This window comes from Rhizobium sp. BK456 (assembly GCF_014194045.1).
Classification (GTDB): Bacteria; Pseudomonadota; Alphaproteobacteria; order Rhizobiales; family Rhizobiaceae; genus Rhizobium; species Rhizobium redzepovicii.
On record NZ_JACIAO010000005.1, the window covers coordinates 401446 to 459116 of the forward strand.

Here is a 57671-nt window from a genome sequence, read left to right on the forward strand (position 1 = left end):
CTCGATTGCCGCTGGATGAACTGATTGCTCCATTGCTACCACCTAAGAGAAAAAGAGTGAAATGCGCCGTCGTCGAGAGCGTCTTCGATTTCTTTTGCCAGTGCCGCGACCAACTCTTCGTACATCCTACGGCGCTCACCACGCGTCGGATCTATCGAGGCCTCCCACCTCGCGAACTCGGGTTTTGCTTCCGAAAAGTCCATGTGCCCGAAACTGCCGCGTAGCAGCGGCCACGTCTTCGTCCACGTTTCACTCCCAAGGCCACGACACAGACACGTTTGCTTCTCTGATGTAGGGAGACGTTGGCGGGGTTGTGGAGTATGTTACTGTATTATACGGGTTCACGATGACTGTCCCCAGGGGGATGGGAGCGCCGACGAGGCACCGACAACCGGGAGTTCGTTGGAATGTGACCTGATTTCCTGCTCAATGCCCTCACGGATAGGGAATTAGCAACCCGCCGATCATGATCACGTTATTGGTCGCAAAGTGGGGACGACGGTTCCTTATGCCGTCGGCGCCAGAGCGGCCGTAACGGCGCTGAACCCTACAGTTTCCCTTTCTCAACCGCACCGTTCGCATCCATTGCCGCACGGGACGGCGGCGATTCACTTTGAATCGCTGGGCCGCCAATGCGCAGTTGGAAATCCGCGGCCGCCGCTCCGGCCAACGCTGGGCTATAAGCGGTCGTGTCAATCAGCCCTTGGCCTTCACGAGCACCGGTTGGCTGCGGTAGTCGGCCGGAAACAGCGACTTCAAGTTCTCGATTTTCGGGAGGTCATTGTAGACGATATAGGGATAGGTCGGATTGAGCGTCAGGAAATCCTGATGATAGGCTTCGGCCGGATAAAAGCCGGTGGCTTCGGATACTTTGGTGACGATCGGCTGGGCGAAGACATGGGCCTTATCGAGCTGACCGATATAGCGCTCGGCGACCTTGCGCTGCTCGGGACCGGCGACGAACAGCGCAGAGCGGTACTGCGTTCCCTGATCCGGCCCCTGGAAATTCAGCTGCGTCGGGTTGTGCGCCACCGAGAAGAAGATCTGCAGCAGCTTGCCGTAGCTGACCTTGCTCGGATCGAACGTTACCTCGACGGATTCGGCGTGACCTGTCGAGCCGGTGCTGACGGTTTCATACTGTGCCGTTCCGGCCTTGCCGCCGGCATAACCGGAGACGGCGCTCTTGACGCCTTTGACGTGCTGGAAAACGCCCTGGACACCCCAGAAACAGCCACCGGCGAAAATGGCGGTCTCGGTGCCCGGTCCGGCTGCCTCGTCGACATCGGGCGGCGGGATGACGACAGCGTCTTCGGCCGCGCTTGCAACACCCGCAGCGATTGAGAAAATCGTGGCGGCCAGGAGCGCGGCAAGGCTCCGGCGGCGATAAGACAGGGACATGGTGCTACTCCCTGCGATGGTCCAAATCCTTGCCTATTCCTTGAGAGGCCGCAAATCACAAGGCGATCACTCACGCCGATGTGACAGCCAGACGAAAGCGCCTGTGTGAAGTTGAAACAGCCTACAACCTGAGTTGACAATCCCGTGAGGAGTGAGGAGAGTGCCGCCGGTTAGAGCCTGCATTTCCGGGGGGAACCTTATGTCCGTGCGCTCGTTCTTCGCTTTCGCGACAATCGCATTTTCCATGATCGCCGTCAGTTTTCCCGCAGCCGCTGCGGACACCAAGCGCGACATCCAGACGATCAAGGACGCCGATTTCTTCGGCTTCGATCTTCGCACCGAGCAGAACGTCTCGCTCGATCAGTGCAAGACCTCCTGCATCGGCGATAAGAGCTGCAAGGCCTTCACCTACAATCCCAAGGTGAAATGGTGTTTCCTGAAATCCGATTTCAAGACGATGAACGCCTTCCCCGGCGCCATCGCCGGCAAGATCGTCGAAACCGCCGCCCAGAAGGAGCCGGACCTCGGCGCCGCGCCGCGCCTGACCTTCCTGACCAACGACCTGATCCAGCAGGCCCACGACTTCAAGGACAATCTCGAGCTGACCGACGACCAGCAGGGCCAAGGCGCTGACAGCCTGACCGCCAATGCCCGTCTCGACCTCACCGCCAACAATCTGGCCGACGCGCTCAAGTCCTTCCATGGCGCGCTGTCGATCACTCCTGACGACGCCGATCTTTGGCTCGAAACCGCCCGCGCCGCAGCTTCGCTCGGCACCGCCGAGAGCGGTACGAGCGGCCAGGCCGTGCTCGACGCGCTGAACGGCTACGAGCTGACGCGCACCAAACCCAAGCGCGCCGAAGCGCTCGCCGTCCTCGCCGACGCCCTGGACCGAAACGCCAATTACCGCCCGGCGCTCGACGCCTACAAGGCGAGCCTGGCGCTGGTTGCCTCCGACGATGTGCAGGCGGCCTATCTGCAGCTGAAATCGACGCAAGGATTCCGCATCACCGAACACACGGTCGATGCCGACAGCGCCACGCCGCGGGCCTGCGTCACCTTCTCCGAGGCACTCGTCAAGACCACCGACTACACGCCCTTCGTGACGCTGAACGGCGCCGCCCCCAAGGCGCTCGAAACCAAGGACAAGCAGATTTGCGTCGAGGGGCTGACCCATGGCGAGACCTACAAGATCGCCTTCCGCACCGGCTTGCCGTCATCCGTCGATGAGGCGCTCGAAGCACCGGTCAGCATCGACGTCTATATCAAGGACCGCAGCCAGATGGTGCGCTTCACCGGCGACAGCTTCGTGCTGCCCTCGACGGCACGCCGCGGCATTCCGATCGTCTCGGTCAACCTGGCCTCGGCCAACCTCAAGCTCTACCGCATCGGCGATCGCGCCATCGCGCCGCTGCTGACCAATTCGCAGTTCCTGAGCCAGCTCGACGGCTACAGCGCCCAGAACATCCAGGATCAGAACGGCGAACTCGTCTGGCAGGGTTCGATCGACATCGCCAACGAGCTCAACAAGGATATCGTCACCAGCTTCCCGGTCGACGAGGCGCTGCCCGAGCGCAAGCCCGGTATCTACGTCATGACGGCAACCGGCCCGAACGGACCGACGCAGGAGTGGGATTCACAGGCGACGCAGTGGTTCCTTGTTTCCGATATCGGCATCACCACCTATGCCGGTACCGACGGGCTCAATGTCTTTACCCGTTCGCTCGCATCGGCAAAGCCGATATCGGGCGTCGAGCTGCAGCTGCTCGCCAAGAACAACGAAGTGCTCGGCACCGCGACCACAGACGAAAACGGCCGCGCCACCTTCACCGCCGGCCTGATCCGCGGCACGGCGGCGCTGACGCCCGCCGTCATAACCGCCAAGAACGGCACCTCGGACTACGTCTTCCTCGACATGACGCGGGCCGGCTTCGACCTCTCCGACCGCGGCGTCACCGGCCGCGCCGCACCCGGCGCGATCGACGTCCTGACCTTCACCGAACGCGGCATCTACCGCGCCGGCGAGACGGTGCATGCGCAGGCGCTGGCCCGCGACACCGACGGCAACGCCATCGAGAACCTGCCGCTCACCTTCATCTTCAGCCGACCCGACGGGGTCGAAGACCGGCGGATCGTCAGCCAGACCAGCAATCTCGGTGGTTACAGCATCGATTTCCCGACCCAGGAAAATGCCATGCGCGGCACCTGGACGATGAACATCTATACCGATCCCAAGGGCAGCGCGATCGCCAGCAAGAGTTTCCTGGTCGACGATTTCGTGCCGGATCGCACCGACATGGAAATCAAGACCGAGGCTCAGGAAATCGGCCCGGATACGCCGGCGACGATCAATATTTCCGGCAAATATCTCTATGGCGCCCCGGCCGCCGGCCTGACGCTTGAAGGCAATGTCGTCGTCAAGCCGACCCGCGAGAGCGCCGCCTACAAGGGCTTCCTCTTCGGGCTTGCCGACGAGGAGGCGAGCGAGGATTCGCGCCTGCCGATCGACGGCCTGCCGGAACTCGACGAGAACGGCGAAGCCTCGACCGATCTGACCGTCGGCGACCTGCCGGCAACGACGCAGCTGCTCAACGCCACCGTCTATATCAGCATGCAGGAGGCTGGCGGCCGCGCCATCGAGCGTTCGCTGACCCTTCCGGTGAAGAATGAGCGCGCTTCGATCGGCATCAAGCCGGAATTTTCCAGCGATCTGCCCGAGAATTCGATCGCCAACTTCACGGTGATCGGCGTCAATGCCGACGGACAGAAGCAGGAGGCCAAAGGCCTGCGCTGGAAATTCTACAGCCTCAACCGCGAGTACCAATGGTATCGCGAGGGGACGGCATGGAAATACGAGCCGGTCTATACCGCCGAGCAGATCGCCAATGGCGGCGTCGACGCGACGACGGACGGCGGCAAGATCTCCGTGCCGGTGAAATGGGGCCGCTATCGCCTCGAAGTGGAAAGCCCGGATGCCGACGGCCCGACCTCCAGCGTCGAATTCGACGCCGGCTGGTTCGTGGCCTCGACCTCGACCGAAACACCGGACGGGCTGGAAATCGCCCTCGACAAGGACAGCTACAAGATCGGCGACACCGCCAAGCTGAAAGTCACCTCGCGCTATCGCGGTGAGCTGATGGTCATGGCCGGAACCGAAAAACTGGTCGCGGTGCAAAATGCGACGATGGGCGAGACCGGCGGCGAGGTCGACATCCCCGTCACCGCGGATTGGGGGGCCGGCGCCTATGTGACCGCGACGCTCTTCCGCCCCGGCGACGCCCAGGACAGCCACATGCCGATGCGTTCGATCGGCATCAAATGGCTGAAGGTCGATCCCGAGCAGCGGGCGCTGCAGGTCAAGCTCGACACGCCGGAAAAAATGCTGCCGCGCGGACCGCTCAACATCGGCCTGCAGGTGGCGGGCGCCGGCGCCAATGAAGATGCCTATGTCACGGTTGCCGCCGTCGATGTCGGCATTCTCAACCTGACGCGCTATGAACCGCCGAACCCGGAGGATTGGTATTTCGGCCAGCGTCAACTCGGCCTGGAAATCCGCGACCTCTATGGCCGGCTGATCGACGGCTCGCTGGGTGCGACCGGCAAGCTTAGAACCGGCGGCGACGGCGGCGCCATTGCGCTGCAGGCGAGCCCGCCGACGCAGAAACTCGTCGCCTTCTTCTCCGGACCGGTGAAGCTCGACGCCGAAGGCAAGGCCAATGTCTCCTTCGACATTCCGCAATTCAACGGCACGGCGCGAGTGATGGCTGTGGCATGGTCGAAGACCGGTGTCGGCCACGGCGTCAAGGACGTTATCATCCGCGATCCCATCGTCGTCACCGCGAGCCTGCCGAAATTCCTCGCCCCCGGCGACAAGGCCAATCTGCGCCTCGACATCGCCAACACCGATGCACCGGCCGGCGACTACAAGCTGCAGCTGACCGGCAATGACGCGGTCGGCATCGACCAGGCCTCCGCCGCCCAGACGATTCGTCTCGAAGCCGGGGCGAAATCCGAGCTGACGCTGCCGCTCATCGGCAAACAGCCGGGCGCCGGCAGCGTCTCGATCAACCTCTCCGACGCCTCCGGCCTCTCGCTCGACCAGACCGTCGACGTGCCCGTGCGCCCGTCATCCCTGCCGATCACCGAACGCAGGGTACTGGCGCTGAAACCCGGCGCCAAGCTCACCGTCGACAAGAACCTGCTTGCCGACAGCGTGCTGCCCGGCGCCTCGATCAGCGTCAACGTCACCCGTTCGGCCGCCTTCGACATTCCCGCCCTGCTGATGACGCTCGATCGCTATCCCCTCGGCTGCGCCGAGCAGACCACCAGCCGGGCGCTGCCGCTGCTCTATCTCGCCGAAGTGGCCAAGCAGGCCGGCATTGAAAATGACGACGATGTGCACAAGCGCGTGCAGGACGCGGTCTACCGCGTCCTCTCCTACCAGGCTTCGGCCGGCAGCTTCGGCCTCTGGGGACCGGATTCGGGCGACGTCTGGCTCGATTCCTACGTCACCGATTTCCTGACGCGGGCCCGCGAAATGAAATATGACGTGCCGGAGAAAGCCTTCGTGCAGGCGCTCGAAAACCTGCAGAACACCCTCTCCTACACCACCGACATCAAAGGCCAGGGCGACCAGATCGCCTATGCCATCTATGTGCTTGCCCGCAACAAGAAGGCGGCGATCAGCGATCTGCGTTACTACGCCGATACGATGATCAATGATTTCCCGACGCCGCTTGCCAAGGCGCATATCGCCGCCGCACTGGCGCTCTACGGCGACGCCCAGCGTTCGAAGAACATCTTCGTCGACGCGCTGCAGATGTCGCAGCAATCGATGGTGTCGCGTGTGAACCTGTCGCGCACCGACTACGGCACCATCCTGCGCGATGGCGCGGCGATCCTGGCGCTCGCTGCGGAAAGCCGGCCGGTGCCGCCCGTCATCCCGGATCTTGCCAAGGCCGTCGCCAAGGAATGGGGTCGCAGCAAATACAAGAGCACCCAGGAAGAGACCTGGATGCTGCTTGCCGCACGCGCCATTCAGGGCGGCGATGACGGGTTGAAGGTCGACGTCAACGGCGCCGCCCATACCGGCGCCTATATGGCCCGCATGAGCGGCGATGCACTCGCCGACCATCCGCTGACGCTGACCAACCAGACGAGCGACGCGGTCTCGGCTGTCGTCACCACCGTAGCCGCCCCGACCGTGCCTCTGCCGGCCGGCGGCGACGGCTTCATTATCGAGCGCAGCTATTACACGCTCGACGGCGAAGAGGCGAATGTCAGCGAGGCCAGGCAGAACGAACGCTACGTCGTCGTCATCCATGTGCGCGAGACCAACGACTGGCCGTCGCGCATCGTCGTCACCGACCTTCTGCCGGCCGGTTTCGAGATCGACAATCCGAACCTGGTCGATAGCGCCCAGATGACGAATTTCGATTGGATCGGCGAGATAGCGGCCGCCCATACCGAATTCCGTTACGACCGCTTCGTCGCTGCCTTCAACCGCGCCCAGGGCGACGAGCGCGAATTCAACGTCGCCTATGTCGTGCGCGCCGTCACCCCGGGCACCTACGACCATCCGGCCGCCAGCGTCGAGGACATGTACCGGCCGGAGCTTTCGGCCCGTACCGCGACCGGCAAGATGGAGGTCGTGGCAGCACAACAATGAGGCTGTGGCGCAAGATCGCGATCGGGTCCGCCGCCGGCATCTTCTTGCCGGCGCGGCCCTCTTCGCGCTCGACGCCGCCGACACGGCCTTTCCGCCGCCGCTCGATAAGGCGAACCTGGTCTCCGCCGAGGTGCTGGATGCCGACGGCCAATTGCTGCGCGCCTTCGCGACCTCGGAAGGCCGCTGGCGGCTGAAGACTGGAGTCGCCGACGTCGATCCGCAATTCCTGCGCATGCTGATCGCCTATGAAGACCAGCGTTTTTACGATCACGGCGGCGTCGACGCCTGGGCGCTTGGGCGCGCGAGCCTGCAATTCATCCGCAACGGCCGCATCGTTTCCGGCGCTTCGACACTGTCGATGCAGGTGGCGCGGCTCATTGAGCCGCGGGCGGGACGTTCGCTTTCGGCAAAACTGCTGCAGCTCGCACGCGCCGTGCAGATCGAGCGGCGGCTGTCGAAGGAGCAGATCCTCGACCTCTATCTCACCCATGCGCCCTATGGCGGCAATCTCGAAGGCGTGCGCGCCGCAAGCCTTGCCTATTTCGGCAAGGAGCCGCGGCGCCTGACCGTCGCCGAGGCCGCCCTGCTCGTCGCCTTGCCGCAATTGCCCGAACGGCGCCGGCCGGACCGCAATCTCCAGGCGGCGCATGAGGCGCGCAAGCGCGTGCTTGAGCGCGTCGCCGTGGCTGAGGCCGTCGGCGACGGCGAAGCGGCGCGGGCCGAGGTTGTCGCCATCCCGTCGCGGCGCATGCAATTGCCGGCACTGGCCGCCCATGTCGGCGAAGCGGCTCTGCGCAAGGAGCCTTCGGTCCTCAAGCATCAGACGACCTTGAAGAAGCAGGTGCAGCAGGGGCTGGAGGCGGTCGCCCGGGCAGCGGCGATGAAACTCGGGCCGAAGCTTTCGCTCGCCATGGTGATGGCGGATGCCCAGACCGGCGCGATCGTCGGCGAGGTCGGCTCCGCCGATTATTTCGACGCCAGCCGCTCCGGTTGGATCGACATGACGCGCGTCAACCGCTCGCCCGGCTCGACGCTGAAGCCCTTCATCTACGGGCTCGCCTTCGAGCAGGGTCTCGTCTCTCAGGAGACGATCATCGAGGACCGGCCGGCCGATTTCTTCGGTTACCGGCCGCGCAATTTCGACATGAGCTATCAAGGCGACGTCACCGTCCGCGAGGCCTTGCAGCTCTCCTTGAATGTGCCGGCCGTCAAACTGCTCGACGCCGTCGGACCGTCGCGGCTGCTGGTGCGCTTCCGCCGCGCCGAGGTGCGGCCGGCTTTGCCGCCGAACGAGACGCCGGGGCTGGCGATCGGTCTTGGTGGCGTTGGGCTCACGCTGAAGGATCTGGTGCAGCTCTATACGGCGCTCGCCAATCGCGGCCAGCCGGCAAGGCTCGGCGACGGCATCACCGGAACGCCTGATAAGCTCGACGGCGAACCGCTTTTGGAGCCGGTGGCGGTCTGGAATATCGCCGATATTCTTTCCGGCGTCATTCCCCCCACCGGCGCGCCGCAGCGCGGCATCGCCTACAAGACCGGCACCAGCTACGGCTATCGCGACGCCTGGTCGGTCGGCTATGACGGACGTTATGTCCTCGGCGTCTGGGTCGGACGGCCCGACAACAGCGCCGTGCCTGGTTTGACCGGCTATGGCACCGCCGCACCCATCCTGTTCGAAGGTTTCGCCAAGTCCGGCATCGCGACAACGCCGCTGCCCCGACCGCCCGCCGGCGCCGTGCGCATCGCCCAGTCCGAGCTGCCAATCAGCCAGCGGCGGTTTGCGCTGAATGCCAGCGGCCTGCTTGTCGCCTCCGGCCGCGAAGCCGCGCCTCAGATCGTCTATCCGCCCGAGGGTGCTCATATCGATCTCGGCGCAGGCGCAGGCGACCTGTCGCCGCTGATGCTGAAGCTGCAGGGCGGCCGCGCCCCCTTCCGTTGGCTTGCCAACGGCATGCCGCTGCCCGATCTCTCGCGCCGGCGCACGCAGCAGTGGCTTCCGGATGGCGGCGGCTACTCGAAACTGACCGTTATCGACTCGGCCGGACGCGCCGCAAGCGTGGGCGTTTTCATCGACTAGCATCGGCCCGAAAATCGGAATCGCTTTTCGGAAAGCACGATGCGTAGATTCAAAAATGTTACAGCGTCCTTTGCGCGTCTCAAAAGACGCGCGGCGCTGTAAGGGAACCAAACCCCCGGTACAACCGTTGGAAAAGGTCTCCCTCCAACGTCAGACGGCCTCATGACACTTCCGACCGCGACCTACCGGATACAATTCCGCAACGGCATGACCTTCGATCGTGCCTGCGGCCTCATTCCCTACCTCAAGACCCTCGGCATCAGCCACCTCTATGCCTCACCGATCTTCACCGCCGTTAACGGCTCGACCCACGGCTATGACGTCACCGATGCCAACGACATCGATCCGGCGCTCGGCGGCCGGGCGGGGTTCGAACGGCTGACGGAAAGCCTTGCCGCGGCGGGCATGGGCCTCATCCTCGATATTGTTCCGAACCACATGGCCGCCTCGCCGGAAAACGGCTGGTGGCGCGACGTGCTGGCATTCGGCCGGCAGAGCGCCTATGCCGGCCACTTCGACATCGACTGGAGCGAGCCGCTGACCCTGCCGCAGCTCGGCCAGGATTTCGAGGCGGCACTTGCCGCCGGCGAGCTGCGGATCGTGCTCGACGAAACGCGCGGCAATTTCGCCTTCGCCTATTTCGAAACGCTGCTGCCGCTCAACCCCAGCAGTTACGGCGCGATCGCAAACCGACTCGACGATCCGGTGGCAACGAGAATGGCGGAGGCTGCGGCCATAACCTCCGGCGAGGACATTGTTCGCACCATGCGCGACATCCTCTTCGAAGGCGGCGACCGGGCGGTGCTCAGGCAGAAGCTCGAGGACATCTCCGCCGATCGCGACTTCGTCAAAGGCCTGCATGAGGCACAGTACTGGCGGCTCACCCATTGGAAGGAAGCGGCGCGGCATTTGAGTTATCGCCGTTTTTTCGAGGTCACCGGGCTTGTGGGAACCCGGGTCGAAAATCCCTCCGTGTTCGAGGACATGCACCGGCTGACGATCGAGCTGGTGCACCATGGCAAGGTGCAGGGCCTGCGCATCGACCATGTCGACGGGCTCGCCGAACCCAAGGCCTATCTCGACCGGCTCAGGGACGCGGTTGGGCCGGACACCTATATCGTCGTGGAAAAGATCCTCGGGGGCGGCGAAGCGCTGCCGGAGAGCTGGCCGGTCTCGGGCACCACGGGATATGAATTCATCGCGGCACTCAGCGAACTCTTCGTTGACGGCAGCGGCCTGCGCAGATTGGATGATGCCTATCGCAGCCTCGCCGGCGAGACCGGCGATCTCGAGGAAGGCCGGCGGCTTGCCAAGCGGCTGATGGTCGAGCGCAACTTCGCCGGCGAGACCAGCAGGCTGGCAGCGATCGCGGTGGGGATCTTTCCCGAGATAAACAGAGACGAGATCGCCACGGCGCTGACCGAGCTGCTGATCGCCTTCCCGGTCTACCGCACCTATGGCGACGGCGGTCCGCTCGCCTGGCAGGATTCAGCCGTCCTTGCCGCAACTGCATCGCAAGCCATGGCCCGGCTCGATGATCGGCGGGCCCTTGATCATGTGCTGCGGCTTCTCGAAGGCAAGGTCGACGGTGATGCGGCCCATGAGTTCCGCATCCGCTTTCAGCAATTGAGCGGGCCGGTGATGGCGAAAGCGACTGAGGATACGCTGTTCTATCGCTATAACCGGTTGCTTGCCGCAAACGAAGTCGGCGGTGAACCCGGCAAGGCGCCGGATGGCCCGGAGGGTTTTCATCGCCGCATGGCCGACCGGGCACGGCTGCAGCCGCACGGGCTGTCGGCAAGCGCCACTCATGACACCAAACGCGGCGAGGATGCGCGCGCCAGGCTTTATGCGCTGAGCGAGGGCGCGGATGTTTTCGCGCAGGCGGTGGCGCGCTGGCGTGAGATGAACCGGCCATGGCTGACGGAGCTGCCGGATGGAGCAGCACCGGAGCCGAATGTCGAATGGATGCTCTATCAGGCGTTGGCCGGCATCTGGCCGGAGGATTTCGGCCGAGCTCAGACGGCCGAGCTTGCCGAGCGCTTTACCGATTACGCGGTCAAGGCGGTGCGCGAGGCGAAACTCCACACCGGCTGGATCGAACAGGATGCCGCTTACGAAGACGCGGTGAAGGCCTATGCGGCGGCGCTGATTTCATCCGAGAACGACGCCTTCCTCGAGGATTTCGAAAGGGTGCTGCAGCCCTTCATCGCCGCCGGTTACCTTAACAGCCTGTCGCAAACGCTCCTCAAGCTGACGGCGCCCGGCATTCCCGACATCTACCAGGGCTCCGAGGGTTTCGATTTCAGCCTCGTCGATCCCGACAACCGCCGGCCGGCCGATCATGAACGGCTCACCGCCTGGCTCACTGAAGCTGGGCCGATCGCCAAGCTTCAGGCGGCCGCGTTGAAGCAGCGCATCGTCGCGATCGGCCTGCAGCTGCGCCAGCGGCACCCGGCACTCTTTGCCAGGGGTGACTATCTGCCGCTGAAAGTGACGGGCAGCCGGCGCGAGCACCTGCTGGCGTTTGCCCGGGTGCACAAGGACAATTTCGCGATCGTCGCCGCACCCCGGCTGATGTTCGGCTGGCTCGACCCCGGCGTGCTCTTTGCCGGCCCGGAATTCTGGGAGGATACGGCGATCGCCGTCCCCTCCCCTCTCCATGGGCTGAAGGCGGATCTGGTGACCGGCAAGACGATCGAACCCGGCGGCAGCATTGCGGTCGCCGCCCTGCTCGGCAGCCAGCCGGTCGGATTGATCAGCCCGATCTGAGGATCGGGCGATAGAGCGCCGGCTTCAAAAAATGGGCCTTGTCAAAATTAGCGCTTGACCTTCCAGTTGCTGGAAGGTGGATAAGCATCTCCAACTGCCCCAGGGCATAGGAGATAGTCATGAATATCAAACACGACCACGATCACCATCACGGTCACATCCTTGATGACAATCACAGCTGTTGCAGCCATGGCCCGGAAAAGACTGCCGGCGTCATGACCCGCGATCCGGTCTGCGGCATGACCGTTGATCCGGAGGTCGGCAAGTCATCGCTCGATCACGCCGGCCGTCTCTATCATTTCTGCTCCGAGGGCTGCCGGACGAAATTTGCGGCCGCGCCGCAGGATTACCTGACGGCAAAGGATCCCGTCTGCGGCATGACCGTCGATCGCTCGACGGCGAAACATTTTCTGAAAGTCGAGGGCGAGAAATTCTACTTCTGCTCGGCCGCTTGCCGGACAAAATTCGAAGCCGATCCCTCCGCCTATCGCGACGGCAACCGCTCGGCGGCAAAGCCGGCGCCGAAGGACACGCTCTATACCTGCCCGATGCACCCGGAGGTCGTCAGCGACCGGCCTGGCGACTGCCCGAAATGCGGCATGGCGCTGGAGCCGATGGGCATTCCGCCAGCCGGCGAAGGCCCAAACCCGGAACTTGTCGACTTCACCAGACGGCTTTGGGTCAGCGCCATCCTGGCTCTGCCGCTGCTCGCCCTCGGCATGGGACCGATGCTCGGCCTGCCGCTCCGCGAAGCGATCGGCGAACCGCAGGCGAGTTACATCGAGCTGTTGCTGGCAACGCCTGTGGTGCTGTGGGCGGCCCTGCCCTTCTTCCGGCGTGCATGGGCGTCCGTCGTCAACCGCAGCCCGAATATGTGGACGCTGATCGGTCTCGGCGTCGGCACCGCCTATGTCTACAGCCTCGTCGCCACGCTCGCGCCAGGGATCTTCCCGATGAGCTTTCGCGGCCATGGCGCCGCCGTGCCGATCTATTTCGAAGCGGCCGCCGTCATCGTCGCTCTCGTATTCGTCGGCCAGGTGCTGGAATTGAAGGCACGCGAGCGCACCGGTTCGGCGATCCGCGCGCTGCTCGATCTCGCGCCGAAGACGGCACGCCGCATTGGTGCCGATGGCAGCGAGAGTGACGTGCCGGTGGACGAGATTGAGACCGGCGACCGGCTGCGCGTGCGCCCGGGCGAGCGTGTGCCGGTGGATGGCTCCGTCCTCGAGGGCCAGTCGACCGTCGACGAATCGATGATTACAGGCGAGCCTCTGCCCGTGGAGAAGTCGAAAGGCGACGGACTGACCGGCGGCACGATCAACAAGAACGGCGCGCTCGTCATGTCGGCCGAGAAGGTCGGCGCCGACACGGTGCTGTCGCGCATCGTCGACATGGTCGCCAAGGCGCAGCGCTCGCGGGCGCCGATCCAGGGGGCGGTCGACCGGGTGTCGGCCTTCTTCGTGCCGGCGGTCGTCGCCGCGGCCATCCTTGCCTTCATCGTCTGGGCAGCGGTCGGACCTGAGCCGAGCCTTGCCAATGCGCTGCTGGCCGCCGTCGCCGTTCTGATCATCGCCTGCCCCTGCGCACTCGGTCTTGCCACACCGATGTCGATCATGATCGCGACGGGGCGCGGCGCTGGAGAAGGCGTGCTGATCAAGGACGCCGAAGCACTGGAGCGTTTCTCCAAGGTCGATACGCTGATCGTTGACAAAACAGGCACGCTGACCGAGGGAAAGCCGAAGCTTACCGACATCGTCGCCTTCGGTGGAACCGACGAAAACCGGCTGCTGTCGCTGGCCGCCAGCCTGGAGCGCGGCTCCGAACATCCGCTGGCCGAAGCGATCGTTTCCGGCGCCGAGGAGCGCGGCGTCGCCTTCGTCGAGGTCACCGGCTTCGAGGCAAAGACCGGCAAGGGCGTTCAGGGTCTTGCCGGTGACACGATGGTGGCGCTCGGCAATGCGGCGATGCTCGCCGATCTCGGCATCGATGCTTCGGCGCTTGCCGAGAAGACCGAAGCCCTGCGCGGCGATGGCAAGACGGTGATGTTCGTGGTGGTCGACAGCGCGCTTGCCGGTCTCGTCGCCGTTGCCGACCGGATCAAGCCGACCACTCAAGCCGCTATCAAGGCGCTGCACGACAGCGGTCTGAGGATCATCATGGCAACGGGCGACAATGAGCGCACGGCGCGGGCGGTGGCAAAAAGCCTGGGGATCGACGAGGTCCGCGCCGACATGCTGCCGGAGGGCAAGAGCGCGCTGATCGACGAACTGCGCTCCAAGGGCGCCGTCATCGCCATGGCCGGAGACGGCGTCAACGACGCGCCGGCGCTCGCTGCTGCCGATGTCGGCATCGCCATGGGCACCGGCGCCGACGTGGCGATGGAAAGCGCCGGCATTACCCTGGTGAAGGGCGATCTCACCGGCATCGTCAGGGCGCGGCGGCTGGCCGAGGCGACGATGCGCAACATCCGCCAGAATCTCGGCTTCGCCTTCGGCTACAACGCGCTCGGCGTGCCGGTCGCAGCCGGTGTGCTCTATCCGATCTTCGGGCTGCTGCTATCGCCGATGATCGCGGCAGCGGCGATGAGCCTCTCATCGGTCTCGGTGATTTCAAATGCGCTGAGACTGCGCTTTGCAAAATTATAGGAGATGGCGATGAATATCGGCGAAGCATCCGAGCAGTCCGGCCTGCCTTCAAAGACCATCCGCTATTACGAGGATATCGGCCTGATCCGCCCCGAAAGGGGCGGAAACGGCTACCGCGACTATGCCGCGACCGACATTCACAAGCTGCGCTTCCTGCAGCGCTCGCGCGGTCTCGGCTTTTCCGTCGAGGAATGCCGGCAGTTGCTGGCGCTCTATGAGGACAAAAGCCGGGCAAGCGCCGACGTCAAGGATATCGCCGAGACCAAGCTTGCCGAGATCGACCGCAAAATCCGCGAACTCTCGCAACTGCGCCGCACGCTGGAGCATCTTGTGCATGCGTGCCACGGCAATGACAGGCCGGACTGTCCGATCCTCGAAGGACTTTCGGACGGCGGCTGACCATGTTGGGAAACGCAGATGGCGCTGTTCAGGAAAGCTGCGGCATGTTCTGATTGGCTGCCAGCGCCGATGGAGCTCCCTCTCCCTCGCCGTCATCCAGCCGATGTTTGATCGCAAGCGCGTAGATCACGTCGAGAATATTGCGGTCTCTCAGATGGGGATCGATCAAGGCGAGAAGCGAGGCCCGGACGATCTTCTTGCTGGTGGCGTTTGGACAACGCGCTTTGACGAAATCATAGAGCGCCTGATCCGTCAGCCCTTCCATGGCGCCGTCTACGAGAGCTTCGTAGACCCGCTTCTTATCTTTCATTCTTTATTTTCCCCTCAAATCAGCGGCGTCATGATCTGTCATATAATTGTCATAAACAATCGCGGATTTGAGGTGCGGCAACGGCATCTTCGGCCCGCATGATTTTTTTAGCCGCGCCGGGAATAAAATCGGCCGCGCTTGCGTATACTCAATCATGGAACGCAAAGAACGCCCCTTCGACGTCATCGGACAGCTTGCAGCGCTCAGGCGCTATGCTCGCTCGCTGGTGCGCAATTCGGACGAGGCGGAGGATCTGGTGCATGATGCGCTGGTGCGTGCGCTCGAGAAGAAAAAGAGCTTCCGCAGCGGCGGCAATCTGCGCACCTGGCTGCTCTCTATCCTGCACAACGCTCATATCGACCGCCTGCGCCAGAACCGATCGCTGACCCGCCGCCATGACGAGGCGGCTGTCGAGGCCGAGCAGTCGCTGCCGGCCGGCCAGGAACATGCCGTGCGCCTGCAGCAGGTGCGTGACGCCTTTTTCGGCCTGCCGGAGGAACAGCGCGAGGCGCTGCATCTTGTTGCAATCGAAGACCTTTCCTACCAGGAAGCCGCCAATGCGCTCGGCATTCCGATAGGGACGCTGATGTCGCGCATCTCCCGCGCCCGCGCGCAATTGCGCGAATTCGAGGAGAACACGCCGCGCAAGTCGCATCTGAGACTGATCGGAGGAGACGGCAATGAAAGCAATTGATCCGATCCTCGATGCCGATCTCGACGCCTATGTGGATGGCGAACTCGATGTCGCCCGCCGCATCCAGGTGGAATCCTATCTCTCAGACCATCCGGCGATTGCCGCCAAGGTCATGGCCGACCTCAGCGTCAAGGGCGAGCTGCGCTTGGCGCTCGCCGGCGAAAGCGCCTTTGGCCGCCCGGAGACCCGCGATGCGGCCCGCCGGCTGGAACGTGGCCTTTCCTATGGCCGCATCTTCCATTCCATGCAGCGCATTGCCGCTGTCGGCATTCTGGTGACCGCCGGCTGGGTGGCACATAATTCCTTCGGCGCTTTCTCGGCAACCGAGGTATCGGCATCGGTGCCGGCACCCGCCTATGTCGAGGATGCCGTCCGTGCCTATCAGACCGCGGCCCTGCGGCAATCGATGCCCCCGCAGACGCCGACCACCTACAGCGCTGACGATATTCGCGCCGCTACCGCCATCGTGATGCCGGAACTGCCTGCGGATTGGAAGGTTGCCGACGTGCAGATCTTCCCATCCGAATTCGGCCCCAGTGTCGAGATGGCGATCGAGCAGTCGGATGGAAAACGGCTGTCGCTTTTCGCCGTTCGCCCGGGGGCATTCGAGGTCAAGCCGGTCAGCCATCTCGCACTTGAGAAAGCAGAAGCCGCCTATTGGCAGATCGGCGAGGTCGCCTATGCGCTGATCGCCGACGAAAGCGGCCTCAATCTCGATCAGGCGGCCGAGCGGCTCGCCCGTTCGCTCTATTAGTTCAAACCGAGGAGATCAGCATGAACCCGATCAATTCCCGCTACGGCGCCGTGGCCGGCACCCAGGCCGCCTTCGACGAAGGCCTGCGCCAGCATATGCTGCGCGTCTATAATTACATGGCTCTCGGTCTCGTCATCACTGGCCTCGTCGCCTTCGTCGTTGGCTCGACGCCAGCTCTCTACGTGCCGATCTTCGGCTCGCCGCTCAAGTGGGTGGTGATGCTGGCGCCGCTCGCCTTCGTCTTCTTCTTCTCGTTTCGCATCCAGACGATGTCGGCCAGCACCGCGCAGATCACCTTCTGGGCCTTCTGCGCCGTGATGGGTCTGTCGCTCGCCTCCGTCTTCCTGGTCTTCACCGGGATGAGCATTGCGCGGACTTTCTTCATCACCGCCACGATGTTCGGCGCGACGAGCCTATACGGCTATGTGACGAAGCGTGACCTGTCGCGCATGGGCTCGTTCCTGATGATGGGTCTCATCGGCGTTGTCATCGCCAGCATCGTCAACATCTTTCTGGGTTCGTCCGCGCTGCAGTTCGCCGTCTCGGTGATCGGCATCGTCGTCTTCGTCGGCCTTACCGCCTACGACACACAGAACATCAAGGAACAGTATTCGGAAAACTACGATCAGGAATCGAACCAGAAGCTCGCCGTTTTCGGTGCGCTCTCGCTCTACCTGAACTTCGTCAACATCTTCCAGCTTCTGCTCAACTTCACGGGCGAGCGGGAATAGGGACTGCGCTTCTGGGGGCAATGGAAGCGCAAGAGCGCCTGGTCTGCACTCTGTGACAGGATGGCGGATCGGGTGCTCACTTTAAATACATGGATAACATAGAGCCAGTGTGGCCGGGTCGTCGACCCGGCCGCTTTCGTTTCAGATGATGCCCCAGGCGCGGTAGCGGCCGCGGCCGGTGATTTCACGAATGCCGATCTCGTTGACGAGGTTCAGCGCGCCCCGCGGCGTAATGCGCAGATGCCGGGCAATCATTGCCGCCGAGACCATCGGCCGCGACAGGATGAAATCGGCAAGATCGGGCAGGCTGCTATTCGAGCGGCGGCCGCGGAAGCGCAGCTCCATCTGGGTGCGGGCGAGCGACAACCGGTCGAGTTCCTTCAGCCCGGCCGCAGCCCCCAGATGCATCGCCTCCAGGAAGGCCTGCAGCCGCGTCGCCCGATCGCGCGCCCGGCGACGTTCATGGCGCACCAGCTTCAGCCCGCCGTAAAAAGAAAAGAGATGCGAGGCGACCTTGCCGCGGGCGCGCAGATGGCCTGCGACCAGAAGACCGCCGAGCCAATGCTGACGCCGCAATGGCTCGATCCGTTCCCAGGCTTCGAAAAGGATGATGGCGCCGAGAACCGGCGGCAAGCTGTCAGCCAATGGCAATAGGCTGCGCCACTCGGCAAGCCGCTGTTCCTCGTCCCATTCGTCGTCACCCAGCAAGCCGAGAGGATCGTCATTGCGCCGTGACGGGGCAGCGGCGACCGTCTCGCTTGCCGGCGCCTTGCCTGTATGGATGTCGAGCAGCTTCTGCGAGCGGGCAAGCAGCGCATCGATCTCGGCCATCTCGGCAGCCAGCGGCCCGTCCTCATCCCCGCCCTCTTCGTCGGTCTCGACCGGGACTGCGGGGCTCTTTACTTCAGGCACCGTCCCCTCCCCTTCCCCGAGCGTCGCCGTCAGCGTCGCAAGCCCCGAGGCTCCGAGCGCCCAGGCAGGCTCCCCGGTCCAGATGCGCCGGCGGGCCCGCAGCACGGAATGGGCGATCGTCAGCTCGTGGCTGGGCGCCCGGCTGTCCATATGCGCATCGTGCAAAACCAGATCTTCGACATGCACGAGTTCGCCGGCCACCCACAGCGCGCCGGCGGCATCGAAGAAATGACTGCGTTCGGCAAACCCCTCGCCGACCGGTGAACGCAGCACCCGTTCGTCCAGCCGCGCCAGCGCATCCTCTGCTGCGGCAAAGGACGGAAGCAGGGTTTGAAGCATCGCACTGTCGATTTCGTAGCGCATTGTTAAGCTTTACGGTTTTTTACAAATGGAAGCAAAGCAAACGTTTCCTTCCGCCATCTATGACATGGTTAACGGCGCATTTCAAACAGAATGGTCAGGGAAGGAAGCGGTCGAGACGGCTGAGCGACGCGCCGCATATCTTCTAGCTGTCGCAACTGGCGCGAACCTATTTCATCGCCGTTCATCCGGTTTTCCTCGCTGCCGGACCATTTGCCCGCATCAGCGCCATCAGCATCGGCCCAAGCGAGAACTCGCCGCGCTCGGCCCGCCGTGTCAGATCACGCAGATAGCCGCCGGCCGAGTTGATATGGCCGCCCCTTTCCAGGATGCAGGCGATCACCGTCGCGGCGTTTTCCGGCCCCATGACATCGCAGGCCAGTTGATAGGCGCTCGGGCTGACGCCCAGCATGGAACGGACGATGACGGCCGCCGCCATCAGATCCCGCCAGCTGCCGATCCCGCCGCCCGGCCCATAAGCGACGATCTCCGGGCAGGCCTGCAGCACCATCGCAAGTGGGAAGGATTTTGGCGGCTCCCGCCACGGCCGCGGTTCTTCCTCCGGCTTTGCCCCCTGCTTCGGTTCGAAGCTTGGTTCAAGTTCAGATAAGGGGTGTGGGTTTGAATTATGTATGTGCCGACCGTTTTGGCTGTCATTGGCGTCTGATTTTTCTGTTTTCGCCTTCAGTTCCAGCGTCTTGACGATCAATTCGCGGAAGGCTTCGAGATCGGTCAGCAGGCTTTCCATCTCGGCGGCCGACGGGCGGCGCGGCAGGCTTGCCGAAAGCAGCGTGAAATGCCTCTGCATCTCGATCCATTCGCCGGCGATTTCCTCTTCCAGGGCGATCTCGATGAGTTTGCTGATATCGCGTCGGCAGAGCGTCAGCCGCTCCCGCAGACGCTTCCATTCGAGCTTGTCGGCGAGCACCTGAGCCGCCTGTGCCTCGATCTCGCCGGCACGCGCCAGCAGCGGCGCCAGGCTGAAGCCGAAGGCCTCGCCAAGCCCGCCCTCGCCGTTACGGCGAGCGAACCGCTTCCCGTTCGGGCTGTCACGCCGGATGATCAGCCCGGCTTCCACCAGCATCGCCAGGTTCCGCCGCAGCGTCGTTCCGGCCATGCCATGCGTGCGCAGCGATAGCTGCTCGTTCGAGGGAAAGACCACGAAGCCGTTGGCCTCGGCAATCTCGTTCTTTGGATAGAAGGTCAACAGCGCGTTGAGAACGGCGAGCGCACGATCGGATACGCCGACCATGTCCTTTGCTTCGCAGAGCGCGCGAAAAATCTTCCACTTATCGACCGATGCGTCCGGTTCGACCTTGCTGGCGCTTTCCTGGCTTGCCAGCATGCCAAGCGTCATCGATCGGCGCCCAAAGGGCGTCGATACGTATTGAGGCTCCATGTCTCTCACCTTTTTTCAAGGCAAAAGAAATCTACCACCCAAAAGGATGCCGAAGATGCTTGACAGTGATTCGAGGAAGTGCGATTCTCAGATTGTCCAGATATGAGAAAGGCTTCCGCGACGGCAACGTTCGGAGGCTTTTTTCTTTTGCGGCCTATTCTCCTGCTTGCAACCTGCCGGCCCGATAGGCTTCGTAAAGCTCATCGAGACGGCGTGAAATGTAAGCGCCGAAATCCGGCGCATCGCCGGTCTTCAACGCGATCGTGAAGGAATTGCCGGCGCTCTTGATTCGGCCGGCAATCTTGCCGCCGCTCTTCGGCTTCCAGTCATATTCCGTGGCTTCGGGCTTCGCCTCTTTCCTGGCGAGCTCGGCCACCAGAAGTTCAAAGCGGCGGTCGCTTTCCTCGCCCATGAACTTTTCCGAGCCGATGAGCTTGGCAAGCCGCGCCGCCGTCATCCCGTTCCAGTCCTGAGCAAGCGCCATCCATCTGCGGCGCCCGATGGCGGGCGCGGCACCCACCGACCTGACGATCTCGGCCGGGATGGCCCTGGCGACGGAGAGCAGCTTCGACAGCTCCGTCTTGTCGGTCGACAGCGCCTTCATGATGACCGGACGCTCAAAGCCCTTAAGTTCGAGATTGAGGGCAAAGACCGCGCGCTCAATATAGGAAAGGTTGCGGCGCGCCGAATTTTCGATGCCCTGGGCGATGACGACATCGGTATCGTCAAGGCTGCGGACGATCGCCTGCACCTTGCGGCCGAGCAGCTTGACGGCCTGCAGGCGGCGATGGCCGTAGGCGATCTGGTAGCGGCTCTCATCATCGGGATGGCGACGAACGAGAACCGGCACTTCCTGGCCGTTTTCGGCGATCGACTGCACCAGCTCGTCGTCGATATCGAGCGGCTGGTCGGCGAGGCGGTCGCGGACGAAGGAGGAATCGATCAGATCGGGATCGAGTTCGACGATGCGTTCGCCGGAAAGCAGGGCTTCGTGCATCGCCCTGCTCTCTTCCTCCATGCGCCCGAGGGTCAACGCCATCGTCCGGACAGGCCCAGCCGAACCGCGCGAAGACGGTTCTTCGTAGTTGGCCGCGGCCAACTCCTGCGCCGTGTCGTCGAAAAGACCTTTCAGGCGATCGCGTCTGCTCATGTCCGGCCCCAGGCTTTGTGAATGCCGGCGAGAACCTCGCCGTTGGCGGCGTTGACCGATTCCAGCGCCCGGTCGTAAGTCGAGCGGCGCACCTGCCCCTTCTCGATTTCGAACAGCGTCTGCTTGGTCAGACCGGCATCGGCGATCGCCGTCGACTTGAGAATGGTCGCCGTCAAGACGTCGTCGCCGAACAGGCTGCGCAGCAGCGCAACGATCTGCGACTGCGGCGCATCGAAGGGTTCGTGACGGGTGACGACATATTTGATGAAGTCGTGCTGCAGATCGCCGCCGGCCTTGCGGACGACGGAAAGCAGATCCGAGGTCATCAGCAGGAATTGCGACATCGAGGCGACGTCGACCATCTGCGGATGGATGGTGATGAGCAGCGATGTCGCCGCGCAGACGGCGCCAAGGGTCAGGTAACCGAGCTGCGGCGGGCAGTCGATCACCACCACGTCGTACTCGGCCTCGACCTCGGCAATGGCGACACCGACGCGGCGGAAGAACAGCTCGGCCGGTTTCTGCCGATCATTGAGCGCCCGCGGCGTTTCATGCTCGAACTCCATCAGTTCGAGATTGCCCGGCACCAGATCGAGCCCGTCGAAATAGGTCTTGCGGACGATGTCTTTCAGCGGTTTGCGGCCGGCATCGTAGCGGATGGCGCCATAAAGCGTATCGCCATCGGAAAGATCGAATTCGGGCTGGACGCCCAGCATGGACGAAAGCGAGGCCTGCGGATCGAGATCGATGGCGAGCACCCGATAACCCGCCAGCGCCAAATACTGCGCCAGATAAAGCGTCGTCGTCGTCTTGGCCGAGCCGCCTTTGAAATTGGTGACGGCAACCGTCTGCAGCTTCTCGCCGGGGCGCCGCCAGGGAAGATAGGATAGCGCGTCCTTCGGCTTCAGCTTCGCCATATAGTGGCGCAACTCATTGATCTGGCCGAGCGTATAGGAGCGCCGGCCATTCTGAGAAAGCTCCGGCTGGGGCCCCTTGCCATCGAGGGAAAGCTGGCGAAGATAGCCGTCGGACACGCCGATCATCTGGGCGGCCTCGCCTGAAGAAAATGTCCGCAGCGTCTTTTGCGAGAGCGGCGGGAACAGCTTGTCGCGGAGAAGCTTCAATTGCCGCGAAAGCTGGTTCGCATGCCGCTCGATCCGCACATCTGTCGTCGATACGCTAATGTTGTCCAAAACACCCAATCCTTTTCGATGCGCTTTTCTGTCAACATAGCGTCAAAAAGCGTATCGAAAGTGACACGATTCGGGATTTCCGGCAACAACGGGGGCCAGGAGCCCATTCCGGCCCGGTTGGCCGCGGCCAACTCTTCGCCATCGCCCTTGCGGCGGAGCGGCTTTTTCGGCAAGAACGCCGAGACTCATGGGAGTATCGGCTTGAAACACATCCATATCATCGGCATCGGCACGGGCAATCCCGAGCACGTCACCATACAGGCGATCAACGCGATGAACGCCGCGGACGTGATATTCGTGCCGCTGAAGGGCGCGGCCAAGGAAGAGCTTGCCGAGGTCCGGCGAGACATCTGCGAACGATATGTCACCCGGCCGGGGATCCGGATTTCAGAATTCGCGGTGCCGCAAAGGCAGACCGCCGACAGAAGCTACCCCCAAAGCGTCGATACCTGGCATGCCGAGATCGCCCTCATCTATAAAGAACTGATCGCCGACCTCCCCGATGACGGCCGCGGCGCCTTTCTCGTCTGGGGCGATCCGAGCCTCTACGACAGCACCATCCGCATCATCGAACGCGTCCGGCAGGATGCCGGTGTGGATTTCGACTACAGTGTCATTCCCGGAATCACCAGCATCCAGGCATTGGCCGCCAGTCACAGGATCCCGGTCAACTTGGTGGGAAAGCCGATTGAGATCACCACGGGGCGCAGACTGGCGCTGGGCGGGCTCCAGGCGCCCACGACGATTGTCATGCTCGACGGTGAACAGGCCTTTGCGAAGATCGACGATCCCGATGCCGAGATCTTCTGGGGCGCCTATCTCGGCACCGAGGACGAGATCGTCAGATCCGGGCGGCTCGGCGATATCGCGGCCGACATCGTGGCGCTGAGGGCCGAAGCCAGGCAGCGACATGGCTGGATCATGGACATCTATCTCCTGCGCAAGGGGCGGGATTTCGAGGAATAACCGGGGTCGCCCATTTCCATCATGTTTTGCCGCGCCGGCTGCGATCATGTAAGAAGTGCCCAGAGGATTGGGAATGAGCACTAAGGCCATAACGGCGGTCGACAGGAGAGCCGAGACGGAGCTCCAAGTCCGCACTGCGGCGAAGATGCGCGCGCGCGGCGCCTGCCCCGCCCTGGCCGCACCGATGTCGACCGGAGACGGCCTGCTGGTGCGGCTTCGGCCGGCCGGAGGTGCGCTGACGCTGCCGCAGTTTAGAGCACTTGCGCGCGCAGCCGCGGCACACGGAAACGGCATTCTCGAGATCACGGCACGCGGCAATCTGCAGATCCGCGGGCTGCGGGCCGAGACCGTCGGACAACTCGCCGCCGATATCGAAGCCGCGGGCATTACCGTGCCGGACGGCCCGACGATCGAAATCTCGCCGTTACACGGCCTCGACCCGGAAGAACTGAGCGATCCCGCCGCAATGGAACTGTCCCTGCGCAGCACGCTTCAGGCGCTGCTCGCCTCGCCGCGGCTTGCGCCGAAACTGTCGATCGTCATCGACGGCGGCGGTGCCTTCGGCCTATCGGCACTTTCCGCCGATATCCGCGTCGTCGCGCAACCGGACACAGGTTGGCTTGTCGCCATCAACGGCGATGGTGCGACGGCAACGACGGTCGCGGTCGGTCCCACCGAGGCGGCAATCTCAGCCGTCGGCGAAGTCCTCAGCCTGTTGGCGGCTCTCGGGCAGGGCAGCCGGGCACGGGATATCGATCCGGCGCTTCTGCAAGCACATTTTCCCGCTCTAAGCGCCACTCGCTCCCTCCCATCTCGCGCAGCCAAGATGCCGCTTACCGGCCTGCACAGACTGGCGGACGGCAAAACCGTGCTCGGCGTCCGGCCGGAATTCGGGCAGATGCGCTCGTCAGATGTGACCGCCCTGCTTGATCTCGCCACGACCGACGGTGCAACCGCCGTCCGGCTGGCGCCCGAGCGCGGTTTCTTTCTTATCGGCCTGGCGGAAGATAGAGTGCCGGCTATGCAGATCGCTGCCGCCAGGCATGGCTTCGGCGCGCAGCCCGGCGACAACAGCGAACATATCGCCGCCTGTGCCGGCGCCGGCGCCTGCGGCTCCGCCTTCTACGGGACGCGAACGCTGGCGCGCCGCATCCTTGCCGCAGCACCTGCCCTCTTCGACGGTTCGCTGACGCTGCATCTCTCCGGCTGCGCCAAGGGCTGCGCGCATGCCCGGCCGGCGCTGACGCTGACGGGCACGGCTGAAGGTTACGAGCTGATCCTCAACGGGCTTGCCGCGGATCGGCCGGATGAACGGATCGCTGGCGGTCGGATCGATTTCGCTATAGAGAGGCTCGCCCGGTCCATCGAAGACAACAGAGGCGCTGGCGAATCGGCCGCCGCCTGCCTTACACGGCTTGGCGCAATCGGCGTTTCGAAGGCGCTGCGACAGGAATAAGAATGCCAGACTACGATTATATCCGCAGCGGCGACGCGATCTACGAGCGTTCCTTTGCGATCATCCGCGCCGAGGCCGATCTTTCGCGCTTCACCCAAGATGAGGCCGACATCGCCGTGCGCATGATCCATGCCTGCGGGCTGGTCGAGGCGGCCGAGCATTTCCTGTTTTCCGCCGATTTCGTCGGCGCCGCGCGCGAAGCCCTGAAGGGCGGGGCGCCGATCTTCTGCGACGCGGAAATGGTCTCTCAGGGCGTGACCCGGGCGCGGCTGCCGGCGCTGAACGAGGTGATCTGCACGCTGCGCGACCCCGCCACACCGGAACTGGCGCTTAAGACCGGCAACACGCGATCGGCCGCCGCCATGCATCTCTGGCTCGACCGGCTCGGCGGCAGCGTCGTTGCGATCGGCAATGCGCCGACCGCGCTCTTCCATCTGCTCGAACTGCTGCGCGACGGCGCCGCTAAACCCGCAGCCATCCTCGGCATGCCGGTGGGCTTTGTCGGCGCGGCGGAATCGAAGGATGCGCTGGCGGAGAATTCCTACGGTGTGCCCTTTGCCATCGTCCGCGGCCGGCTCGGCGGCAGCGCCATGACGGCTGCGGCGCTGAACGCGCTGGCGAGGCCGGGCCTATGACGACAAGCGGCCGTCTTATCGGCGTCGGCACCGGTCCCGGCGACCCGGAGCTTCTGACCCTCAAAGCCGTGCGCGCCATCGAAGGCGCCGACGTCATTGCCTATTTCGCCAAGCAGGGGAGGGGCGGCAACGGCAAGGCGATTGTCGAGCCGCTCTTGAAATCCGGCGTGACGCTGCTGCCGCTCTATTATCCCGTCACCACAGAGATCGACAAGAACGACGAACGCTACCAGAGCCTGATCACCCAGTTCTATGATCGCTCTGCCGAAAGCGTCGCTGGCCATCTCGATGCCGGGCTGACCGTCGCCGTACTCAGCGAAGGCGATCCGCTGTTCTACGGTTCCTATATGCACCTGCATGTCAGGCTCTCCCAGCGCTATCCGACCGAAGTGATCCCCGGCATCAGCGCTATGTCGGGCTGCTGGTCCTTGGCCGGCATGCCGATCGTCCAGGGCGATGATGTGCTTTCCGTACTGCCCGGTACGATGGCCGAGACCGAGCTGACGCGCCGCCTGGCCGATACCCAGGCCGCCGTCATCATGAAGGTCGGCCGCAACTTGCCGAAAATCCGCCGGGCCTTGGAAGCCGCCGGTCGGCTGGCGGAAGCCGTCTATGTCGAACGCGGCACCATGGCGAATGCGGCGCTGGAAAAGCTTGCCGACAGATCTGACGGCGAGGCGCCGTATTTTTCGCTGGTGCTGGTGCCGGGATGGGAGAGCAGCCGATGAGCGGAGCGCTTTTCGTAATCGGCACCGGTCCCGGCAATCCCGAACAAATGACGCCGGAAGCGCTGGCGGCAGTCAAGGCCGCGAGCGATTTCTTCGGATACGGACCCTATCTCGACAGGCTGCAGCTCCGCGACGATCAGCTGCGGCATGCCTCGGACAATCGCGAAGAACTCGACAGGGCAGGGGCAGCCCTTTCGATGGCCGCCGATGGCGCCAAGGTCTGCGTCGTCTCCGGCGGCGACCCCGGTGTTTTCGCCATGGCTGCCGCCGTCTGCGAGGCGATCGAGAACGGGCCGGCAGCCTGGCGCGCCGTCGATCTCACCATCCTGCCCGGCATCACCGCTATGCTGGCGGTGGCGGCAAGAGCCGGGGCGCCGCTTGGCCACGATTTCTGCGCCATCTCGCTTTCTGACAATCTAAAGCCTTGGAATACAATAGAAAACCGCCTCGAACTGGCTGCCAGGGCGGGTTTCGTCATTGCTCTTTATAACCCGATCAGCCGGGCGCGGCCTTGGCAACTCGGTGAAGCCTTCAAGCTGTTGCGCGACCATCTACCGGCAACGACGCCGGTCATTTTCGGCCGGGCGGCCGGACGGCCGGACGAACGCATCGCAGTGCAGCCGCTGTCGCAGGCGGATGCCTCGATAGCCGATATGGCGACCTGCGTCATCATCGGCTCGGCCGAGACCCGGATCGTCACGCGGCCCGGCCGGCCGGACCTCGTCTATACCCCGCGCTTCATGGCAGGGGGGAAGAGGTGATCGATCGCCGCCAGCGTCGCCTCGACAGTTTCGACCGTTTTGACTGCGGGCGCCGGCGCGCGCGCGACCATCATCACCTCGATGCCGAGCAGACGGGCTGCCTCGATCTTCGCATAGGTGGCGGCGCCACCGCTGTTCTTGGCAATGATGGCGTCGATCCGGTGGCGCTTCAGCAAGGCATATTCGCCTTCCAGCGTGAAGGGGCCACGATCAATCACATAGTCGACATTGGCAAGCGCCGGCGGCGGCTCGACAGGATCGACGCTGCGGATGAGATAGAAATGCTGCGGCGCCGCCTCCGCATGATGGGCGCCCTGCCGGCCCGTCGCCAGCAAGATCCGGCGAGGGGCGGGACCGAGCGCCTCGATGGCAGCCGGAATGCTCCGCACCTCCTGCCAACGGTCGCCCGGCAGGCGCTGCCATTCGGGACGGCGCAGCGCGATCGCGGCGATACCGGTCGTCTCGGCGGCAAAGGCGGCATTGGCGGAAATGCGCTCGGCGAAGGGATGGGTGGCGTCGATCAGCAGATCATATCCGCCGGCCGTCAGAAAATCGGCCAACGCCGCAGCGCCACCAAAACCGCCGATGCGAACCGGAACCGGCTGCGCGGCCGGTTTTTCAGTGCGACCAGCCAGCGACAGAAGAACATCGCCATTTCCCCGCATCGCGAGCGCTTTGGCGAGCAGCCGCGCCTCGCCGGTGCCGCCGAGGATCAGAATGCGAGGTCTTCCCATGTCTGATATCTCTCCTGCTGCGGGCCCGCGCTGGCTGACTATTATCGGCATCGGCGAAGATGGTCCAGAAGGGCTCGGTGAAGAGGCGAAGAGGCTGATTGCCACTGCACCTGCCGTCTTCGGCGGCGCGCGCCATCATGCGCTTGCGGCGTCGCTGATATCAGGCGAAAGACTTTCCTGGCAGAGCCCGTTCGAGCGCTCGGTCGATGCCATCCTCCAGAGGCGCGGCACGCCCGTCGTCGTGCTCGCCTCCGGCGACCCTTTCCTCTACGGCGTCGGCGCAACGCTTTCCCGCCACGTGGCGTCGGAAGAGATGCGTACCATCCCGGCGCCCTCTGCCTTCAGCCTTGCCGCCTCGCGGCTCGGCTGGCCGCTGCAGGACATCGCGACAATTTCGCTGCATGGCAGGCCGATCGACCTGATCCGGCCGCATCTGCACGCCGGCCGGCGCATCCTCGCGCTGACCTCAGACGAGAAGGGGCCTGCCGAGCTGGCTGCGCTGCTTGCCGCCACCGGTTTCGGTCAGTCGCAGCTTACCGTGCTCGAGGCGCTGGGCGGCGCACGCGAACGGCAAAGAAATGCCTTGGCCGCGGATTTCGATCTCACGGATATCGATTCTCTCAACGTCTGCGCCCTGCAAATCGCGGCAGGGGAGGGGGCGCGCATTCTGCCTTTCGCCGCCGGGATCGAGGACGCGCTGTTCGAGCATGACGGACAGATCACCAAACGCGAAATCCGGGCGGTGACCCTGTCGGCGCTGGCGCCGCATCACGGTCAGGTGCTCTGGGATATCGGCGCCGGCTCCGGATCGATCGGTATCGAATGGATGCTGGCCGATCCCTCCCTGAAGACGATCGCCATCGAGCAGGCGCCGGAGCGGGCCGCGCGCGTTGCCCGCAACGCATCCGCCTTCGGCGTGCCGCATCTTGCCGTCATCGAAGGCGAAGCACCCCGCGCGCTGATCGGCCTGCCGGAACCGGACGCGATCTTCCTCGGCGGCGGCGGCAGCGCGCCCGGCGTCATCGATACCGCGATCGCCGCGCTGAAGCGGGGAGGGCGGCTCGTCGCCAATGCCGTGACGCTGGAAATGGAGGCCGTGCTGCTCTCAGAACACGCAGAACGCGGCGGCTCGCTGACGCGCATCGAAATAGCGCGTGCGGGGCCTGTCGGCGGCATGAGCGGCTGGCGGCCGGCCATGCCGGTGACGCAGTGGTGTTGGACGAAAGGATGACGCAATGACGGTGCATTTCATCGGCGCGGGGCCGGGGGCTGCGGATCTCATCACGGTGCGTGGCCGCGATCTCATCGCCCGGTGCCCGGTCTGTCTCTATGCCGGTTCGATCGTCTCCCTGGAACTGCTGCAATATTGCCCGTCGGATGCGCTTATCGTCGATACCGCACCGATGTCGCTCGACGAGATCGAGGCGGAATATCTCAGCGCCGCGGCCGCCGGCCAGGATGTCGCCCGGCTGCATTCCGGCGATCTCTCGGTCTGGAGCGCGGTCGCCGAGCAGGTGCGCCGGCTTGAGAAACACGGCATCGCCTATACGATGACACCCGGTGTTCCGGCCTTTGCCGCCGCTGCCTCGGCGCTCGGGCGCGAGCTGACGATCCCGGCCGTGGCCCAGAGCCTGGTGCTCACCCGCGTTTCCGGCCGCGCGTCGCCGATGCCGAACGACGAAACACTTGCGAAATTCGGCGCGACGGGCGCCACGCTGGCGATACATCTGGCGATCCATGCGCTGAAGCAGGTGGTGGAGGAATTGACCCCGCTCTACGGCGCCGACTGCCCGGTCGCCATCGTCGTCAAGGCCTCCTGGCCGGACGAGCGCGTCCTGCGCGGCACGCTGTCCGATATCGAGGCAAAGGTTGCGGCCGAACCGATCGAACGCACGGCGATCATCTTCGTCGGCCCATCGCTTGCCGCAGAGGATTTTCGCGAGAGTTCACTCTACGACCCCGCCTATCAGCGCCGGTTCAGAGGCCGCGAATAGATCGATACGATCGGCCGCTCGCCGGCGGCCGCTCGTCACGCTACATTTCGCTGAGGCTTCAAACCCGCGCGGTGAGATAATCCATGCTGGCGCGAAGTGCTGCGGCCGGGTCCTTGACCGCATGCACTTTGGCCGCGAAGGGCTCGAAGGAGAACGGACCCTTGTAGCCCGCCTGCAGCAGCGCCTTGATCTGCCCGGCATTGTCGAGCCGGTCGTCGCCATCGACGAGCACGCGGTGGGAATCGCGCATATCGGCAACGGATACAGCGGGGTCGCTGACGCCGGAAATGTGCACGAGACCGGCCAGTTCAGGGAAGGTCGCGGCTTCGCCGGCGAGGTGATGGTGGAAGGTGTCGTGGACGAGCTTGAAGGTCGATTGCGCGCCGAGTTCCTTGATTGCCTCGGCCGCCTCGGTCTTCGAGCGCAGTGAGCAGATCTCGAAACCGAGCGGCTCGACGAGGCCGATAATGCCGGCCTTATCGAGCATCGGCTTTAGCGCCGTCAGGGACTCGCGCAGATTGGCCTGGCGTTCGCCGTCGGCGCAGCCGGTGCCGTCGTTCTTCGGAACGAGGACGAGCGCCTTGGCGCCGCAGGCGCTGGCATAATCGATCAGTTCCTGCGCTTCAGCAGCCCTTGCGGTATTCCACTCGTTGAAGCGCTGCAGCGCGTTGATCGAGATGATCGTCAGTCCGTGGCGGTCGGCAGCCTGCTTGATCGCCTCCGGTTTGGTGCCGTCGAGAATGGCATTGCCGGAAAGGTCGTTGCGGATCTCGACCGCGTCGATGCCGAGCGACTTTGTCAGCGCGAAGAAATCATCGATAGCGAGCGACGGCGCGGCCATATGGTTGAGCGCAAAGCGGATGGAAGTCATAACGGATATATCCTCCTCGTCTCCGCGACATCAAGCGGAGCAGTTTCTCGTGAATGGGGCTGCGAATCTCTATCGGAATTTCCGTGGCAATCCATCGGCCATCGCCGCCGCCCCGCTCTCATTGCTGCAAGAATTTCAACCACAATGATAGATTTCCGTCATTTCTAGATGTTCTCCGAGATATGGATATCGAAGGGCAGGAAGAACTGGCCGGGAACGGCCGTTTCGCTGTTTTCGATCGCACTCATCATCAGCCCCATCAGCTCTTTGCAGAGTGCGGGCAGGGGGGTGCCGATCGCCATGGCGACGATATCGTCGGCAAGCCCGGCTTTGCTGTCGGGCGTCAACTCGTTGACCACGAGGGCGATCTTGCCACCGAGACTTTCCTCACGGATCGCCGAGATCGCGCCCTCCATACCGCCGCCGCAAACGTAAATGCCGACGAGATCGGGATGCTTCTGCAGCAGCGTCAGCGTCGCCTCATGGGTGATCTCGGGAGTATCCAGGTTGATCAATGTATCGATGACGTCGAATTCCGGCGCGTTTTCACGAAAATAGGAACGAAAGCCGATCTCGCGCAGCTCATGTCCGTGAAAACGGTGGCTGCCGACGAAACAGGCGACCTTACCCGGCACACGGGCAGTCTTGGCAATCACCCAGGCGGCGGTGCGGCCGACCTTGCGGTTGTTGACGCCAATATAGGCATTGCGCACCCCTGAGGCGAAGTCGGAAAGCAGCGAAAAGACGGGAATGTCTCTTTCCCTCAGTTCCTCAATCGCCGCCGTCACCGCAGGATAGTCTGGAGCAACCAGAGCGATGGCCTGACTGCGGGCGCCGAGAGCCCTGAGCTTCTCGACGATCGCCGCCGGTGTCGAAGCGGAGGGATAGTCGATCTGGATCTGGACACGGGCGGTGGTCACGGCGCGGGCCGCCACTTCGATCTCGCGAGCGAAAGCCTGATAGAAGGGCTGCATCGGCTTTTGCAGCAGGAACGCCAGCCGGTATTGCGGCAGATCCTCGAAGACGCGTTGCCGGATGAGGCCGACGGCATGGTAGCCGATCGACTGGGCCGCGTCATAAACCCGCCGCGCCGTTTCCTCGCGCACGCGGTGGCGACCGTTGAGCACCCGGTCGACGGTGGCAACACTGACGCCCGAGGCGCGGGCGAGATCGGAGATGGTGGGTCGGCGCATCGGCGTTCCTGATAGATTCGATCATGAATGCAAGCCATTTATGATGGCTTTTGATAGATTATATCAAGCCTGCATTGAGCGCCTTACAAAGTCAACCTATCCTCCCAAGCATTGCATAACGGGAGGCGGATGATGACGATCCAGGCAAAGAAACGGGACTACGACCTGCTCGGCGAAAGCGGCCGCACCGCTGTCGAGACGGGGCTGGCGGCAGCGCAATGGTACCACACGGATATTCCGCGCAAGGATATGAAGGCGCTGATGCAGCGCTCGGACGCCCCGGCGATCCGTGACACCGTCATCTGGCTCGGCAGCATGGTGGCCCTGGCCGGGCTCGGCGTCTATTTCTGGGGTTCGTGGGTCGCGTTGCCCTTCTTCCTTGCCTATGGCGTGCTCTACGGCTCGGCCTCCGACAGCCGCTGGCACGAATGCGGCCACGGCACCGCCTTCAAGACGCGCTGGATGAACGACGCCGTCTATCAGATCGCCTGCTTCATGATCATGCGCAATCCGGTGACCTGGCGCTGGAGTCACACACGCCACCACACCGATACCGTTATCGTTGGCCGCGATCCCGAAATCGCCGTCATGCGCCCGCCCGATCTCGTCCGGCTGGTCCTCAATTTCTTCGGCATCCTCGATGTCTGTCATGCTGTCGTCGACATGTTGCGCAACGCCTTCGGTGTCGTGAGCGCGGCGGAAAAGACCTTCATTCCGGAGATGGAGCAGCCGAAAGCGATCCGCATCGCCCGCATCTGGCTTGCGATCTATGTCGCCACGATCGCTGCAGCACTCGCCATGGGTTCGATCCTGCCGCTGATGCTGATCGGCCTGCCGCGCCTCTACGGCGCCTGGCACCATGTACTGACCGGGCTTTTGCAGCATGGCGGCCTCGCCGACAACGTCATCGACCACAGGCTGAACAGCCGCACGGTCTATATGAACCCGGTCAGCCGCTTCATCTACTGGAACATGAATTACCACGTCGAACATCACATGTTCCCGATGGTGCCTTACCATGCGCTGCCCAGGCTGCACGCGATGATCAAGCACGACCTGCCGGCGCCGAACCCGTCGATCCTGTCGGGCTATCGAGAGATGATCCCGGCCTTCCTGCGCCAGCTGCGCAACGAGGATTATTTCCTGAAGCGCGAATTGCCGGCCACCGCGCGGCCCTATCGCGAAGAGTTCCACAACGAGCTGGCTCCGGCCGCGCAATAATCACGATCGAGGGAGGATAAGATGAGCGGAAACTGGATCGAAGTCTGCGGCAAGGACGAGATCGACGAAGAGGATGTCATCCGCTTCGATCATGGCGGGCGCACCTTCGCGATCTACCGCAGCCCCGACGACGAATTCTTCGCAACCGACGGGCTCTGCACGCACGAACATATCCACCTTGCCGACGGGCTTGTCATGGATGAGATCATCGAATGCCCGAAGCACAACGGCCGCTTCAACTATAAGACGGGCGAAGCCAAAGGCGCGCCGGTCTGCGTCAATCTCAAGACCTATCCGGTAAAGATCGAAGGCGGCGCCGTCTTCATCTCGCTCTGACGGAGGCTGATGTGGCCCATTTCGTTATCTTGGGTGCCGGCGAATGCGGTGCGCGCGCCGCTTTCGCCCTGCGGGAAAAAGGTTTTGACGGCGAAATAACGCTTGTCGGCGCCGAGCCCCTTCATCCCTATGAACGGCCGCCGCTGTCGAAGGCGGGTGCCGATGCAGGCGATCCGAAATTCATCGCTGCGTCGGAAAAATACGCCGACAGCGGCATCCGGTTGCTGACCGGCCTTGAAGCCAGGGATTTCGACACGGCATCCAGGACCGTCACGCTTTCCGACAGGACGACGCTTTCCTATGACAAGCTTCTGCTGGCAACGGGCGCAGCGGCGCGCTCGTTCCCCGGCGCGCCTGAAGGTAGCGCCCATATTCGCTCGCTGCGGACGCATCACGATGCAGCCGCACTGCGCGACGTGATGAAGCCGGGCAAGCATATCGTCATCATCGGCGGCGGCTTCATCGGCCTGGAACTTGCGGCGACGGCGCGCCTGCTCGGCGCCGAGGTCACCGTCATCGAGGGGCTGGAACGCGTACTGAAGCGCGGCGTGCCTGAGGAAATCGCTCACCTCCTGACCGAGCGCCACCGCGCCGAGGGCGTCGATATCCGCTGCGGCGTCTCGATCGAGAGCCTGAGCGAGGAAGGCGGAAAGGCCTTGATCCGGTTGTCGGCCGGCGAGGCGATCGAAGCCGATCTCGCCCTTGTCGGCATCGGCGCCCGGCCGAATGTCGAGATCGCCGAAAAAGCGGGGCTGACGATCGAAAACGGCATCGCCGTCGACCGCTATCTCCAGACCTCGGCGCCGAATGTTTTTGCCGCCGGCGACTGCTGCTCCTTTCCGCTGTCGATCTATGGCGACCGACGGGTGCGGCTCGAATCCTGGCGCAACGCCCAGGAACAGGGCACATTGGCCGCGGCCAACATGCTCGGCCTCGATGAAGCCGTTTCCTCCGTGCCGTGGTTCTGGTCGGATCAATACGACATGACGCTGCAAATTGCCGGCCTTGCCGAAGGCGCCGCCACGCATCAGCGCCGCGATCTCGGGGCCGGCGCCTTCATTCTGTTCCACCTCGATGCCGACGGCCGATTGATCGCCGCAAGCGGCATCGGCCCGGGCAATGCCGTGGCGCGCGACATCCGCCTCGCCGAAATGCTGATCGCAGCCCGCGCCCATCCCGACCCGGCGGCGCTCGCAGCCAATGACGTCAAACTGAAATCCCTGCTGGCCGCCTGAGCCGCCCGATATATTCACCCGATGTACTCACAGGAATTGACGATGAAAAAACACAAGCGCGCGACCGTCGCCGATCTGCTGGCGGAAAAGGGCAAGCGCCAGCTCACCATGCTGCGCGTCACCTCGCTGGAGGAGGCGGAAGCGGCTGAAAAAGCCGGGATCGACATCGTCTCGGTGCCGCCCTCGCTGCTCGGCCCGGTCTTTCGCGAAATCGCCCCGACGCCTTTTGCCATTCCGGGGCTCGAATATGGCGATCTTGTCTCGTCTGAAGATTATCTGCGTGCCGCCTTCGCGGCGCTGAAGGCCGGCGGCGATGCGGTCTATTGCGCCGCAAGCCTGCAGACGATCCGGCGCATGCGCGACGAGGGCATTCCCGTCTGCGGCCATCTCGGGCTGATCCCGTCGAAGGCGACCTGGACCGGCGGCTTCCGCGCCGTCGGCAAGACGGCGGCAAGTGCCGCCGAGATCTGGCGGCAGACCAAGGCGCTCGAAGAGGCCGGCGCCTTCGCCGCCGAAATCGAAGTGGTGCCTGGGGATGTCGCTGCCGCCATCAGCAGCAACACCTCGATGCTGATGATCTCCATGGGGGCCGGCAGCGGCTGCGACGCCCAATATCTCTTCGCCGACGACGTGCTCGGCGCCAATCGCGACCATTATCCGCGCCATGCCAAGGTCTACCGCGACTTCGCCGCCGAACACGACCGGCTGCAGCGCGAGCGCATCGCCGCCTTCACCGAATTCGCCGAGGATGTCCGGACCGGCGCCTATCCGGAAAAGCGCCATCTCGTCGGTATCGACGAAGCGGAATTGAAGATTTTCCTGGATGGACTGGCCGGTGAGACGGGGGATCGTTGAAGTAGTCCCACCTATTCTTTGCCCTCGCTTACGCTCAGCGCATTCGCTTCGCTCACCCCCTCATCTGCCTGCCGGCATCTTCTCCCCCTGGGGAGAAGGGGGTGTGGCGGCGCCTCACTCCTCTTGAGACCTTTGCTGTAGGAATGGCACCGTACGGCTTACTCCCCTTCTCCCCAGCGGGGAGAAGATGCCCGTCAGCGCAGATGAGGGGGTGAGGAGCGCCAGCGACGAACGCCTTGAGCGGCAAGCGAAAGGCATCTTTCGCCAGAGACAAAAACATAAACACCCCAGCATCCACTGGATGATGTGGGCAACACCCCGAACTCGTTGGCGCTCCATTGGCTTCCATCCCAGCCTGTGTCAGGAATGATCCATTCGGAACGGAGTATTCGGTCCCCTGTGACGATCGGCTTTGCGCATGCGGAATTGATTGCGGTGCTCGTCGCGGTGACGGGGGACGAGCCGCGTGTGATGACGATCCGTTCCGGCAATGCGCTGCCGTCAGGTCCGTTCGAAATGGGCCACCGCACCCTACAATCGGGCCTGCGCGAATGGGTGCAGGAGCAGACCGAACACCCGGTCGGCTATCTCGAGCAGCTCTATACCTTCGCCGACCGCGACCGGAACAACGACATCCCGGGCGGGCGGACGATCTCGATCAGCTATCTCGGCCTCGTCAACGAGCAGTCGGGCGCCGGCCGGCCGGGATGGCATGGCTGGTACGAATATTTTCCCTGGGAAGACCACCGGAAGGGCCGGCCGGCCGTGCTGGATGAGATAATGACGCGGCTGAGCCACTGGGCCGATGCCGATTCTTTCAGGCGCGGCCACCGACACCGCCGGGCGGATTTCACCTTCGGCCTCGACGGCGGCGGCTGGAACGAGGATCTGGCGCTGCAGCGCTACGAACTGCTTTATGAAGCGGGGCTCGTTGCCGAAGCCGGATGCACAAGCGAAGCCAATCTCGGCCGGGCGATGTTTGCCGATCACCGCCGGATTCTGGCGACCGGGATCGCAAGACTGCGCGCCAAGATCAAATACCGTCCGGTGGTCTTCGAACTGATGCCGGAGAGTTTTACGCTTCTGCGGCTGCAGCGCACCATCGAGGCCCTGGCGGGGCTGACGCTGCACAAGCAGAATTTTCGCCGCTTGATCGAACAGCAGGAACTCGTCGAGGAAACCGGCGGCACGGAAAGCGAAACCGGCGGCCGGCCGGCCAAGCTGTTCCGCTTCCGCCACACGGTGCTCGAGGAACGGGCGCTCGCCGGAACAAAATTACCGCTCTCCCGCAATTGACATATGCTCACCGTGAGAATATCTATTTGCCCACGATATGCTCAAATAGAGCATAATAAGGAGCCGGTCATGAATCATTCTGTTTCCGCATCCTCGCTCTACGAGCGCGTCAGCCGCGTCATTCCCAAAGCCGAATGGATGTCGTTCGAGAACGATGTTGACGCCATCCTCGAGCTCAAGCGCCGCCGCAACGCCGTCATTCTCGCGCATAATTACCAGACGCCGGAGATCTTCCACGGCGTCGCCGATATCGTCGGCGACAGCCTGGCGCTCGCCCGCAAGGCGATCGAGGTCGATGCCGATGTGATCGTGCTGGCCGGCGTGCATTTCATGGCGGAGACCGCCAAGCTGCTGAATCCCGAGAAGACCGTGCTGATTCCCGATCTCGGCGCCGGCTGCTCGCTGGCGGATTCGATCACGCCTGAAGATATCGCGCTCTTGCGCCAGGCCCATCCCGGCGTGCCCATCATCACCTATGTCAACACTTCGGCGGCGGTGAAGGCTGCCTCCGACATCTGCTGCACCTCGGGCAATGCCAAACAGGTGGTGGAATCGCTCGGCGTGCCGAAGGTGCTGATGATCCCGGACGAATATCTGGCGCGCAACGTCGCCCGCGAGACCGATGTCGAGATCATCGCCTGGCACGGGCATTGCGAAGTGCATGAACTCTTCACCGCCGATGATGTCCGCCAGCTGCGCGAAAACCATCCCGGCGTGACAGTGCTCGCCCATCCCGAATGCCCGCCCGAGGTGGTGGCCGAGGCCGATTTTGCCGGCTCCACCGCTGTCATGTCGGATTACGTCGGGCGGCAGAAGCCGGCGCGCGTCGTGCTGCTCACCGAATGCTCGATGAGCGACAATGTCGCCGTGCATCATCCCGAGGTCGAATTCATTCGCCCCTGCAATCTCTGCCCGCATATGAAGCGGATCACCCTGGGCAATATCCGTTCAGCGCTTGAGGAAAACCGCCACGAGGTGACCGTCGATCCGGCGATTGCCGTGGCGGCGCGCCGCGCCGTCGAAAGGATGCTGGCGATATGACCGAGATTCTCCACAATCTCACTGGCCGCACGGTGATCGTCGGCAGCGGCCTTGCCGGGCTGATGACCGCCCTGACACTGGCGCCGGAACCTTCCGTCATCGTCACGCGCGCCGTCCTCGGCACCGAGACGTCGAGCGCCTGGGCGCAGGGCGGCATCGCTGCCGGCATGGGCGCCGACGACAGCGCGGCGCTGCATCTTGCCGATACGCTTGTCGCCGGCGACGGCCTCTGCGATCCCGCAGTCGCCGCCGGCATCATCACCGAAGCGCCGGCGGCAATCTCAGCGCTGGAGCAGGCCGGCGTCCGTTTCGACCGAAATGCCGCCGGCGAACTCTCTTTCGGGCTGGAGGCTGCCCATAGCCGCCGCCGCATCGTCCACGCCGAAGGCGATGGTTCGGGGGCGGCGATCGTCGCGGCGCTGGTGCGGGCGTTGAAGCAGATACCTTCCATATCCGTGCTCGAAGGTTTTGAGGCGCGGCGGATCATGATGGATGGCGAGCGTGTCGCCGGCCTGCTCTGCGCGACCGCCAACGGCGCCGCCATCCTGCCGACGTCGAAAGTGGTGCTTGCCACCGGCGGGATCGGCGGGCTTTACGATGCGACCACCAATCCGATGGGCAATTTCGGCCAAGGGATTGCGCTCGCCGCAAGGGCGGGTGCCGATCTCGCCGACATGGAATTCGTCCAGTTCCATCCGACGGCGCTCGATTCCCGTCGCAGGCCTTTGGCGCTCGTCAGCGAGGCAGTGCGCGGTGAGGGGGCTCTGCTCGTCAACGAACGCGGAGAACGCTTCATGGCCCGCACCCCGGGCGCCGAGCTTGCGCCGCGCGACGTGGTGGCGCGCGCCATCAGCGCCGAAATCACCCGCGGCGGCAGGGTCTTCCTCGATGCTCGCGATGCGCTCGGCAGCCGCTTTGCCACCCGCTTTCCCGTCATCGCCGCCCTTTGCGGCGAGGCCGGCATCGATCCGGCGAAGCACCTCATTCCAGTGCGCCCGGCCGTTCACTATCACATGGGCGGCGTTGCGACGGATGCCAACGGCCGCAGCTCGGTTCCAGGACTCTGGGTCGTGGGCGAAGCGGGCTCGACCGGCCTGCACGGCGCCAACCGGCTCGCCAGCAATTCGCTGCTGGAGGCGGCGGTGATGGGCATGCGGGCGGCGCGCGACCTCGCTTCCATGCCGGCGAGCCGTCCCGGCACCCTCTTCGGCGAGAGACTGCCGGTGCCAGCCGATGCATCGCTCGTCCGGCCGATCGTCTCACGCCATCTCGGCGTGCTGCGCAATGCCGGCGCCGTTGAGGACGCGATCGCCGCGCTGCTGCCGCTTGCCGAAGGCGACGGCCCCGCCGCCGATCCTGCCATCGTCGCGCTGCTGATCGCCGTCTTTGCCAGCCTGCGGACGGAATCGCGCGGCGCCCATGCCCGCACCGATTTTCCGCTGAAGCTCGGCGCTGCTGACCGGCGCCAGATGCGCCTTTCCCAAGCGCTAGAAATCGCCCGTGCCACATCGCCCTATGCCCTTGCCCCGCTCTATACTCTTGCAAGGAGTGCCTGAGATGAACCTCGTTCCGCTTCCGCGCCTGATCGTCGAACCGCTGGTCCGCGCAGCCCTGCTCGAGGATCTCGGTCTTGCCGGCGATATCACCTCGGCATCGGTCATCCCAAACGACCATCGCTCGACGGTCGTCATGGCCGCCCGCCAGCCGGGCGTGATCGCCGGCCTCGATGCGGCCGAACTCGCCTTCACCCTCGTCGATCCGGAGATCACCATGCGCCGGCATCTCCAGGACGGTGATGCGGTCAAGCCCGGCGACGCGATCGCCACCATCGAAGGCCCGTCACGCGGCCTGCTGACGGCCGAGCGCACCGCGCTGAATTTCCTCGGCCACCTCTCCGGCATCGCCACCGTGACGGCCGAGATTGCCGCCGCCATCCGCGGCACCAAAGCCTCTGTCGCCTGCACGCGCAAGACGACGCCGGGGCTCCGGGCACTGGAAAAATATGCGGTGCGGGCCGGCGGCGGCATGAACCACCGCTTCGCGCTTTATGACGCGGTACTGATCAAGGACAATCACGTCGCCATTTCAGGCGGCGTTGCCGAGGCGATCCGCCGGGCGCGGGCCGGCGTCGGCCATCTGGTGAAGATCGAGGTCGAAGTCGATACGCTTGATCAGCTGCGCGAAGCGATGGAGACCGGCGTCGACGCTGTTCTGCTCGACAACATGACGCCGGATCAGTTGCGCCAAGCCGTCGCCATCGTCGCCGGCCGGGCGATCACCGAGGCTTCGGGCCGGGTCACCCCGGCAACGGCGGGAACAATCGCCGCCTCCGGCGTCGATCTCATCTCCGTCGGCTGGCTGACGCACAGCGCGCCGGTACTGGATATCGGCCTCGACTTCATCGAGGCCGCCGCGACGGAAACGAGCCCGAAACGGGTTGCACACGTGCTGTAATCGGCTTGACGGCTGGGTCTTGAAACTGGCGATTGTTCAAACAACTCCCGCTACAGAAGGCCCACAGCATGCTATCGGCAAGTGTTGGCGAAGCATCTTCTTGGCGAGCGGCAGGCGAAAATGCAAATATTCGCTGAAATTTCTTCTTTTTATAGCAAAACCGCTATGCGCGGCGCCCTTCTAGCTCTAACATGATTTAAGTGGCGGCTGCGTTTGCGCGCCTTGGCTTTCAGGGGTGAGACCGGGATGCAACGGACATCCGGACAGATGTCGAAGAACAGGCTGTGCCTGCTCGGAAGACCGAGGCTACTGGCAGCGGGGAGGGAACTCCCCTTGCCGGAGAAGTCTTATTTTCTCCTCGCCATGCTGACCGCCGAAGCCAATCTCGAACTCGACCGCGAAACCGTCAGGCGGCAGCTCTGGCAATCGGAACTGCCGGAAAAGCGCGCCGGCAGCCTGCGCCAGTTGCTGTCGCGTATCGAGCAGAGCATTCCCGCCGATCTTCCGCCGCTGCTTGCCGCGACCCGAACCCATATCGGGCTCGCGGATGGCTGGGAGGTCGACGTTCATATCCTGAAACAGAAAGGGCCGCTCGCCTCCGAAGACAGCGATATGCTGAACGGCGAACTGCTGGAAGGCGCCAAATCGCCGACGCAAGGCGCCGAGGACTGGCTGACCTTTGAGCGCCAGCGCATCGACGAATTGCGCTCGGCCCATCTCACTCGGCTGATCGAAACATCGGAAGACGGATCGGATGACGAGCAGGTGGCGTTTGCCCGGCGCCTGCTGGAACTCGATCCTGCCAGCGAGACGGCCTATCGCACCCTGATGCGCACCTATGTCAGGATGAACGATGCGGCCGCGGCCCGTCAGGCCTATCTGAAGTGCAAGAGCCAGCTAAAGGACGACTTCGATACCGAGCCGGAGGAAAGCACCACGGCGCTTGCCCGCGAACTCGGCCTGATCCCGGCCGCACAGGCAGCCGTGCCGGAGCGCCCGTCTGCATCAGGCATGTTCGCCAATCTGCTCGGCCAGCCGCGCATCATCATCCTGCCGCCGGAAAGCATCTTCACCGATCCGTTGATGGAGCGCGTCGGCAGGGCGCTTCTCGAAGACGTCACCATCGGCCTCAGCCAGCAGCGCGGCTTCAAGGTGATCGCCGCGCATACGAGCCTCGAAATCCTCAGCCGCTCGATCGATCCGGCGCGCGCCGTGCCCGGCCCGCTCGACCTCAGTTTCGACTATGCGGTCTATGTCACCATCCAGGGCCGCGACGAGGATGTTTTTGCCACCTGCCGGCTGACGCGGACGACGACGTCGGAGGTGATCTGGGCGCTGGAACTGCCGCTGGTGATGCAGAAGATCAGCGAATCCTTCGCGCATCTGACGCGGCGGATCGTCTCCTCGCTCGCCGACACGATCGAGCGCCACGAACTGGCAATGCCGATCGGCGATGCGCCGGCCTCCGCCTATCGCCTTTATCTCGAAGGCAAGCGGCTGATTGCCCAAACCGACCTGCAGCACCTGCGCCAGGCGCGCAAATGGTTTAAATCTTCGCTCAATCGCTACGAGCATTTCTCGGCCGCGCATGCGGGCGTGTCGCGGGCGCTCGGCATGGAATGGCTGATCCGCGGCATGCGCGACAAGGAACTGCTCGACGAGGCGAATGGTGCTGCCCGGCAGGCGCAACAGTCCGATCCGAACAGCGGCCGGGCTTATCGCGAACTCGGTTTTGTCGCGCTTTATCGCCGCCGCTTCGACGAAAGCCTGGAATATTTCCAGCAGGCGCAGGATCTCAATCCCAATGATGCGGACATCCTCGCCGATTTCTCCGACGCACTTTCTCATGACGGCGATTTCGACCGGGCGCTGGAGCTCAACCGGGCGGCCTTCAAGCTCAACCCGCTGCCGCCGGATTATTATTACTGGAACCTCGGCGGCATCCATTTCATGCGTGAAGAGTATGAAAAGGCGATCGACGCGCTGGAACCGGTAAAGACCAAACAGGCGACGGCGCGTCTGCTCGCCGCCTCGCATGCGATGGCGGGCGAGACAGGCAAGGCCCAGAGCTATGCCAGGACGGTGCTCGAAAACTTCCCCGATTTCCGCAGCGAGGATATCCGTCATTTTGTCCCCGATCGCGATCCCGCCTTCACCGAACCGCTGATAAAAGGCCTGCAACTCGCCGGTCTTCCCTGATGCATCGCCTTTTAACGAAGCCTGTAACGCTTAAATGACGCAGGCAATGTTTCCCTCCGATGGTTAACGGCAGCAAGCGCTGCCCAACCAATCGGAGATGGAACATGAAGACGAATGCTGAAACCACCGCAGTTCAGACCCAGTCCCTGCGCTTCTCTGCAGCTGCGAGAGCAGCGATGAAACAAGATGAACTCAGCGTTTCCGCCAATGCGCTCGAGAGCCTGACGCATGCGCTGAGGTTCCGCTAAGGAACAGAAACGGATGTCTGTTTTCACCGATCTCGAAACGCTTGCCGGTGACCTCAAACGATCATCGGCCGGCGTCAGCGATTATCATGACCGCGCCGTCACGCCGGCTCAGACACTTGCAGCTATCAGGCCGCATCTGCGCGAATTCGGCATCACGCGCGTCGGCCTGCTGACCGCGCTCGACGTTTTGAACATCCCCGTCGCATTCGCGACGCGGCCGAACAGCCATACGCTCTCGGTTTTCCAGGGCAAAGGCATCGACAATGATGCCGCCATGACCTCGGCCGCCATGGAAGCGATCGAGACGCGGATCGCCGAAATCCCGCCCGCCGACCTGACGGAGGCGACTGTCGCCGGCATGCGGGCGGAAAATGCCGCCATGATCGATCTCGACAATGTCGCCCGCTGCGCGCCCGACGAGATCGGCAGCGGACCCATTCCCTGGTGCTCCGGGCTCGATATCCTTTCCGGCAGCAGCGTCTTCGTGCCCTGGTGGCTCGTCGGCCTCGACCATCGCGGAGAAAGGCCACCGGGTTTCGAGCAGTCGAGCGATGGGCTGGCCTCCGGCAACACGCCATCCGAAGCCGTCCTGCACGGGCTCTGCGAACTGGTGGAGCGCGACGCCTGGGCCCTGACCCAGCTGAAATCGCCCGAGCGGCTGAAGGAGAGCCGCATCGATCCTGTCTCCTTCGGCGACGCAGTCATCGATGTCATGACCGACCGGATCGCACGCGCCGGCATGCGGCTGCTGCTCCTCGACATGACCACCGATATTGGCGTTCCCGCCTTTCTCGCCGTCATCATGCCCGGCAATCTTTCCGACCGCGTCGATGCGCGCTGGGCCCATGTTTGCGGCGGCTGCGGCTGCCATCCTGATCCCGTTCGCGCCGCGCTGCGCGCCATCACCGAAGCGGCGCAGAGCCGGCTGACCGCAATTGCCGGCAGCCGCGACGATTTTTCGCCGCGCGTCTATCAGCGGCTCGACCAGAGCGCGGCGATGCAGCAGGTGGTCGAACTTTGCGAGGGCGGCGGCCGCATGCGCGCCTTCCAGCCGCGTCAGAGCCGCCCGGCAACGATCCAGGAAACCATCGGCCATATCGCCGGCCGGCTGGCGGCGACCGGCATCGAGCAGATCATCGTCGTGCCGTTTGCGCACCGGGCTCTGCCGGTCTCCGTCGTCAGGGTCATCGTGCCGGGCCTGGAGGTCGATATCTCCGGCCAGTACATCCAGCTCGGCATGCGGGCGGTCAACACCATGAGGGGAGCCCAGTCATGAAGGTGCTGTTCGTCGGTCCGAGCCTTGGCAGCGATCTCGCCGCGGCAAGAGCCACATCCCCTCGCATCGATTTCCGGCCGCCGGCTGCCTGCGGCGACATCCTCAAGGCCGTTCACGACGGCGCCACCGCCATCGGTCTCGTCGACGGATATTTCGGCGATCTGCCTTCGGTCTGGCACAAGGAAATTCTGTTCGCGCTCGAGCACGATGTCGCCGTTGCCGGCGGCGCCAGCATGGGCGCGCTGCGGGCGGCCGAATGCGCGCCTTTCGGCATGGTCGGGCTCGGCTCGATCTTCGAAGATTACGAGGCCGGGCGGCTGCTCGACGATGAGGCCGTCGCGCTGGTGCATGCGCCGCAGGCGCTCGGCTGGCTGCCGCTCTCCGTGCCTTGGGTCGATTTCGAGCCGACGATCGAGGCGCTTCTCACCAGTGGTGAGATCTCGTCCAGCGAGCGCAAGAAACTGCTGCTTGCCGGCCGTTTCCTGCATTTTTCCGAGCGCACCTATGCCAAGGTCGTCGACGAGTGCCATTTCCGCAAGCCGCGCCGCGACCAGATCCTCGCCGCGGTCCGCCAGCATCGTGTCGAACGCAAGCGCGACGACGCCCGACTGGTGCTGGATTGGCTGCGCCGGGACGAATTCTTGCCCGTCAACCGTGACTGGCGCTTTGCCGCGACCTCGCACTGGGAGCTGCTGCACGCCGAAGTCACGCGCAATGCAGTTGCTGTAACGCTCGAATAACGGTCACCGCGGAAGATGCATTGGTAATGGAATCGTACGGTTTCACGGCCAAAGGGGCGGGAACGATGTTTGAACAACGCAACGAAGGTACAGGCAGCGAATACGCAAGGATCTTCCGGCTGCTGTCGGCAGCCAAGGAGGAGGCTGAAAAGCTTCAGCTGCGTAATCTGATGCACCTGACGAACATGGCGCTGCTGCAGGTCGTGATCGATTGGGACGGCATAGATCCCGACAGGGAACTAGACGTCAATCTCGAGAAACTGCTCGGCAGCAAAGCCAAGATCGCAATGAAGGACGCCAGCGAGAATCTGATCCTGATCGATCGCCATTAATCCGGATCAATGGATATCAATCCCGGTCGATCACCATCGATCCCGGTCGAATTGATCCCGATCGCTATTTATCCTCATGCGGCCCAGTGGATTCGCGTGAAGGAGACCTGGTTTATTCGGCTGCTTCGCCTTCCACCTGTTCGGTGTGGGCAATCGCCTGGACGAGCTTCAGGATCTTCTTGCGAAGAGCTTCGTTCTTGATCGAAAAGAACGCCGCATTGAGAAGCACGCCTTCGCGCGAGATAATGAATTCCTCGCTAGGAGCCGGGTTGTCGTTGGCCGTATCGGGGGCCGACAGATCGTCGAAAAATGTCCTGACGTCGACCTTCAGCGCGCCGGCGATTTCAACCAGCATGCTGGCGGAAACGCGGTTGGAACCCTTTTCGTATTTCTGGATCTGCTGGAACGTCACGCCGACGCGGTCGCCCAGTTCCGTCTGAGATACTTTCCTCAATAGACGCTGAATACGGATAGTCTTTCCGACGTGAACGTCGACGGAATGCGGTTCTTCTTTCATTTTTTCCCTCCTGAGGACACGGACTGAAGTTATTCGCCAAATCCGTGTCTGACAACTTTTACCTGAGATGGCTAAAGCTAGCAATTGCCCGGCGGTAAGTCGTCCCAAACCGATACACTGCGTCGCTTCATCCTTACAGAAGCAAAAGACATGCCAGAGTAGCACTTTTGCAAGCCACAGCACATCATGTGGTTTTGTGACGTCAAAGCGACCAGAGGCGCTGGGCATTGGCGAAAAGCAGCCCGGAGCGCTCCGCCTCGCTGCTGCCGGACAGCACGGCATGGGTCGCGGCAACCCAGGTGGAAAGGCCGCCGCCGAGCGTGCACACCGGCCAATCGCTGCCCCAGACGACGCGATCCCAGCCGAAGCTTGCTATGACATGCTCGATATAGGGCCGGAGCGTCTGCGCCGTCCATGTCTCGGCGTCGGCATAGGCAACGACGCCGGAGACTTTGCAGACGACATTCGGTCGCCGGGCGATCTCCGAGATGCCGGCCTTCCACGGCTCGTAGGCATCGGAGCGGATATCGGGCACGCCGCAATGGTCGAGCACGAACTGCACATCCGGCGCCAGATCGACGAGGGCTGTGACGCGGCCCGCCTGGTGCGGCAATGTGCAAAGGTCGAAGGTCAGGCCGCTGCCGCCGATGCGGCGGATGTTTTCGCGAAACAAAGCACCTTCCGACACGTCGTCGGGCACGACATGCAGCACGCGGCGGAATCCCTTGACGAAGGGATCGGCCTTCTGCCGCTCGAGATAGGCGGCAAAGCCTTCTTCCTCCGGCCGGCAGGAGACGATGGCGCCGGCAATCAGGCTGCCTGTCTTTTTGGCGATGCCGGCGATATGGTCGGTCTCGGCCTGCATGGCGGCGGGATCGACGTCGACCTCCATATGCAGCACCGTAGTGATGCCGCAGCGCCGCGCCTCGGCCGCGTAGGTCTCATAGAGAAAATCGTGATCGAGATCGGCCACCTGGGAAAGCCAGGGATAGGGTAGCGCTGAGCGATCGATAATGTGCAGATGGGTGTCGATGAGCACGCTTTTCTCCTCCAGGACAGGCTGTGCGCAAGCTATCCCTGGTGAATGGATTGTTCAAATAAAAATTGCCGGCCCATAGCTGCCCCTCACTCTAACCCTCTCCCCGTAAACGGGGCGAGGGGACGTGCCATGCGAGACGTTAGTGTCGAACGGAGGGGTTGCGGCTATTCCCCTTCGCTCCGTTTACGGGGAGAAGGTGGCGGCAGGCGGAATGAGGGGCCGCTCTCGCAGTAACCCGTCAGCCAGAATTGGCGACGTCGGCACCGGCCAGCAGCGACAGCTGGTTGGCCGCCTTTTGCACCAGCATGGTCGCCTGGCTGATATCCGGCGCGGTGGGTGCATTGACAAGCGCGATGAAGGGGCAGGTGAGGGCGGCGATACAGCGCCCGTCCGGCCCGAGAACGGGCGCGGAAAGATTGTAGACGCCTGATGTCTGGGCGCTTGCCATCATCTCGTAGCCGCGCTCGCGGATCTGGTCGAGACGATCGTAAAAATCGGGCCCGAGTTCGATCTCCGCGCGGCTGCGTACATGTTCCGAGATCATCATCTCCCGCTCCTCCGCGCTGCGGAAGGCGAGCAGCACATGCCCCGATCCGGTGTCGAACAGGCTGATATGGGCGCCGATGCGGATCGAGAAGCCCCAATAGTCCGGCGCCTCCTGCTGGGCAATAACGACAGCCGCGCCGCGGTCGAAGACGGCGAGGTGATTGGCCTGGCGCGTGCGCTGGGCGAGATCGCGCATCAGCGGCGTCGCATAGGATGCAAGCCGGCGGACCGGCGTATGCAATTGCGCCAGGCCGAACAGCTTCAGCGTCAGCGAATAGCGGTCGCCGTCCAGCCGGGTGACGTAACCGCGGCGCACCAGGCGGTCGAGCATGCGGTAGAATTCGTTGGGGCTGCGATCGAGCCGCTTGGCGATATCGGCCTGGGTGAGGCCGCTGTCGACGCCGGCGAGCAATTCCAGGATATCGAGGCCCTTGTCGAGCGCCGGAGCGCGATAGCGGTCTGACTCCTCGGTCTCCATTCCTTCCTCCTGTGAATATCATTCTGCATATACGCAGAAGAGCAGCCGGAAAAGGAAAAGTTTGCGCTTGACCCTTGGCTAATCGTCTGTTTGTCTATAAACAGACAAATCATAGCTGAAGACGCAGCTTGACATCCGGTGAGATCTCGCGCGCTTCCGAAACGAAACCAGGCGGCAGGCGGCCAGCACTCTCTTGCCGCAGAGCGGTCACAGCGCGCAAAATGGGAAAGGGTGAGCCCGCCTTCGTCAGACAAAACGCATTCCATCGTTCCGCGCAGACAATTCCAGAAAAGGCCCCGTGACATGACAAACAGACTTTCCGGCAAGACCGTTCTCATCACCGCCGCCGGCCAGGGCATTGGCCGTGCAACGGCGACAGCCTTTGCCGCGGCCGGCGCCAAGGTCCACGCGACCGACATCAATACCGAGGCGTTGGCGACCTTAGCTGCGGAAACCGGCGTTTCCACCCATCAGCTGAACGTGCTTGAAGAGGATGCGGTCAAGGCTCTGGTCGCCGAGATCGGCGCTGTCGACGTGCTGTTCAACTGCGCCGGCTTCGTTCATGCCGGCTCGATCCTGGAGATGAAGGATGCCGATTTCGAATTTGCCCTCGACCTCAACGTCAAGGCGATGATTCGCACGATCCGCGCCGTGCTGCCCGGCATGCTGGAGCGCAAGGATGGGTCGATCATCAACATGGCCTCGGTCGCCTCCAGCATCAAGGGCGTGCCGAACCGTTTCGCCTACGGCGTCACCAAGGCCGCCGTCATCGGGCTGACCAAATCCGTCGCCGCCGATTATGTCGCCGAAGGCATCCGCTGCAACGCCATCTGCCCCGGCACGGTGGAGAGCCCGTCGCTGCAGGACCGCATGCGCGCGCAGGGCGATTATGACGCCGCCCGCGCCGCCTTCATCGCCCGCCAGCCGATGGGCCGGCTCGGCTCGCCCGAGGAGATCGCCGATCTCGCGGTCTATCTTGCCGGCGCCACCTACACCTCGGGCCAGGCGATCGCCATCGACGGCGGCTGGACGATCTGAGCCCATTCAGCGATGTGGCCGGCACGCAGCCGGCCAATCCGGCCCCGCCGGCAGCCGACCGCGTTAACGGAGAATACACCATGACCCGCATCACCGACCTTCGTGTCTTCGATCTCCGCTTCCCCACGTCGCAAAGTCTGGATGGGTCGGATGCGATGAACCCCGATCCGGATTATTCGGCCGCCTATGTCATTCTCGATACGGATACGCCCGATCTTGCCGGCCACGGCCTGACCTTCACCATCGGCCGCGGCAACGACATCTGCTGCATGGCGATCGAAGCGATGCGCCATCTCGTCGTCGGCGCCGAGCTTGCCGAGGTGCTCGCCCATCCCGGCAAATTCTGGCGGCATCTGACCAGCGACAGCCAGTTGCGCTGGATCGGCCCGGAAAAGGGTGCCATTCATCTGGCGACCGGCGCCGTCGTCAACGCCGTCTGGGACCTGCTTGCCAAACAGGCGGGAAAACCGGTCTGGCGCCTTGTCGCCGAGATGTCGCCGGAGGCGATCGCCGATATCGTCGACTACCGCTATCTCACCGACGTGCTGACGCGTGAGGAGGCGGTCGAGATCCTGAAGCGCGCCGAAACCGGCAAGGCCGAACGCATCGCCATCCTCGAAAAGGAGGGTTATGCCTGCTACACCACCTCGGCCGGCTGGCTCGGCTATGAAGACGAGAAGCTGCGCCGCCTTTGCCGGGAGGCGATCGATGCCGGCTTCAACCATATCAAGATGAAGGTCGGCCGCGACCTGGACGACGATATCCGCCGCCTCCGGATCGCCCGCGAGGTGATCGGTCCCGATCGTTACCTGATGATCGACGCCAACCAGGTCTGGGATGTTGGCCAGGCGATCGACTGGGTCAAGGCGCTTGCCCCGGCCAAGCCCTTCTTCATCGAGGAACCGACCAGCCCCGACGATGTCGCCGGCCACCGCAAGATCCGCCAGGCGATCGCACCGGTGAAGGTCGCGACCGGCGAGATGTGCCAGAACCGCATCATGTTCAAGCAGTTCATCGCCGAGGGCGCGATCGACATCGTCCAGATCGATTCCTGCCGGATGGGCGGGCTGAACGAAGTTCTCTCCGTGCTGCTGATCGCCGCCAAGTTCGGCCTGCCGGTCTGGCCGCATGCCGGCGGCGTCGGGCTTTGCGAATATGTCCAGCATTTGTCGATGATCGACTACATCGCCGTCTCCGGAACCAAGGAAGGCCGCGTCATCGAATATGTCGATCACCTGCACGAACACTTCCTCGACCCCTGCCGGATCGAGAACGCCGCCTATATGCCGCCCACTCAGCCGGGCTTCTCGATCGAGATGAAACCGGCCTCGATCAGCAACTATACGTTTCCAAGCTAAGAAAACTTCGCCGGCTCCGACGTATCCGCTGCCGGCCGCAGGATAATTTCCTGTTTTCGACAGTCTTTCCTGACGCCGATGGGCTTCCAATCTGACGGGACTGCTCCAATTCACTTGGAGGCGGGCGAAGCTTGCTTTTTTTAGCAGTGAGGAATATTTTCAAAGAGTGAATGCGGAGGGGGCCCAGCACCAGCAGGCCAGCAAATTTTATTGAACTTAAACAATAGAATGTTTGCGATCGAGCCATGCCCAAGTTTCATTACGTCAAGAGACTGTGCGCCTATCTGCTGACCATCGCAGCAATACTGCTGTCGACGGCCACCGCATATGCGGCCATCACCGAAGGTGAGAACGGCCGCCGCGTTGCCCTGGTCATCGGCAACTCGGTCTATAAGACGCTGCCCTCGCTTCCCAATCCCGCCAATGATGTCGAAGAGGTCGCGACCACGTTGCGCGCGGCCGGTTTCGACGTAACGATCGGCGTCAATGTCGACCGCATCGGGCTAGAGGATACGGTGCGCCGCTTCCTGCGTTCGACCAGCAATGCCGAGGCCGGCCTGATCTATTATTCCGGCCACGGCATCCAGGTGGGCGGGCAGAATTTCCTCGTGCCGGTCGATGCGACGCTCGAGACACCCTATGACGTCGAGACGCAGACCATGCCGCTCGACCTCATCCTCAACCACCTCAAGCAGAATTCGCGGGTGCAGCTGATCTTCCTCGATGCCTGCCGCAACAACCCCTTCAACGCCCAGAAATTCTGGATGGCGGAAAAACTGGAGCCGGTCGGCGCCACCCGCGGTCTTGCGCGCATCGACAGCGATCTCGGCAGCCTGATCGCCTTCTCCACCGAACCGGGCCAGGTGGCGCTCGACGGCACCGGAGCGCTCAGCCCCTATTCCGAATCCTTCATCAAACGCGCCAGCGAACCCAACAAGGAAATCCGCCAGGTGCTGACCGATGTGCGCCGCGACGTGATCGCCATGACCGGCGGCAAGCAGGTCCCCTGGGAAAACTCCTCGCTGATGGACAGCTTCTATTTCATTCCGGCGCCGCCGCCGCCGAGCGTCGAGCCGATGCAGCAGGTGAGCGTGCCGGAAGGGGCTGCCGCCACCAAGCTGCCGATCGCTCCGCCGCATGACGAGACCGGCTCGGCGCTGCTCGTCACCCTCAACCAGCTTCCGCAGACCGGCAAGCTCAGCTTCGACGGCAAGCCGGTCGAGCAGGGCGCCAAGATGCCGGCCGCGGCGCTCACGGCACTCACCTATGATTCCTCAGGCGTTAGCGCCGGAACCGTCGGCCTGATCGGTTACACCGTCAGCGATCCCTATGGTCAGGCGACGCAGGGCGTCGTCGCGATCACCGTCTCGGCGGATGCCGGGGCCAAGCTCGCCCAGCTCGAGCAGCAAAAGCAGGTGCGGCTTGCCGACGCCGATGCCTATCTGAAAACGCTGCCGCGCGACGTCGACACGCCGATCGGCGTCGGCCCCGTCAAGACAAGCCTGCCGGTCGTTCCGGCATCGGCCGCCGAAATGACCTTCAAGGTCGCGGCCTTGCCCGACAAGGGCACGCTGCGGGCCGGAGGCCGGGTGATCGGGCTCGGCCATGTGCTTGAGGCAGCCGACATTCCGGGCCTTTCCTACGAGCCGCAGATCGGCACGGAAAACCAGCCTTTCGCCCTGACGCTGCAGGCGGCCAATGACAACCTGCCGGCTGCGACCGTCACCTTCAAGCCGGTGCTCGATGCCTGCGACACATCAGCCGCCGCCGCCCTCGACCTGCAGGGCGTGACCGCAGGCAAGCTGCCGAACGAGATCGACCCGAATGTGGCCCTGCCTGCCTGCACGGAAGCGGTGAAGGCCTACCCCGAGGTTGCCCGCTTCGTCTACCAGCTCGGCCGCGCCCAGCTCGCCAACCGCGACACCAAGACGGCTTTCGCCACGATCAAGAAGGCGATGGATGCCGGGCATGTTCGGGCGATTCAGGAATTGTCGAGCCTTTATGAGTTTGGCGCTTCCGTTCCACGTGATGCCGCCAAGGCCAGCGAGATTGCTAAAGGGGGCGCCGCCAAGGGCGATCCCTTCGCCCTGCACAGCTACGGCAAAGCTCTCTACTACGGCCGTGGTACCAAGGCCAATCAGCAAGAGGGATTGCGGATGATGCTGCAGGCCGCCGACCTTGGCCATACCTATGCGATGAACGAGCTCGGATATATCTTCCTGAACGGCGTCAACGTCCCAGCCGATCCCGAGCGCGGTATTCGCTTCTATGAGGCCGGCGTCGAACGCAACGACATCTACTCCCTGAACAATCTCGCCCTGGTCTATCGCTTTGGAAAAGGCGCCCCTCAGGATCTTACCAAGGCACTTGACCTTTTCACGCGGGCTGCAGAAGGCGGACAGCCTCATGCCCCGACAAATCTCGGGCGCATGTATCGTGACGGCGTTGGCGTTACCGCAGATAAGACGGAAGCGGTAAAGTGGCTGGAGATGGGCGCCGAACGCGGCGACTACTGGGGTGCTTTCGACCGTGCCGTCCTGGCGAAGGAAGAAGGCGGCGGTGATGACAGCCTTGCGACGGCGGCGCATTATTTCGCGCTGGCGACCGCCATCAACTTGCCGGGCAGCGGCGATCCGAAGAACCAGGCTTTGGCAGAACTCAAGAGGCTGCCCAATGCTGCGAAGAAGAACGCAGAAGCCGCCTTTATCGCCGACCTGACTGCTCAGGAGCAAAAAACAATTCCAAAATCTAAGTCGATCGATGACAGGCTCGTCAAGCTCGCCAAGGCGACATGGGTAAAGCGAAATCCGAGGTACGATCTCTTCTGAAATGGCGAACCGGGGGCGCCCTACATGAACAGCAAGCTCATCATCCGTGTGCTATTGTGCTCTACCTTCATCGCGGGCTCAGCCGCTATCCTACAGAGTTGTGTGTTCGACCCGGGGGCCAAGACGCTGTTCGCCAGCGACGAGCCGAATAGGAATACCCCGAACGCCACGCCGACCAGGAAAACGACGCCCACTGTCAAAAAGGTGGTGGCAAAGAGCAATGAAACGGCTTTTGGCCGTTCCGGCAATGACTCCGGTTCGAATTCCGGCTCCGGTTCCGGTGGCATGGGCGGCGGATCATCGAGTTCCGGTGGTTCTTCTAGCTCCGGCAACTCTTCGAGCGGCGGCCCGTCCTGGTAGGGGCAGGATCCTTCATGATTCAGGCTGCGACCCTTATCGGAGGCGTCGCCGGCATTGCGCTCTCGAATTATCTGCTGCTTGAGCCCGGCAAGGCGATGGCACTTGCGCTGTTCTGCCTTGTCTTCGTTTGGTTCGTCGTTGACGGCATGCCAGCCACCCGAGGGGTTTGGGTGTCGAGACAGAGGCGGAACGAAGCTTCGGCCCTCTTCTGGCGGCGCATCGGGACCAAGCTTGTCGGCCTCGCCGCGCTTTTGGGTGCTATCGTCATCGCCTGCTCGGTCTTTCCGTTTTTCACGCAGTCGTCGGCGGTCCAATGGTTCATCGGGGCTGGCCACACGACCATCCCCATTTCCATCGTCCTTGCCGGCGCCACCATTCTCTACGTCGCGGTCACCGATCTCGTCGCCGAGGAGCCCGACGATTATCTCAATCAGGTCGGACGTGCGGTGCTGATGCAGGATTTTCGCGAAGAAGACGTACTGTTCGCACTGCGCCTGCTGACGATTAAATGCTTCTTCCTCGTGCTGATGTTTTCAAGCGGCATAGCGGCGCTTTCCGATCTTGCCGACAGACCGGCCTGGCTGTTTCCTCCATTTTCAGCCGCCTGGTTCGAAGGCTTGCTGCGGCTTGTCTTCCTTCTCGACGTCATCCTGGCGGCCGGCGGCTATATCGCCACGTTCAAACTGTTCGGATGGCATGTCAGGGCGACGGAGACGACGGCGCTCGGCTGGCTCGTCTGCCTCATCTGCTACGAGCCGTTCTTCCCGGCGATTTCCAGCGCCTTCGTGCCCTATGGCGCCGGGCCGGGTTGGGAGAGCGTTATCCAGGAGGGATCGGTGGTCTACTTCGTCTGGAGCGTTGCGACGCTGGCCTGCGCGATAATCTACGTCTGGGCGACCATTGCCTTCGGGCCGCGCTTTTCCAACCTGACCCATCGCGGCATCATTACGTCAGGCCCCTACCGCTTCGTAAAACATCCGGCCTACCTCTCGAAGAACATCTCCTGGTGGCTGTTTGCAGCCCCGAGCTTCGTCGCCAGCGGTCTTGCCGAAGGATTGGCACGAGCTGGCATGCTGGCGATCGTCAGTCTGATCTATCTGCTGCGCGCCCGCGCCGAAGAGCGCATGCTGAGCCGAGATCCCGTCTATCGGCAATATGCGGAGACTGTCGCCGCGCATGGACTTCTGGCAATGGCGAAGCGGCGGCTGGCGCCGACCGTGCCGCGCGTCTGAAAAGCGCAAGGAACGTCCTAGACGCTCCCGTCCTTCACCCATCCAGCCCCTTGAAGCGCACCGGCTGGTAGCCGCGCATCAAGAGGCTGCCGAGCGAATAGGTGTTGCGGCAGACGCGGCCCTTGCAGGCGTTGGGCGAGGCCTCCATCACCTCGACCTTGCGGTCGTCGGTGAAGCGCATGAACAACAGCACATGCGAGCCGGGCTTGTTCAGCGCGTCGCCCGGCCGCATCGACCAGGGGTCGGCGACGCGTTTGGTGATGCCCGGGATGGCGCGCGTCGAGACATGCATCTTCAGGCCCCAGGCGTCGCTGACGAAACCGGAACAGTCGACGCCGAGAATATTGGTTTGCGGCGCACTCTTGGTGCAGACATTGCCGGCGGTCTGGCCCTTTTCGACGCCGTCCATGAAATCCTCGAGCCGGGTCTTGCAGCCCCAGCAATAGGGAACGCCCTTCACCGTTTGGCCGCGCTTGCCGATCAGGTAGATCGGCCGGCGCAGCCGGTTCATGTTGATGCAGCCGGGCCCTGGGTCCTTGCCGTAGGCTGATGACGTCACCAGCCAGTTCAGTGTCTCGAAGCCGATCGCCCGCTCGATGACGTCGCTGCGCGACTTCGGCACGATCGCCAGTTTCGGCGCCTTGCCCGGCTTGCCGGCATTGAGCGGTTTTGCCGGCCGCGCGACGGCAAGCTTTCGGCCAGGGTCGCGGCCGTCGAGCCGCAGCACCTGCGCCCGGCTTTCCTGCGATTTGAGATAGAGCACGTCGCCGCGCGGACCGATCGCCACGAAACGCCGGGAAAAGACCGTGCCGGGGTCGATCGGCAGGTCGTAGACCCGGTCGATCGCCCCGTTGGGCGTAAAGCGCACCACCAGCATGCCGGTGCGCTCTGGCTGATCGGCAGGAACGAGTTCGACCAGCGCATAGGGCCTGCCAGTCGTGTCGATGTCGAGAAGTTCGACGGTGCCGATGCGGCCCTCGGCAGTCAGCGGCAGCGACAGGAAATTCTCCTCCGAGCTGCTGCGCCGCAGCAGGATCTCCGCCTTGTCGTTTGCAGCCGAGACTTCGGCGACAATATCGCCGAGCCCACGGCTCGGCACATATTGAATGACCGGCGGGCGGGGCGCCGGCCGGCTGGTGCTGCGCCCGATCTCATCGACGATGCTGTTCAGCGGCCCCGGCGGCACCGAGCCCATCGAGGCAAAGACCGAGCGGGTGTAATCGTCGGCATCGCCGCCATCGACGGCGCGCAGCGTCTGCGACCTTCCATCGGCCTCGGTGGAGCGTTCGAGGGGCACGACACCGTCCGACCAGAGGTAGAGTTCGTTGTGGACGACGGCCAGATCTTCCGGGCTGGCATTTTCCGGCAGCGGCAGGATTTCGGGCTCGGCCTGCGAGCGCTCGGCGTCGATGGCGATCACGCGGCCATTGTTCTGGTCGAGAATATAGATGGTGCCGTCGTCGCCGACGGTGATCGCCGCAGGTCCCGATGCCTCGACTTCCTCACTGGCGGAAATAATGCCAACCGAGCGGCCGCCATCGCCGCTGCGAAGCTCTATAATCGTCGTGTCTTCGGCAAAAACCGGCGAGGCGACCGCAAGTGCCGCGGCAATCAGAATATGCGACCCAAAACTACGCATGTCCTCGACCCCCGAACAGGACGATGTCAGGCCGGCTCGGCCTTCTCTGACCGTCAAGTCTTCGAAATGGTAAGATAGATGCGCCTTGTCAGCAAGCCGTTGCTTTCCAAACGATTTGGAGATTGGCGCCGGCGATAGTACAAGAACATCGTCTCGAAGATTTGCTGGCGGGAAATGCTTATGCTGGAATGGAACGGTGACGAACTGGCGCTCGATATCAGCCTGCTGGAGCAGGTGCGCGCCGCAAGGATAGGCTTCTCCGATCGGGTCTGCGCCGCCTCGCAAAGCACCGATGACAAGCATCTGGCCCAACTGCGCTCCGAGCCGACCTATCTGATGGCCGAATTTCTCTACTCGATGAAGGTCTTCGGCATCAACACGGCCGAGGATATCGAGCGCTTCGCCGATCTGCACAATGATTACGTGGTTTCGCTGACCCGCGATCCGGCCAAGCTGCAGCGCCTGGGGCTGTCGCAGGATCGCGCGCTCGCCTCGATGTTCACCGCCGACACCAAGCCGCGGCTGATCCAGAACTGGGCGGAGAAATCAGGCGCCATCGACCAGTCCAATCTCGCCCGGTTCCTGGTGGCGGTGATGTCGAGCGAGACCTGCCGCAAGACGCTGATCGATTTCGAGACCGCCGGCTTCATGCAGCGCAAGCGCTCGCCCTATGGCACCATGGTCGTCTGGTCGACGGGAACGATCGAGGAGATCTTCGGCGAAATGCTGCGGGATCTGCGCCTCAGCCTGCAGCAATTGAAGATCCTCTGACCCGGCGCCAAAGCAACGGATTGAAGCATTCGGTTGGCGCAAAAGGAGCCCGCAGGATCGACCGGCGCCTCGGTCAATTAACGCGCCCCTTCGATTGTCGAAGATAGTGCAAAACCAGGAAAAACCAGGAAAAACCAGGAAACCTGTAGCCCGACAGCACGCTATGATACGGCGTCTCGAAAATTGTTTGGCCAACTACAGCATAGTTGACGATGTGATGTACACGAAGATCTCGGGTCAAGCCGGCACCCCGAGAGGGTTTCTGGCAACCGGTGTCGAGCTATCGAGTGAGACCTTCGCAGGCTTCCTCGGCGCCGTTATGCGGTTTTCGAAGACCGTTCCGCGCGGCTGGATGTCGGCGGCGGCCTGCTTGTCTGGTCCGTGGAAAGCGAGCTTTCCTTCCACGGCGGCATTCTGGGCGGGCGCTCCAGAACGGATAACGCAACCTGGGTGGACGGCTTGGTCGGCTTCAAAGGCACTTACGCCATTACCCCGGAGGTCTACCTGACCGGCTGGGGACTCGTCGGCGCCGGCGGCGCTGACCTCGATTGGGACGTTGCCGCTGCGATCGGCTACCGGTTCCCGACAACGTCTCGGCCGTTGCCGGGTACCGCGCGCTCGGGGTGGATTACAGCAACGACGACTTTGTCTTCGACGTCGTCCAGCAGGGCCCGATGTTGGGGCTGGTGATACACTTCTAATGCATGTCGCCCGGAAGTGTGCAGCGGTTCCGGGATAACGACATGCATCAAAACGAAGAGCTAAAGCGCGGCAGGTTTCCAGCCGATCCTTGTTCCGCGCCATCTCTCATATCCCGAGACCGGCGATCCTG

The 57671-nt window shown here is 63.3% G+C and carries 48 protein-coding genes and 2 pseudogenes (2 of these 50 only partly in view); 35 read left to right on the forward strand and 15 right to left on the reverse strand.

Going from position 1 to position 57671, the window contains the following annotated elements; all coding sequences use genetic code 11:
• Positions 1-33 carry the 5' portion of a hypothetical protein gene (locus tag FHX03_RS17290; RefSeq protein WP_097625660.1) on the reverse strand. 414 nt of this gene lie to the left of the window's left edge, so 33 of the gene's 447 nt are visible here — the first part of the coding sequence; its start codon is at positions 31-33; its stop codon lies beyond the left edge, outside the window.
• Between the two features lie 663 nt (positions 34-696).
• Complete coding sequence (gene msrA, locus FHX03_RS17295) at positions 697-1398, reverse strand: peptide-methionine (S)-S-oxide reductase MsrA (RefSeq protein ID WP_183854722.1); 702 nt, start codon at positions 1396-1398, stop codon at positions 697-699.
• A 199-nt stretch (positions 1399-1597) separates the two neighbouring features.
• Here msrA and FHX03_RS17300 point away from each other — a divergent pair, with 199 nt between their 5' ends.
• The 5 genes and pseudogenes from FHX03_RS17300 (at position 1598) to cueR (ending at position 14959) form a co-directional block, all read left to right on the forward strand.
• Positions 1598-7066: an alpha-2-macroglobulin family protein gene (locus FHX03_RS17300; protein ID WP_183854724.1), complete on the forward strand. Its 5469-nt coding sequence runs from the start codon at positions 1598-1600 to the stop codon at positions 7064-7066.
• Positions 7063-9143 (forward strand): annotated as a pseudogene (gene pbpC / locus FHX03_RS17305) (penicillin-binding protein 1C). Before FHX03_RS17300 ends, pbpC begins: the two are co-directional and overlap by 4 nt.
• A gap of 162 nt (positions 9144-9305) precedes the next feature.
• Positions 9306-11915 carry a malto-oligosyltrehalose synthase gene (gene treY, locus FHX03_RS17310; RefSeq protein ID WP_183854726.1) on the forward strand — a complete coding sequence of 870 codons (2610 nt, stop codon included), beginning with the start codon at positions 9306-9308 and terminating at the stop codon, positions 11913-11915.
• A gap of 119 nt (positions 11916-12034) precedes the next feature.
• Positions 12035-14560, forward strand: a complete 2526-nt coding sequence (locus tag FHX03_RS17315; protein WP_183854728.1) for a heavy metal translocating P-type ATPase — start codon at positions 12035-12037, stop codon at positions 14558-14560.
• A 9-nt stretch (positions 14561-14569) separates the two neighbouring features.
• Positions 14570-14959, forward strand: a complete 390-nt coding sequence (gene cueR / locus FHX03_RS17320) for a Cu(I)-responsive transcriptional regulator (RefSeq protein WP_097625667.1) — start codon at positions 14570-14572, stop codon at positions 14957-14959.
• A 28-nt stretch (positions 14960-14987) separates the two neighbouring features.
• On the opposite strand, the gene FHX03_RS17325 is transcribed toward cueR, so the two are convergent.
• Positions 14988-15269, reverse strand: a complete 282-nt coding sequence (locus FHX03_RS17325) for a hypothetical protein (protein WP_183777855.1) — start codon at positions 15267-15269, stop codon at positions 14988-14990.
• Between the two features lie 154 nt (positions 15270-15423).
• On the opposite strand from FHX03_RS17325, the gene FHX03_RS17330 reads away from it, so the two are divergent.
• The 3 genes from FHX03_RS17330 to FHX03_RS17340 are packed head-to-tail and all read left to right on the forward strand — an operon-like array spanning position 15424 to position 17448.
• Positions 15424-15963, forward strand: coding sequence for a sigma-70 family RNA polymerase sigma factor (locus FHX03_RS17330; protein WP_183777854.1), 540 nt, complete (start codon positions 15424-15426; stop codon positions 15961-15963).
• Positions 15950-16717: an anti-sigma factor family protein gene (locus FHX03_RS17335; protein ID WP_097625670.1), complete on the forward strand. Its 768-nt coding sequence runs from the start codon at positions 15950-15952 to the stop codon at positions 16715-16717. The genes FHX03_RS17330 and FHX03_RS17335 overlap by 14 nt, the downstream gene beginning before the upstream one ends.
• A gap of 20 nt (positions 16718-16737) precedes the next feature.
• A complete protein-coding gene (locus FHX03_RS17340; protein WP_097625671.1) occupies positions 16738-17448 on the forward strand; it encodes a Bax inhibitor-1/YccA family protein in 711 nt (236 codons plus the stop codon).
• A gap of 141 nt (positions 17449-17589) precedes the next feature.
• Here FHX03_RS17340 and FHX03_RS17345 read toward each other — a convergent pair whose 3' ends face one another.
• The 4 genes from FHX03_RS17345 to repA all read right to left on the reverse strand — a co-directional run bounded on the left by FHX03_RS17345 (position 17590) and on the right by repA (position 22462).
• Entirely contained in the window at positions 17590-18723 is a 1134-nt protein-coding gene (locus FHX03_RS17345; RefSeq protein WP_183854730.1) for an RHE_PE00001 family protein, read from the reverse strand.
• A 181-nt stretch (positions 18724-18904) separates the two neighbouring features.
• Complete coding sequence (repC, locus tag FHX03_RS17350; RefSeq protein ID WP_183777852.1) at positions 18905-20119, reverse strand: plasmid replication protein RepC; 1215 nt, start codon at positions 20117-20119, stop codon at positions 18905-18907.
• 154 nt (positions 20120-20273) lie between these two features.
• The gene (gene repB / locus FHX03_RS17355) at positions 20274-21269 is read right to left on the reverse strand and encodes a plasmid partitioning protein RepB (RefSeq protein WP_183777851.1); all 996 of its coding nucleotides are present in this window, start codon (positions 21267-21269) and stop codon (positions 20274-20276) included.
• Positions 21266-22462, reverse strand: coding sequence for a plasmid partitioning protein RepA (repA, locus tag FHX03_RS17360; RefSeq protein WP_183777850.1), 1197 nt, complete (start codon positions 22460-22462; stop codon positions 21266-21268). Before repA ends, repB begins: the two co-directional genes overlap by 4 nt.
• Before the next feature lie 201 nt (positions 22463-22663).
• On the opposite strand from repA, the gene cobF reads away from it, so the two are divergent.
• The 5 genes from cobF (at position 22664) to FHX03_RS17385 (ending at position 27008) form a co-directional block, all read left to right on the forward strand.
• Positions 22664-23428 (forward strand): precorrin-6A synthase (deacetylating), encoded by a 765-nt coding sequence (gene cobF / locus FHX03_RS17365; protein ID WP_183854732.1) that lies wholly within the window; start codon positions 22664-22666, stop codon positions 23426-23428.
• Positions 23429-23501: 73 nt separating this feature from the next.
• Positions 23502-24884: a precorrin-3B synthase gene (gene cobG / locus FHX03_RS17370; RefSeq protein WP_183854734.1), complete on the forward strand. Its 1383-nt coding sequence runs from the start codon at positions 23502-23504 to the stop codon at positions 24882-24884.
• 2 nt (positions 24885-24886) lie between these two features.
• A complete protein-coding gene (locus FHX03_RS17375; protein ID WP_097625677.1) occupies positions 24887-25519 on the forward strand; it encodes a precorrin-8X methylmutase in 633 nt (210 codons plus the stop codon).
• Complete coding sequence (locus tag FHX03_RS17380) at positions 25516-26247, forward strand: precorrin-2 C(20)-methyltransferase (protein WP_097625678.1); 732 nt, start codon at positions 25516-25518, stop codon at positions 26245-26247. Before FHX03_RS17375 ends, FHX03_RS17380 begins: the two co-directional genes overlap by 4 nt.
• Complete coding sequence (locus FHX03_RS17385) at positions 26244-27008, forward strand: precorrin-3B C(17)-methyltransferase (RefSeq protein ID WP_183854736.1); 765 nt, start codon at positions 26244-26246, stop codon at positions 27006-27008. Before FHX03_RS17380 ends, FHX03_RS17385 begins: the two co-directional genes overlap by 4 nt.
• Here the strand turns inward: FHX03_RS17385 and FHX03_RS17390 are convergent.
• On the reverse strand, positions 26972-27742 hold the full coding sequence (locus FHX03_RS17390; protein WP_183854738.1) for a cobalt-precorrin-6A reductase: 771 nt from the start codon (positions 27740-27742) through the stop codon (positions 26972-26974). The two genes, FHX03_RS17385 and FHX03_RS17390, sit on opposite strands and share 37 nt — an antisense overlap.
• Between FHX03_RS17390 and cbiE the strand changes: the two genes are divergently transcribed.
• Complete coding sequence (cbiE, locus tag FHX03_RS17395; protein WP_183854740.1) at positions 27741-28973, forward strand: precorrin-6y C5,15-methyltransferase (decarboxylating) subunit CbiE; 1233 nt, start codon at positions 27741-27743, stop codon at positions 28971-28973. The genes FHX03_RS17390 and cbiE overlap by 2 nt on opposite strands.
• A 4-nt stretch (positions 28974-28977) precedes the next feature.
• Positions 28978-29736 (forward strand): precorrin-4 C(11)-methyltransferase, encoded by a 759-nt coding sequence (gene cobM, locus FHX03_RS17400; RefSeq protein WP_183854742.1) that lies wholly within the window; start codon positions 28978-28980, stop codon positions 29734-29736.
• Between the two features lie 58 nt (positions 29737-29794).
• Here the strand turns inward: cobM and FHX03_RS17405 are convergent, their stop codons facing one another.
• On the reverse strand, positions 29795-30607 hold the full coding sequence (locus FHX03_RS17405) for a TIM barrel protein (protein WP_183854744.1): 813 nt from the start codon (positions 30605-30607) through the stop codon (positions 29795-29797).
• A gap of 164 nt (positions 30608-30771) precedes the next feature.
• Positions 30772-31800, reverse strand: coding sequence for a LacI family DNA-binding transcriptional regulator (locus FHX03_RS17410; protein ID WP_183854746.1), 1029 nt, complete (start codon positions 31798-31800; stop codon positions 30772-30774).
• A gap of 132 nt (positions 31801-31932) precedes the next feature.
• Here FHX03_RS17410 and FHX03_RS17415 point away from each other — a divergent pair, with 132 nt between their 5' ends.
• The 13 genes from FHX03_RS17415 to FHX03_RS17475 all read left to right on the forward strand — a co-directional run bounded on the left by FHX03_RS17415 (position 31933) and on the right by FHX03_RS17475 (position 45033).
• Positions 31933-33021 carry a fatty acid desaturase family protein gene (locus tag FHX03_RS17415; protein WP_183854748.1) on the forward strand — a complete coding sequence of 363 codons (1089 nt, stop codon included), beginning with the start codon at positions 31933-31935 and terminating at the stop codon, positions 33019-33021.
• A 21-nt stretch (positions 33022-33042) separates the two neighbouring features.
• The gene (locus FHX03_RS17420) at positions 33043-33357 is read left to right on the forward strand and encodes a MocE family 2Fe-2S type ferredoxin (protein WP_183777839.1); all 315 of its coding nucleotides are present in this window, start codon (positions 33043-33045) and stop codon (positions 33355-33357) included.
• 11 nt (positions 33358-33368) lie between these two features.
• A complete protein-coding gene (locus FHX03_RS17425; protein WP_183777838.1) occupies positions 33369-34592 on the forward strand; it encodes an NAD(P)/FAD-dependent oxidoreductase in 1224 nt (407 codons plus the stop codon).
• 42 nt (positions 34593-34634) lie between these two features.
• Positions 34635-35447, forward strand: a complete 813-nt coding sequence (locus FHX03_RS17430) for a 3-methyl-2-oxobutanoate hydroxymethyltransferase (protein ID WP_183777837.1) — start codon at positions 34635-34637, stop codon at positions 35445-35447.
• A 366-nt stretch (positions 35448-35813) separates the two neighbouring features.
• A complete protein-coding gene (locus FHX03_RS17435; RefSeq protein ID WP_210298596.1) occupies positions 35814-36743 on the forward strand; it encodes an NUDIX hydrolase in 930 nt (309 codons plus the stop codon).
• A gap of 69 nt (positions 36744-36812) precedes the next feature.
• Positions 36813-37784: a quinolinate synthase NadA gene (gene nadA, locus FHX03_RS17440; protein ID WP_131710745.1), complete on the forward strand. Its 972-nt coding sequence runs from the start codon at positions 36813-36815 to the stop codon at positions 37782-37784.
• Complete coding sequence (locus FHX03_RS17445) at positions 37781-39340, forward strand: L-aspartate oxidase (RefSeq protein ID WP_183777835.1); 1560 nt, start codon at positions 37781-37783, stop codon at positions 39338-39340. The genes nadA and FHX03_RS17445 overlap by 4 nt, the downstream gene beginning before the upstream one ends.
• Position 39341: 1 nt before the next feature.
• A complete protein-coding gene (gene nadC, locus FHX03_RS17450; RefSeq protein ID WP_183777834.1) occupies positions 39342-40238 on the forward strand; it encodes a carboxylating nicotinate-nucleotide diphosphorylase in 897 nt (298 codons plus the stop codon).
• A 246-nt stretch (positions 40239-40484) separates the two neighbouring features.
• Positions 40485-42437 carry a BTAD domain-containing putative transcriptional regulator gene (locus tag FHX03_RS17455; protein WP_097625691.1) on the forward strand — a complete coding sequence of 651 codons (1953 nt, stop codon included), beginning with the start codon at positions 40485-40487 and terminating at the stop codon, positions 42435-42437.
• Positions 42438-42541: 104 nt separating this feature from the next.
• The gene (locus FHX03_RS17460) at positions 42542-42685 is read left to right on the forward strand and encodes a hypothetical protein (RefSeq protein ID WP_164918697.1); all 144 of its coding nucleotides are present in this window, start codon (positions 42542-42544) and stop codon (positions 42683-42685) included.
• 13 nt (positions 42686-42698) lie between these two features.
• Complete coding sequence (locus tag FHX03_RS17465; RefSeq protein WP_183777833.1) at positions 42699-43961, forward strand: YcaO-like family protein; 1263 nt, start codon at positions 42699-42701, stop codon at positions 43959-43961.
• Entirely contained in the window at positions 43958-44701 is a 744-nt protein-coding gene (locus FHX03_RS17470) for a TfuA-like protein (RefSeq protein ID WP_183777832.1), read from the forward strand. Before FHX03_RS17465 ends, FHX03_RS17470 begins: the two co-directional genes overlap by 4 nt.
• Positions 44702-44766: 65 nt before the next feature.
• Positions 44767-45033 carry a hypothetical protein gene (locus FHX03_RS17475; protein WP_003594963.1) on the forward strand — a complete coding sequence of 89 codons (267 nt, stop codon included), beginning with the start codon at positions 44767-44769 and terminating at the stop codon, positions 45031-45033.
• Between the two features lie 112 nt (positions 45034-45145).
• Here the strand turns inward: FHX03_RS17475 and FHX03_RS17480 are convergent, their stop codons facing one another.
• The 3 genes from FHX03_RS17480 to FHX03_RS17490 all read right to left on the reverse strand — a co-directional run bounded on the left by FHX03_RS17480 (position 45146) and on the right by FHX03_RS17490 (position 47613).
• Complete coding sequence (locus FHX03_RS17480) at positions 45146-45550, reverse strand: helix-turn-helix domain-containing protein (RefSeq protein WP_097625694.1); 405 nt, start codon at positions 45548-45550, stop codon at positions 45146-45148.
• 202 nt (positions 45551-45752) lie between these two features.
• Complete coding sequence (locus FHX03_RS17485) at positions 45753-46589, reverse strand: amidohydrolase family protein (RefSeq protein WP_097625695.1); 837 nt, start codon at positions 46587-46589, stop codon at positions 45753-45755.
• A gap of 238 nt (positions 46590-46827) precedes the next feature.
• Complete coding sequence (locus FHX03_RS17490) at positions 46828-47613, reverse strand: IclR family transcriptional regulator (RefSeq protein WP_097625696.1); 786 nt, start codon at positions 47611-47613, stop codon at positions 46828-46830.
• Between the two features lie 303 nt (positions 47614-47916).
• Between FHX03_RS17490 and FHX03_RS17495 the strand changes: the two genes are divergently transcribed.
• From FHX03_RS17495 to FHX03_RS17515, 5 genes are all read left to right on the forward strand, one after another.
• Entirely contained in the window at positions 47917-48651 is a 735-nt protein-coding gene (locus FHX03_RS17495; protein ID WP_097625697.1) for an SDR family oxidoreductase, read from the forward strand.
• Positions 48652-48731: 80 nt separating this feature from the next.
• Positions 48732-50009 carry an L-fuconate dehydratase gene (locus FHX03_RS17500; protein WP_183777831.1) on the forward strand — a complete coding sequence of 426 codons (1278 nt, stop codon included), beginning with the start codon at positions 48732-48734 and terminating at the stop codon, positions 50007-50009.
• A 245-nt stretch (positions 50010-50254) separates the two neighbouring features.
• The gene (locus FHX03_RS17505) at positions 50255-52837 is read left to right on the forward strand and encodes a caspase family protein (protein ID WP_183777830.1); all 2583 of its coding nucleotides are present in this window, start codon (positions 50255-50257) and stop codon (positions 52835-52837) included.
• Between the two features lie 24 nt (positions 52838-52861).
• Complete coding sequence (locus FHX03_RS17510) at positions 52862-53197, forward strand: hypothetical protein (RefSeq protein ID WP_164517721.1); 336 nt, start codon at positions 52862-52864, stop codon at positions 53195-53197.
• A 14-nt stretch (positions 53198-53211) separates the two neighbouring features.
• The gene (locus FHX03_RS17515; RefSeq protein WP_183777829.1) at positions 53212-54429 is read left to right on the forward strand and encodes a methyltransferase family protein; all 1218 of its coding nucleotides are present in this window, start codon (positions 53212-53214) and stop codon (positions 54427-54429) included.
• A gap of 34 nt (positions 54430-54463) precedes the next feature.
• Here the strand turns inward: FHX03_RS17515 and FHX03_RS17520 are convergent, their stop codons facing one another.
• Positions 54464-56068, reverse strand: coding sequence for a hypothetical protein (locus FHX03_RS17520; protein ID WP_183777828.1), 1605 nt, complete (start codon positions 56066-56068; stop codon positions 54464-54466).
• A 180-nt stretch (positions 56069-56248) separates the two neighbouring features.
• Here FHX03_RS17520 and FHX03_RS17525 point away from each other — a divergent pair, with 180 nt between their 5' ends.
• Together FHX03_RS17525 and FHX03_RS34515 are read left to right on the forward strand one after the other, a co-directional pair.
• The gene (locus FHX03_RS17525; protein WP_054183992.1) at positions 56249-56839 is read left to right on the forward strand and encodes a hypothetical protein; all 591 of its coding nucleotides are present in this window, start codon (positions 56249-56251) and stop codon (positions 56837-56839) included.
• A gap of 196 nt (positions 56840-57035) precedes the next feature.
• Positions 57036-57540 (forward strand): annotated as a pseudogene (locus tag FHX03_RS34515) (hypothetical protein); the annotation flags it as partial.
• A gap of 106 nt (positions 57541-57646) precedes the next feature.
• On the opposite strand, the gene FHX03_RS17530 reads toward FHX03_RS34515, so the two are convergent.
• Positions 57647-57671, reverse strand: partial view of a HupE/UreJ family protein gene (locus FHX03_RS17530; RefSeq protein ID WP_312865340.1) — the 3' end only. Its footprint extends 971 nt past the window's final position; the window shows 25 of its 996 coding nt (coding positions 972-996); its start codon lies off the right edge, out of view — the gene reads right to left on this strand; its stop codon occupies positions 57647-57649.

Excerpts from the sequence above, each read along its gene's own strand:
- treY (WP_183854726.1), top strand. The coding sequence starts at position 9,306 with ATGACACTTCCGACCGCGACCTACCGGATACAATTCCGCAACGGCATG.
- FHX03_RS17465 (WP_183777833.1), top strand. The coding sequence starts at position 42,699 with ATGTCTGTTTTCACCGATCTCGAAACGCTTGCCGGTGACCTCAAACGA.
- FHX03_RS17495 (WP_097625697.1), top strand. The coding sequence starts at position 47,917 with ATGACAAACAGACTTTCCGGCAAGACCGTTCTCATCACCGCCGCCGGC.
- FHX03_RS17470 (WP_183777832.1), top strand. The coding sequence starts at position 43,958 with ATGAAGGTGCTGTTCGTCGGTCCGAGCCTTGGCAGCGATCTCGCCGCG.
- FHX03_RS17420 (WP_183777839.1), top strand. The coding sequence starts at position 33,043 with ATGAGCGGAAACTGGATCGAAGTCTGCGGCAAGGACGAGATCGACGAA.
- cobG (WP_183854734.1), top strand. The coding sequence starts at position 23,502 with ATGAGCACTAAGGCCATAACGGCGGTCGACAGGAGAGCCGAGACGGAG.
- FHX03_RS17330 (WP_183777854.1), top strand. The coding sequence starts at position 15,424 with ATGGAACGCAAAGAACGCCCCTTCGACGTCATCGGACAGCTTGCAGCG.
- FHX03_RS17505 (WP_183777830.1), top strand. The coding sequence starts at position 50,255 with ATGCCCAAGTTTCATTACGTCAAGAGACTGTGCGCCTATCTGCTGACC.
- FHX03_RS17380 (WP_097625678.1), top strand. The coding sequence starts at position 25,516 with ATGACGACAAGCGGCCGTCTTATCGGCGTCGGCACCGGTCCCGGCGAC.
- FHX03_RS17385 (WP_183854736.1), top strand. The coding sequence starts at position 26,244 with ATGAGCGGAGCGCTTTTCGTAATCGGCACCGGTCCCGGCAATCCCGAA.
- FHX03_RS17490 (WP_097625696.1), bottom strand. The coding sequence starts at position 47,613 with ATGGAGACCGAGGAGTCAGACCGCTATCGCGCTCCGGCGCTCGACAAG.
- FHX03_RS17405 (WP_183854744.1), bottom strand. The coding sequence starts at position 30,607 with ATGACTTCCATCCGCTTTGCGCTCAACCATATGGCCGCGCCGTCGCTC.
- FHX03_RS17375 (WP_097625677.1), top strand. The coding sequence starts at position 24,887 with ATGCCAGACTACGATTATATCCGCAGCGGCGACGCGATCTACGAGCGT.
- FHX03_RS17335 (WP_097625670.1), top strand. The coding sequence starts at position 15,950 with ATGAAAGCAATTGATCCGATCCTCGATGCCGATCTCGACGCCTATGTG.
- FHX03_RS17315 (WP_183854728.1), top strand. The coding sequence starts at position 12,035 with ATGAATATCAAACACGACCACGATCACCATCACGGTCACATCCTTGAT.
- FHX03_RS17500 (WP_183777831.1), top strand. The coding sequence starts at position 48,732 with ATGACCCGCATCACCGACCTTCGTGTCTTCGATCTCCGCTTCCCCACG.
- FHX03_RS17455 (WP_097625691.1), top strand. The coding sequence starts at position 40,485 with ATGCAACGGACATCCGGACAGATGTCGAAGAACAGGCTGTGCCTGCTC.
- FHX03_RS17430 (WP_183777837.1), top strand. The coding sequence starts at position 34,635 with ATGAAAAAACACAAGCGCGCGACCGTCGCCGATCTGCTGGCGGAAAAG.
- FHX03_RS17480 (WP_097625694.1), bottom strand. The coding sequence starts at position 45,550 with ATGAAAGAAGAACCGCATTCCGTCGACGTTCACGTCGGAAAGACTATC.
- FHX03_RS17445 (WP_183777835.1), top strand. The coding sequence starts at position 37,781 with ATGACCGAGATTCTCCACAATCTCACTGGCCGCACGGTGATCGTCGGC.
- cobM (WP_183854742.1), top strand. The coding sequence starts at position 28,978 with ATGACGGTGCATTTCATCGGCGCGGGGCCGGGGGCTGCGGATCTCATC.
- FHX03_RS17415 (WP_183854748.1), top strand. The coding sequence starts at position 31,933 with ATGACGATCCAGGCAAAGAAACGGGACTACGACCTGCTCGGCGAAAGC.
- FHX03_RS17410 (WP_183854746.1), bottom strand. The coding sequence starts at position 31,800 with ATGCGCCGACCCACCATCTCCGATCTCGCCCGCGCCTCGGGCGTCAGT.
- FHX03_RS17460 (WP_164918697.1), top strand. The coding sequence starts at position 42,542 with ATGAAGACGAATGCTGAAACCACCGCAGTTCAGACCCAGTCCCTGCGC.
- cbiE (WP_183854740.1), top strand. The coding sequence starts at position 27,741 with ATGTCTGATATCTCTCCTGCTGCGGGCCCGCGCTGGCTGACTATTATC.
- FHX03_RS17325 (WP_183777855.1), bottom strand. The coding sequence starts at position 15,269 with ATGAAAGATAAGAAGCGGGTCTACGAAGCTCTCGTAGACGGCGCCATG.
- FHX03_RS17510 (WP_164517721.1), top strand. The coding sequence starts at position 52,862 with ATGAACAGCAAGCTCATCATCCGTGTGCTATTGTGCTCTACCTTCATC.
- FHX03_RS17390 (WP_183854738.1), bottom strand. The coding sequence starts at position 27,742 with ATGGGAAGACCTCGCATTCTGATCCTCGGCGGCACCGGCGAGGCGCGG.
- FHX03_RS17520 (WP_183777828.1), bottom strand. The coding sequence starts at position 56,068 with ATGCGTAGTTTTGGGTCGCATATTCTGATTGCCGCGGCACTTGCGGTC.
- nadC (WP_183777834.1), top strand. The coding sequence starts at position 39,342 with ATGAACCTCGTTCCGCTTCCGCGCCTGATCGTCGAACCGCTGGTCCGC.
- repC (WP_183777852.1), bottom strand. The coding sequence starts at position 20,119 with ATGGAGCCTCAATACGTATCGACGCCCTTTGGGCGCCGATCGATGACG.
- FHX03_RS17515 (WP_183777829.1), top strand. The coding sequence starts at position 53,212 with ATGATTCAGGCTGCGACCCTTATCGGAGGCGTCGCCGGCATTGCGCTC.
- FHX03_RS17475 (WP_003594963.1), top strand. The coding sequence starts at position 44,767 with ATGTTTGAACAACGCAACGAAGGTACAGGCAGCGAATACGCAAGGATC.
- FHX03_RS17340 (WP_097625671.1), top strand. The coding sequence starts at position 16,738 with ATGAACCCGATCAATTCCCGCTACGGCGCCGTGGCCGGCACCCAGGCC.
- FHX03_RS17300 (WP_183854724.1), top strand. The coding sequence starts at position 1,598 with ATGTCCGTGCGCTCGTTCTTCGCTTTCGCGACAATCGCATTTTCCATG.
- FHX03_RS17525 (WP_054183992.1), top strand. The coding sequence starts at position 56,249 with ATGCTGGAATGGAACGGTGACGAACTGGCGCTCGATATCAGCCTGCTG.
- repB (WP_183777851.1), bottom strand. The coding sequence starts at position 21,269 with ATGAGCAGACGCGATCGCCTGAAAGGTCTTTTCGACGACACGGCGCAG.
- FHX03_RS17345 (WP_183854730.1), bottom strand. The coding sequence starts at position 18,723 with ATGCGCTACGAAATCGACAGTGCGATGCTTCAAACCCTGCTTCCGTCC.
- nadA (WP_131710745.1), top strand. The coding sequence starts at position 36,813 with ATGAATCATTCTGTTTCCGCATCCTCGCTCTACGAGCGCGTCAGCCGC.
- FHX03_RS17435 (WP_210298596.1), top strand. The coding sequence starts at position 35,814 with ATGATCCATTCGGAACGGAGTATTCGGTCCCCTGTGACGATCGGCTTT.
- cueR (WP_097625667.1), top strand. The coding sequence starts at position 14,570 with ATGAATATCGGCGAAGCATCCGAGCAGTCCGGCCTGCCTTCAAAGACC.
- msrA (WP_183854722.1), bottom strand. The coding sequence starts at position 1,398 with ATGTCCCTGTCTTATCGCCGCCGGAGCCTTGCCGCGCTCCTGGCCGCC.